The sequence below is a fragment of the Chitinophaga sp. Cy-1792 genome (assembly GCF_011752935.1).
Taxonomy (GTDB): Bacteria; Bacteroidota; Bacteroidia; order Chitinophagales; family Chitinophagaceae; genus Chitinophaga.
Genome location: NZ_VWWO01000002.1, coordinates 749,730 through 807,400, shown reverse-complemented (window position 1 = coordinate 807,400; position 57,671 = coordinate 749,730). Strand labels below are relative to the sequence as shown.

Genomic DNA, 57,671 nt, shown 5'->3' with positions numbered 1-57,671 from the left:
AGTCCGACATGATGAACGTGCAGGGAATGGCCAAAGAAGCAAAAGATTATTATGAACGTACCGGCGACATTCCGCTGTGGTCTAACAGCATGTTCGGCGGGATGCCAACTTATGTGGTGTATACCGGCCCTAACGCCAACAAGCTCGCCATCGTAAACCGCGCTGTATGCCTGTTCCTGCCAGACCCTATCAACATGCTCTTCCTCGCAATGGCATGTATGTACCTGCTCGCCTGTGTACTGAATATCAGGTACTGGATCAGGATATTAGGCGCCATAGCATTTGCCTTCTGCACCTATAACGTTATTATTATTGATGTCGGCCACGTTACAAAAATGTACGACATCGCACTGATGCCGGCCGTATTCGCAGGTATATTACTGACCTACAACCGGAAACTGATCAGCGGATTCGCACTCACAACACTCGCTACCGGTCTTTTTATCTATAACAATCACCTCCAGGTGATCTATTATACCCTGATCTGCATCGCCGTACTGGCCATCGCTGCTTTTGTACGCGCCCTCAGGGAAAAACAATTACCTGATTTCTTCAAAGCATCTGTTGTGCTCGCAGTAGCCGCTATTCTGGCTACCCTGCCCAACATGAACGCATTGATGATCACCAAGGAATATACGGACTACACCATGCGTGGCAGCAAGTCTGAACTGACTATCGCCTCTCCTGATGAATCCGGCAACAGTAAAAAAGATACCAAATCTACCGGTCTGGATATCAACTATGCCTACGACTGGAGCTATGGTTTGTCTGAATCATTTACCTTCCTGATTCCTGGCTATGCAGGTAATGCTTCCAGTGCAAAACCAGGCCCTAACTCGAATGTAGCTAAAGCCCTGACTAACATTGGTGTACCTGAAGCACAGCTTGAACAGGCCATGAACCAGCTGCCTTTCCCGATGTACCATGGCGACCAGCCTAAAGGAACTTCCGGCCCTGTATACGTAGGTGCTATCATTTGCCTACTCTTTGTATTGGGATTAATAATAGTACGCAGCTGGCACCTCTGGTGGCTGGTACCGATCACTATTATCGGCTTCATCCTCGCATGGGGCAACCACTTCATGGTAGTCAACGAATTCCTTTTCTATCATCTGCCGCTTTATAATAAATTCCGTGCACCGGCAATGGCCCTCGTTATTCCATCCTTCTCATTTGTAGTGATGGCAATTCTCGCACTGGATGAATTACTGAAGCCGGAGAATAAACAGGCTGCCATGCTGAAAGGCCTTTCACTGTCGACCCAGATCACCGCTGGTGTAATAGTGATAGTAGGCATTTTCGGTAGCATGTACATGAACTTCACCAGCCACAGCGATGCCACCATTATGGGCTACTACGGCCAGGCTTTCGGCAACGCTGAAAACGCAAAAACTGTCATCAGGGCCCTCGAAAAAGACCGCGCAGACCTCATGCTCTGGGATAGCATCCGCTCCCTCGTATTCGTAGGTATCGCCTTCGCACTGCTCTGGGCTTACCTGAAAGGTAAACTCAACATGACCATCCTGGCAGTAGCCTTAACACTGGCGGTGACCATCGACCTCTGGCAGCAGGATAAAAAATACCTGAACAGCGACAGCTTTGTGGACGATACCACCTTCATGTCTGAACTGCAGCCTACTGCTGCCGACCTTCAGATCCAGAAGGACCCGGACCCTTACTTCCGTGTATGGAACCTCTCCGCACCACTGGATAACGCCGCTCCTAGCTACTTCCACAAAAATATCGGTGGCTACAGTCCTGCTAAACTCTGGATCTACCAGGATATGCTCGACCATCAGCTGGTACCTGTTTACCAACACATCGCCAGCGGCAAACCTTCCGAACAGGATTGGCGCATACTGGCCATGATGAATACCAAATACCTGATCTACCCTGGTCAGAATGGTCAGATGGTGGCACAGCGCACACCTGAAAACTATGGTAATGCATGGTTCGTGAAAGGTATCCTCTATGCACCAGATGCCAACAGCGAAATGCTGGCACTCAATACACTGGACGTAAAAGACAGCGCCGTAGTGGATAAACGCTTTATCCCTCAACTCGGCGGCCAGCAATTCCAGCCGGTAGCCGACACCAACGCCACCATCAAACTGACCCAGTACGGCCTCAACAACCTGGACTATGAATCCAACAACAGCCAGGAAGGCTTTGCCGTATTCTCCGACATCTACTACCCTGCCGGATGGGAAGCGTTTATCGATGGTAAACAAACAGATATCATCCGTACCAACTATGCACTGCGCGGTATGAAAATTCCTGCAGGCAAGCATAAAATCGAGATGAAGTTTGCACCGAAAACATTCTTCACCGGTGCTAAAATATCTGCGATAAGCTCTATCCTGATGCTGATACTGGTAATCGCCGGATTCTTCCTGCAGCCGGTATTTGATAAAAGGAATCAAAAGAAAGAAGCCTGATCACACAGGTAACCAATAAAAAGCAGAAGGGTCTCTACAAAATAGAGACCCTTCTGCTTTTTATACGATCAGGCAAACCTGATTAATTAACCTTAACTGCCAGCGGCCCCTCAGGGCTACTGTGGCTCGCAAGAGCACTTCTGGATACAGTATTATCCTTATACCAGAAATAGAACCTGCCTGCATCATCCACCGCTACTGCTTTTATATCTGTAAACGATTTACCAGCCGGAACCGTATAGGCATTACCGTAAGAATACTGAGACCAGTAATTTGATCTGCCTACAGAATAGGTACCATCATTGTAGAAATAGTAAATGTCATCATTATCTTTTTTAATGGTAACGCCTACCAGTGTGGATATGGACTGACCCGGCGCCGGACTACCCTGAAAATAGTAATTCAGCGGATTACCTGCCAGCTTATACATCTCTCCATCTACCAGCCACCCATTATTAAAATAAGTATAATACCTGTTTGCCCCGGAAATGGCAACATCCACAACTGTATTGGCTGGCAGGTCCGAACGAATATCGAAAGTCGTAACAGGCCCCACTGCGTTAGTCCAGCTACCTCTTACTACTTTGCCATCTTTGCGGTAATACATCGCAGCATCGCCGCTGGTTATTTCAATACCGGCAAGCTCCTTCACATCACCGGCACCCTGAACCGCCCAGTCAGGCGCAGGGAACAGGCGTTTTACCATCACCGTATCTCCTTTGGAGAAATATTTAGCATGACTGGTTTTAGGAAAATCAGCATTCATCACAGATTCCAGATCGCCAATATTACCGGCATCATAATAGGATGCTTTCTTCCGGTTGCTATGCTGTAAACCCAATACGTGACCTAACGCATGCACCATCGCAGCAACCAGTTGATCGTTGCTGACATTATGCTTTTGCATATACGTCATATTCAGGGTAATGGAAGATCCCGGAAGGCCTGCCCCATTTGGCAGACTCACCAGGAAAGGTACATCCTGATTAAAATTTCCTGTAGAGAACATAATGTCGCTCGGAGCAGGATCACTATACACCATGAAGTTAAACTCCGCGCCGTTAGGAATCAGGATACCATTCCAGTAACCGATGGCTTTATATAAAGCACTTTCTACTCCCGCTGCCAGCTGCCCCGGATTATCCCCAATTTTGAAAACTTTGTATTTGTTAACTACATATGGACTCTTCACCGATTTGGTAGAATCTTTCGCTGCTACTATCGGTAAATTATTGAGCAGCTGTGTCAATGTGGCCTGCTCCATGGTCATATCCCCATCAATCAGCATGGAACCGCTGCCCAATGAGGTGATAGCCGTGCTGTCCAGCCCCATAGTTCTTGAATAAAGGAAGGCAACTGTGTCGGAATGTGTTTTAGGAATTTCATAAACCGGTGCCGGCTTCGGTGGCTCAGGTGCAGTGTTGTCTTTTTCTCCTGATGTGGAACAGGCGGTAAAGAACACGGGCAACAGCACTGCTGCCAGGTATTTCCCAGGGATAGATGCTCTCTTCATATTTAAATTATAAAAAATTACATATAAATGTAAGATGAATGAAATGGAAAAAATAAAAAAACCACATCAAGACAAAATTAATCCCCTTATTACGTCTAATTCATGACAGGGTACTTATCTTTGCCGGTATCGACAAACTATCAGGCTTTAATGGGTATTGTAAGAAAACAGAGTTTATATTCATCCATCTTCATCTATATTGGTTTTGCCTTCGGCGCATTTAACAAATTGGTATTATTCCCCCGTTTTCTGAATGCCGAACAATATGGTCTGACCACCGTAATCATAGATGCCGCTACATTGATGGCCATGCTGGCCTCATTGGGCGCAGTACCTGCCATCAATAAATTCTTTCCTTTCTATAAAGATTACCTGAATAAAAAAAATAATGACCTCCCGTTTTTGTCCATCGTTTTTGCGGCCATAGGATTCCTGGGGTTTGTTATTCTTTCGATTGTATTTAAAGGGCTGATAATTAAGAAGTATAGTACCAATTCTGCACTATTTGTCGATTATTTCTACATCCTGTATCCGCTTACGTTTTTTATCCTGATATATAACCTGCTGGAATCTTTTGCCTGGGGGTTACATAAAACCATTGCTTCCAACTTCCTGAAGGAGAACCTGCTGCGTATAGCTACTACCGTTGTTGTCATTCTCTACGGTGTATGCCATTTCAGCTTCAGTACCTTTATGGCGCTTTTCTGTATTCCCTATGCACTCATTGCAGTGGTGCTCTGGTGGGTCATCTACCGGACAAACGAACTGAAAACGGTCGCTAAGGTCAGTCGTGTTACCCAGCGGATGAAAGGACGTATCCTCCTCTTCAGCGGGTACGTATACGCTGCCATGGTATTTCAGCTGCTGGCAAAAACCTTCGACATTCTCATCATGTCCAGCCTCCTTGGACTAAGAGATGCCGGCGCCTACAGCATAGGTACCTACGTTGCCAGCCTGATAGAAGTTCCGCAACGCAGCATGTACGCCATCGCCACCCCTATCCTGTCACAGGCATGGAAGGATCGCAATATTGACAAAATAAGCTCCCTCTATACCAAAAGCTCTATTACACTTACCATCCTTGGATTGGGAATCTTTGGCGTTATCTGGAGCAGTAACCATAACCTCGTCCTTTTCCTGGGACATTTCCTGGACGCGGAACAACAAAAGGTTTTACCAACGGTTATACTTATCCTTTGCCTCGCAAAACTGGTGGACCTGGTCACAGGGATCAACAATATAATTATCCAAACATCCAATTTCTGGCGCTTCGACTTCATCAGTTCCAGCACCTTCGTCATTATCTCCATTGGTCTCTCCTACATCTTCCAGAAAAATTTCGGAATGATAGGCGCCGCTTACGCCATCATTATTGGCGTTACACTGAACAACCTGATACGCTTTCTCTTTATCTATATTAAATTCGGTATACAACCACTGAGTTATAAAACATTGATTGCACTGGGACTCGGCGCGGCAGCCATCTTTATTACCAGGCTACTGCCGTTCATGTGGAACCTCTATGCGGATACCATTATCAGAACAACCGTATTCGTGGCCCTATATGTGCCGGCGGTTGTTGGTTTGAAGTTATCAGAAGATATCAATGGTATGTGGAAGATGGTCGCTGAGAAGATATTTAAGAAAGGCTAATACTTCTTTTTAAATACATACCTGGCGGCAATGTACAGGTGGTGCAGGAAATTAGGTACTTTCCCATAATAATGGTCCAGGATCTTATAACGCTCTTTCCAGGCCAGGCGCTGATGCTGCTTACTCGTACCGCCTACCCTGAATCCGGCGATAACCTGGTGCGTATTACAGTTAACAGTTGCCCGTTGTAAAACCTTGATCATCCAGTCAATGTCCGCACATACTTTATAGTTCAGGTCATATTCCGGGCTGATAGAACGCTTTACAATAAAAGCCTGGTGCGATACCACCATGCCATGCTGCAAGCTTTTCCAGGTAAGGATTTCAGGTACTTTATGCGGTGTCTGCTCAGAACGTAACCCCAGCGCAGCCCCTTCTTCAGAAAGAAACATCGCTTCGCCATAATAGGTATCGGCATCCGGGCAGGTAGCAAAAGTATTTTTCAATACGTCTTTATCATGCAGCAGATCGTCTGCATTTAAAAAATAGACATAGTCTCCTGTAGCAGCCCGCAAACCCTTGTTCATCGCATCATACAGCCCTTTGTCCTTCTCAGAGATCACCGTAGCAATCTGCGAACGGTACCGGTTCACAATATTCATAGTCCCATCCTTTGAAGCGCCATCCACAATGATGTGTTCAATATGCGGATAAGACTGCGCCAGCACACTTTCTATCGTCTTTTCGATAAACTTTTCCGCATTGTAGCAGACAGTGATGATACTGATTACAGGATTTGATTTACTTACAGACACTGCATTTAATATTTTATGGATGTCGCCGTACGTCGGAAAATACTTTGTAATACTGTTCCGCTACGGTTTTCATCCCGAAATGTTGAATGATATAATTTCTTGCATTTTCACCAAACTGCCGGTTGCTGTTATTGTCTTGCAATAACCCCAGCACCCGCTGCGCAAATTGCTGATAGTCGCCCGGTGCTACCACATAGCCGGTATGCCCGTCTTTCACGATCTCCGCGCATCCGCCCACATCAAAGGTAACACAGGTAGTGGCACAGCTGCCGGCTTCGATCAGTACATTGGGTAATGTATCTGCCTTGGTTGGATAAATGAAAATATCGCTGGCACCATAGCACTGCATCATTCGTTCCATACCTTGCACATAGCCGGTATACACGGGTTTCAGATGTTTATAGGTTACAGGTAATGTATCACGGCCAATCATCAGCAGGTAAACGTCGCTGGTAAGCTGTTCATCGAGCAATGATAACACCTGCAATAATTCCTTGCCTCCCTTAAACTCGCTGTTGAAGAGCCTTTCAGACACAAAGCTGATAGCCGGAATATTTTCTGTCAGGCCCAAAGCAGCCCTGGAAGCCTGTTTATCTTTAGGTGTATATATATCCGTATCCAACGGATTCGGTATATGATATTGCGGTTTATCCTTTAGCAAAGGACTCACTTTCGTCATATTGTACAACCATTGCGCCGGTGATACAATGTAAAGATCGCTGGCCGCATACAGCCGTTTTTTTCTATTGATAAGATAAACCCCGGTATCAATGCCTGTAGATGGAGAACGCTTGTACTCATCTTCGGCTGGCAATCCTTCCTGCCAGGAAGTATCACCAAAGGTATGCGCCGCATTGGCGGTAATGGCCCACATATCATGCAGCGTCCATACAATAGGCGCGTATGCGGATAACTTTGGCAGCAATGCTGCATCAAAGTATCCACCATGGATGTTATGCAAACTGATAATATCCGGCTTGAACTGCTTTACCGTATCCATTATTACCGCTGATGAAAATGGAAACCAGAGGTATTGCATCCCCATCAGGTTACTGGCAACATTCCATCCTCTCTCTATAAAATTAATGACAGGCCCTTTCCGCGTAACCGTTACATTGGCTGCATTGGTTTGATGGGTGCCTGCAATAAAATGGTTGTCGGTATGATAGTAACGTTCCAGTGCAGTGGCAATCCTTTGCCCTGCTATGGCTGCACCGCCACTATTTTCATACCTGTTTATATAGAGTACTTTCACCGGTTACATTTTAAAAAAGCGTTCCATGTTGGTTTTGAAAACATCCAGCGACCAATCCCTTACCAATATCCTTGGCAGCGCATATGGATTGCTCCAGGAATGCACCTGACCATAGTAATTGGCACATACCATTTCCAGTCCAAGCTCCTTGCAGGCCCTGATACTGTCGGCATTGTAATACCTTTTAGTACCGAGAAACTTCCTGCTGCCGAATGGATAGGAAAAATGCTTCATTGGCTGCTGTAATAATGTCTCCAGGATTTCCTTGCTCTGGCCGATCTCTTCCAGCTGCTGCTGAAAAGGAAGCATGCCAACTGCCGGGTGCCGGTGCGTATGACAACCAATATGTACATACGGATTTTTCGCCATGGCTTTCAGCTCATCGAATGTCATCATGCGGTGAGTGGGCCTGCCTTCCGGACCGCATTGCGCCCAGGTGTACAGGTCCTGCATGGCATGATCTATTACATCCGGTGCACAGAATCGCAGGATACCTTGTAAAGCGTAGTAAGTATCGGTTATATGTTGGGAAGATGCCGTATTGAACTGATGGGCACCACCATTGATGGTAATATTTAAGTTCGCCGGCAGTGATCTTCCGGTCAGCAAAACCCTTTCCAGGTCATCCCACCATTGTTCCAGTGTGGTATTGAGTTTGGAAGTGGTAATGTAAAACAAGGCGGGTGCTGCATGTTTTTCCAGTAATGGCGTTGCTTCCAGGTAGTTATCTGCGTAGCCATCATCAAACGTAATAAATACGGACCTTTCCGGGAATTTCTTTTTCTCTTTAACATGATAGAGAAACTGATCTGCATCCAGAACATTGTACGCTGCCTTGAGGTGTTGCAGCTGTGCATCAAAATTTGCCGGACTCACTGCCAGGTCCTGCGGATCGGCGGCAAGGTCTGTAACCCTGTGGTACAGCAGGATGACAGCCGGTTGCTGTATTTTATTTGCAACGAAATTCGTTGCAGAGAATATCACATCACTAAGCTTTCCCATTCGTATTCTTCGTTGCAATGACGCTGATAATAACAGGATATACCGGATCATTAAAATCCAGTTCCTCTTTTGTTACTTCTTCCGCGGAGATTCCATGAAAAAGTGCGGTGGCAGCCAATACGTTGCCATAGGCTTTTACGGTAACATTTCCTTCTCCAAATACCTCATCAAATACCTGCTGTGCAGATTTTGTCGTAAAACGCCAGTAGTCGCCCCAGCGCTGCATATCATAGGCCGATATCTGAGAAACGCCTGCCAGTGTTGCCAGCAGTGTGCCTCCAGGCTTCAGCAGGTAGTATGCGCCCTGGATGGCCGCTTTATAATCGTATATGAAATTGAAAGTTTGTGTGCAGATGAAGCTATCGATCTGGTTTTCCGGTAAGGAAGCAATGTCTGTCAGGTCGCCTACGATTGTTACATGGCTATCCTGTTTGGTATGCAGTACTTCAAATTTGGTAACATGCTGACCAAATTGTTTGGAGTAGGAACTTTCCGCGATCTCCAGTACATGGCCGTGAATAGCTGCAATGTTTTGTTGCAGGAAGCTTTCAATATAGTAACGGTCGACGGGGGTACCACGGTCAAATCCGAATTTGGTGGAGAGCGGTTTTACACTGCGCAGGTTTTCCCAGTTCGCAGGAGCTACAACTTCCCGTCTGAATTTTTTGAGTAATTTTTTAAGCATTGCCTGCAATTTTGCGCCAGATTTTTATGAGCTTATCTCTAACTTTTTCCCTGATGGTCATTCCGGCATTTTTACGCAGAAAAACCCCGAAGCGCTTTTCAATATCCAGGTTGTTCACAACCGGAATATCCTTTACGGGAATGGTTCCTGGCCAGAGTTCTGTATAGGTATAGTCGTGTACGGTATAGTGGTGCGTGGCACTGGGCACGTTACCGTCATGCCGTACGAGTGATTTAACGGGGTACAGGGTGAGCATGTCGTGCAGGTAAGCGGCGGCTCTCCATCGGATGGCCCAGGAGCTTACCTTGCCCTGCTGTTGCTGGTGCAACATTCTGAAGAAAGGATATCCGCCCCAGAAATCAAATGGTTTGCGCAACCCTCTTTCCTGGATTTGCTGGATGAGTTTGGCAGAGTCTGGCTCAAACTTGCGCCAGGCACGGGCCCAGGTACCCCAACCCCAGCATCCCGGATCATGAATGGCAAAGGTATCGTCCTTCAGTTCTTCCGGAATGGCAATCGGATATATATACCCGTGAACTGCAAGCATTTTTTCGTCATGCTCGTATTTCACCAGGGCTTCGTTTACATATTCAAGGAAATGTGGCGCTACTACCAGGTCATCTTCCAGCACGATGATTTTACCGTACTCGTTCACAATTTTGGTAACGCCGTAAATGATGGAATTGGCCAGGCCTTTGTTCTGGGCCGATTCTTCTATGATCACTTCTTTACACCACTGCTGACTACGCACGATCCGACGGGTTTCAGCCACCAGGGCCTGCTGCTCCGGTGATACGCCCGCTTTCGGGCCATCACAAAAGACATACAGCGTGCTGTCTGCAGCTGCTGCGTTGCGACTCAGATGCTCTAAAGTACTGAGAGTCAGTTCGGGACGATTATAAACAAATAATACTATTGGCGCCAGTTCCATGCAGAAAATCTAAAATATCAAAGCAGTGAAAGTAGCACAAAACGGACAATTAAACAAATATCAAGGCCGTTTGTGGCGCTGGGTGCGGGTTATAAGGGAAGTACAGCCTGCGGCATGTTCATTGTCCGGATGCCACAGGCTGATCGTAAGTTATAGTCTGCCTCCGCCGGCATAATATTTTTTCCAGTAGGCCTCTTTCAGATCACTGATCATGACACCATTGGAAGTAGAGGCATGTACGAATTTATCATTTTCCAGGTAGATGCCTACATGGGAGATACGCTTGTGATGTATTTTAAAAAACACGAGGTCTCCTTCGTGGAGTTGTGTTTTGGAAAGACGGGTAACCTGACTGTATAATGCAACAGAGTTACCGATCAGGTTCAGCTGAAACACGGTATTCATGAGGAGATTCACAAATCCTGAACAGTCGATACCATCTTTTGTTTTGCCTCCCATACGATAGGGAGTTCCCATCCATTCTTCCAGGAAGCTGAACAGGCGCTGGTTTAGCACCGATTCTACCGGAACGTCCAGCAACTGTGCATACTTGAATTGCCAGGTAGCGGCATTTTCAAGATTGGCGCTGGCCATGGTAACATTCCTGCTGATAGCAGGCATTTTGGAAGATTGACTGGAGGTAACTTTTGGAGTGGGCCTTGTACTGATTCCTTCAATAAAACGTACCCGCTGCCCCGGCTCATTGTTGCTCGCCGTAGTGGCAGCCGCTCTGGAAGACGTTTTGGTGGTACTCTTCTGAAGCGTCGAACAGGAACTTAGTGACAGTGCACATACCGATAATTTCACAATTAGATTCCGCTTTACGCTATTCATACTTCCTTCTTGGACTGGTTATAAATTTTTGCTAAAATATTTAAGATTTTCGAAAAACCATGCTTTAGTGTCTGAAATTAAAATAGTTATAATCTATCTCTGCCAAAAAATCAAAATCTATATTTGATATTGTTGTGAGAAATCCCATTTTTTTAGCCTGTATTTTTTTGCGACTTTTGTCGCTGACGAAAAAGGAATAGCAAGATGAATTTCTCCCACTTACACGTACACACGCAATTCTCCTTACTGGATGGCGCCGCGGATATTAAATCGCTCTACAAAAAGGCGATGGCCTCCAATCAGCCTGCGCTGGCCATTACGGACCACGGAAACATGTTTGGTGTGTTCCAGTTTGTGGCGGAAGCTTACAATAATAAATTAAACCCCGCCGATCCAAAGGATAAACGCCTGAAAGTAAAACCTATTGTGGGTTGTGAGTTTTATCTGGTGGAAAACAGGCATAAACGCGCGTTTACCCGCGAAGAAAAAGATATCCGCTACCACCAGGTACTGCTGGCAAAAGATGATGAAGGTTACCGCAACCTCATCAAACTCTGCTCCCTGGGCTATATGGAAGGCCTCTACGGGAAATATCCCCGTATCGACAAAGAACTGATCCTCCAATACCATAAAGGGCTGATCGCCACCACCTGCTGCCTCGGCGCCTCCGTTCCCAAAACCATCCTCCGCAAAGGCGAAGAAGAAGGTGAAAAGGAATTTAAATGGTGGCTCGATATCTTCGGCGAAGATTTTTACGTGGAAATGCAACGCCACGGCATCCCTGAACAGGAACAGGTAAACGCAGTACTGCTGAAGTTTGCCAATAAATACAATGTGAAGATCATCGCCTCCAACGACTCCCATTACGTGGACCAGGCCGATGCCAACGCACACGACATCCTCCTCTGTATCAACACCGGCGAGAAAAAAGCGACGCCCACCATGAAGGAGTTTGCCGATGACGACGTGTCCGTGAAAAACAGACGCTTCGCATTCTATAACGACCAGTTCTATTTCAAAACAACGGAAGAAATGTCGGCATTGTTCCATGACCTGCCGCAGGCCATCGACAATACCAATGAAATCGTTGACAAGGTTCAGCTGCTGGACCTCAAACGCGATATCCTGCTGCCTAACTTCCCGATCCCTAAAGAATTCTTTACACAGGACCAATACCTGCGTCACCTTACCTACGAAGGCGCACGCAGCCGATATAGCGAAATGACCGCCGAAATTGAAGAACGTATCAATTTCGAACTGCAGGTAATTGAAAACATGGGCTTTGCAGGTTACTTCCTCATCGTGGCCGACTTCATCAAGGCTGGCCGCGACCTTGGCGTATTCATCGGCCCCGGCCGTGGATCTGCAGCCGGTTCTGCCGTAGCCTACTGCGTAGGTATCACCAACATCGACCCGATTAAATATAACCTCCTGTTTGAGCGTTTCCTTAACCCGGAACGTAAGAGCATGCCCGATATTGATACGGACTTCGATGATGAAGGCCGCCAGAAAGTAATCGATTACGTAGTACAGAAATATGGCCGTAACCAGGTAGCACAAATCATCACCTATGGTACCATGGCAGCCAAAATGAGTATCAAAGACGTTGCCCGTGTAATGGACCTCCCACTGCCCGACTCCAACGCCCTCGCCAAACTGGTTCCGGAAAAACCCGGTATCCAGCTGGACCGTATCTTCAACGCTCCCCTCGAAGGAGATAAAAGCCTCGCCGATAAAGAAGGCCTCGCAGGAGAAGATATAGAAAATATTAAGAAATTACGTGAACTGATCAAGGGTGAAGACCTCCAGGGTGAAGTACTCCGCGAAGCCTGCGTACTGGAAGGTTCCGTACGTAATACCGGTATACATGCCGCCGGTATCATCATCGCGCCGCAAGACCTCTACGACCTGATCCCTGTATCTACTGCCAAAGACTCCGACCTCCTCGTCACCCAGTTTGAAGGTAGCATCATCGAATCCGCCGGCGTTATCAAAATGGACTTCCTGGGGCTCAAAACCCTGACCATTATCAAAGGCGCCCTGGAACTGATCAAACAGAACCACGGCGTGGAAATCGATATAGACTACATCCCGCTGGACGACGCCAAAACATACGAACTCTACCAGAAAGGCGAAACCAACGCCACCTTCCAGTTCGAGTCTGCCGGTATGCAAAAGTACCTGCGCGAACTCAAACCGGATAGGTTCGACGATCTGATCGCCATGAACGCCTTGTACCGCCCCGGCCCGCTGGAGTATATCCCTGCCTTTATCCGTCGTAAACATGGACTGGAACCTACCACCTATGACCTCGCGGAAATGGAGGATTACCTCAACGATACCTACGGTATTACGGTATACCAGGAGCAGGTAATGTTGCTCAGCCAGAAACTGGCCGGCTTCTCCAAAGGAGATGCCGACGTACTCCGTAAGGCGATGGGTAAAAAACAAAAAGCCGTTCTGGATAAAATGAAATCACAGTTTATGGATGGTTGCGCCAAAAATGGCCACGACCTGAAAATCTGTGATAAAGTATGGACAGACTGGGAAGCATTTGCATCCTATGCGTTCAACAAATCCCACGCTACCTGCTATGCTTTCGTAGCCTATCAGACAGCCTACCTGAAAGCCCACTACCCTGCCGAATATATGGCCGCCGTACTGAACTGCGCCAGCAATATTGAGAAAATTACCTTCTTCATGGAAGAGTGTAAACGCATGGGCATCGACGTATTACAGCCGGATGTGAACGAATCATTCAAAGGCTTTGCTGTAAACAAACAGGGCCAGATTCGTTTCGGCCTCGGTGGCCTGAAAGGTGTAGGTGAAGCAGCCGTGGAGAGCCTGCTGGAAGAAAGAAAAAAAGAAAGCAACTTCACCTCTATCTTCGATTTTATCAAACGTGTCAACCAACGTGCAGTGAACAAGAAATCACTCGAGGCCCTGGCTATGTCCGGCGCTTTCGACTGCTTCCCTGAACTGCACCGCGCACAATATTTCAATAAACCGGAAAACGACCCGTTAACGGGCATCGATCGTATCGTGAAATTCGGTCAGCAGGTGAGCGCCGGCTCCTCCAACATGGGCAGCCTCTTTGGCGCTGATGAAATGCCTGCCATCGAACCACCTAAAATCCCTGCCTGCGACCAGTGGCCGCTCATCATGAAACTGAACAATGAGCGCGAAGTCACCGGTATCTATATCTCCGGTCACCCGCTGGACGACTACCGCTTCGAAATGAAGTATTACCAGATGAATACCGTTCAGGACCTCGTAGAATACCAGGCCGAAATCAGTACACCTGGTTCTACCGGCGGACGCGCCCGGGAAAAGAACTTCCGCCTGCCGGTATTCGTTACCAGCGCACAGGAACGTATCTCCCGCAATAACCGCCAGTTCGGGGTCATGGCGATTGAAGACTATACCGGAAAATTTGAATTCGCACTGTGGAGCGAAGACTTCATCCGCTTTGCGCCTTACCTGAAACCCGGACTATGCCTCTTCCTCAACGGTGGCTTCAAGTCCAAACGTTTCAACGATAATGAATACGAATTCAAGGTAAACAGCATTCAGCTGCTGCAGGAAGTAAAGAAAACACATACCAAACAGGTTTTTCTCATGACCACACCAAAACAGCTGACACGCAACACGGTAGATTTCCTCGTGGATAACGTCAACAGGTACCCGGGCAGCAGCACCATGCACGTACACCTGACCGATGTCGACGACCAGCTGCAAGCCAAACTGCATACCTTCAACAAGAATATTGAAATGAATGATGAACTGGCGCTTTATCTTGCCAAACAGCCAGACATTGACGTTTTCATTGAAGTAAAACAATAATACGCTGAAATAAAAAGCGTGCAACAGTTACTAACGTAAATGATAATACGTAATTAACCGTTGCACGCTTTTCTTTTTACAACCTACGTCCATGGCCAATTTCAAGGGTCATGATAAATTCTCTCACAATAAAAAAACCGACAAAATCCACACCGGACAAGCATCTCCATAACCATCTAACTATATAATTAAAGAAAAATCATATTTTCATATTTCGATAAATGATGATTTGATATGAAAAAGATCCCTACACTGTTTGAAAGAACATTTGAAAAAGGCCGCGTTACCGGTATCACCAGCCAGGTAACCGCAGGCTGTGAATGGGTACTGGCCGGAGAAGGCATTGCAACAAAAAAATGGGACGGAACCTGTGTATTTGTAGAACAAGGAATAACCTACAAACGCTATGATGCCAAACATGGCAAAACACCTCCGGAAGGTTTTGTACCTGCACAACCCGACGCAGACCCTGTAACCGGCCACTGGCCAGGATGGATGCCCCTGAGCCTTTCCCCTGATAAATGGATAGCAGAAGCTGTTACCAACTACCAGGAAAATGGCGCCACGCTTATTGACGGCACATACGAAGCTATCGGCCCTAAAATCAATGGCAACCGGGACGCTGCTACTGCACATATCCTGAAAAAGCATGGCGATCAGCAGTACGAAACAATCAGCCATACACCGCTTACTTACGACGCTATTTTAGCATTCCTGCAGGAGCAACATACGGAAGGCATCGTTTTTCATCATCCTGATGGCCGGATGAGCAAAATAAAACGCAGTGACTTCGATCTAAGCTGGAAGTAAAATAATTTCCGGCAGCAATGCTTGACGTTCTGTCATCATTTTACTGCCGGATTGACTTTATCTTTCTCCCCTATTTTTCTGAAAAGCAACCATTTACCACCATATCTATATAAAAAATATATACCGCAAAACCCCAATCTCTACTTAAATACCTGTAATATTGATATAGAAAATTACCGGCGACAAGACTTTTGCGCCATTTGGCACTTTCCATAAAAAAACAATACGAGTTATACATGTAATTTATACTACATTTGCAGCCTCCGTCGCCTATTACAGCATAGAGATAATCAATAAGTATTATGTCAAAAATGCAGTAATTTGCATTCGGATCAGGATTTGCAGATAAGTGTTAGTCTTGATTAAAAAAAGAAAATCAAAACAATCATTATAATAATTAATTTAAATAAGTAGTATATGGCTTTAGAATTCACTGATGCAAACTTCCAGACTGACGTGCTGGACTCTGACAAACTTACTGTTGTTGACTTCTGGGCAGAATGGTGTGGTCCTTGCCGTGCAATCAGCCCTATCATTGAAGAGCTTTCTAAAGATTACGATGGTAAAGTAAACATCGGTAAAGTAAACGTGGACCACAATCCACAGGTTTCTATCGACTACGGTATCACCAGCATCCCTGCCATCCTGTTCATTAAAGATGGTAAGGTAGTTGACAAACAGGTAGGCGCTGTTCCAAAAGCAGTACTGGACAAAAAAATCCAGGCAAACCTCTAATCAGCAGATAACTGAAAAGAAATATTTAAAAAGGCAGTCTCTACTTAAGTAGAGACTGCCTTTTTTTATGGTGATCTCTATAAAGAAATGCCCCAGCTTACTCCTGCAAAATAAAATTTGGTTCCTGTAAACAATAGGTGATTCTTTATTGTTACTCCGCTTTAATAACCCCAAGCAATCACTTACAAACACATTAAATAAATAACATATGATTTCAGAGATATCTGATTTTGATTTCCAATCTAAAGTGCTGCACGCTAAGTCCGATAAACTCACTATTGTTATTTTCTGGTTAGAATATTGTGGTCCATGCAAATCACTTAAAAATATCATGGAATATGTGGCAGATGATTACGCCGAAAAAGTAGATATATATAAATTAAATGTGGACACGGAGATCCTGGCGGCTGCACGTTACAAAAAATATTATCCGTCGCTCCTGTACTTCAAGGCTGGCAAGAATATTCACACAGATGTTGGCTTACTTTCAAGAGCAGAAGTGGAAAAGAAAATCAAGGAATTCATCTGATCACCAGGTGACATAGCCCCATCACATTATCCCCTCAACCTCACCCCAATACAATAAAATGTAATTCCGCTTATCAACAGCTCATCGCGCTTTGATGATACCTCGCTTACGGTACAAACGATGATAAAATACAATTAAACCAATCCTTTTAACAATTCAACTTAAATCTGTAAAACCATGATCGTAGAATTAACTGACAGGAACTTTGATACCGAAATCTATAATTTCGACGGACTAACAATTGTTAATTTCATGGCCGAATGGTGTGGCCCCTGCCATATGCTTAGTCCAATGTTTGAAGAACTTGCTGAAACTTACAAAAATCAGATAAAGGTCGGTAAATTAGATATAGATAAACATTCAGGGGTAGCTGCCAGATTCCAGATTTCCGGTATCCCGACAACCGTTATCCTCAAAAATGGCAAGGTTATTTATACGAAGGTTGGTATTGCTAAAAAAGCCGATCTGGAAAAAAAAATCGAGACACACATCTGATTGGCAGTAAGTGAAAAGCAATTGCAATAAAAACGTATACCCAACTTAGTCGGGTATACGTTTTTTATGATCATCTTCCAACAATAGCATTCATCCGGTAATTTTTTCAACGATACATCTCCCTTATTTATCGATTTAACCATCTCCCCCATTAAACTCCCGCTAAATTTTAACGACTAAATAATACCAGACGCCGGAAAATTTGAACCTTCATCGTATCTTACACATTATAGTTGTTAAATATTCAAAAATTCAGCCTTGCGCAAAATTTTACTGATTCTTCTATCCTTTGCCGCCATCAACCAATTGCACGCCCAGCGTAAATGTGGTACCAACGACGCCCTCCAGCAGATGGTGAAGGACCGCCCTTACCTCGCTACCATTTTACAGCAGAATGACACCCGGCTCATGCAGGGACAGGAACTGCAGAAAATGAAAGTCAGGACGGAAGCAACCCCTCAGAATGTAACCATTCCTGTTGTCGTTCATATCGTTACGGATAATCCCGGATCCATCACCGATGCACAGGTGCAATCACAGATTGATGTACTTAACCGCGACTATACCGCAGCCAACCCGGATGTCAGCCAGGTACCTGCTGTATGGCAGCCGATCATTGGGAACGATCATATCAATTTCTGCCTGGCACAGCGCAATCCGGATGGTGAACCCACCAACGGCATTGTCAGGGTGACGACTCCTGTTGGCCAGAGCTTTACCATTTATAACGGTACCCCCGATGTAAAATATAACAGCACCGGCGGGTCTGATGCCTGGGATCCATCTAAATACCTCAATATCTGGGTTACCAACCTCGCCGGCAGCTACCTGGGTGTTGCCGCACCTCCCGGTATGGGGTACCCCCGTGAACAGGAAGGCGTAGTAATCCTTTATACCGCTTTTGGGACCATCGGAAACGTTCGTGCACCCTATAACCTCGGACGCACTGCAACACACGAAATCGGGCATTATTTCGGCCTTAAACATATCTGGGGCGACGACAATGGCGACTGTTCCATCGACGACGGCATTGCCGACACTCCTTTGCAGGGAAATTACAGCTTTGGCTGCTTTACTTTCCCCAAACTCGATCTCTGCAGTCCCACCTATCCGGGTATCATGTTCATGAATTACATGGACTACTCCGATGACGGCTGTATGCACCTTTTTACCGCCGGACAGGTACTACGTATGCGTTATGTGCTGGAAAACGTGGTAACCAGTCTGATGGCTTCTGACGGCTGTACACCGCCGGTGGTATACCCCAACGACACGTATATCAAGGCGGTGAATAATCCGGTGGGCAAGATCTGTAACAATAATATCACCCCTACGGTGGTGCTGCGCAATAAAGGCACACAGCCACTCACATCTGCCAATATCGTCTACCAGGTAACCGGTGGCAGCCTGGTTATTTACAAATGGACCGGCAACCTCGCCAGCTTCACGGAAACGACGGTGACGCTGCCTGCCAGTAAGGTACCTGTGGGCCTGTATAACATAAAGGCATATACGCAGCTTCCAAACGGACAGCCGGACGGTAATGTCAGCAATGATACCGCCTTCAATAAATTCAATTACGATGCGGAAGTGCAGCTGCCACTGAGCGAAGGCTTTGAAAACGATAGCTTCCCTCCTCCGGGATGGGCTATACGTAACCCCGATAAGAGCTTTACCTGGGAAAGGGCCCGCGACGTCGGCCATAACAGCAATGCCTCTGCGCTGATGCGTAACCTGGGCTATAACGTCAACGGACAGGTGGACGACCTGGTTTCGCCGGTGCTCGACGCCATGGGGCATGATTCCGTATTCCTCTTCTTTGACGTGGCAGCAGCAGTATATACCAATCCTGCTGCTACCGGCAACGTCTGGGATACACTGCAGGTATTGTCCAGTACAGATTGTATGGAGAACACACAATTACTCTATACCAAATGGGGACCTAACCTGATTACGCACCCTACGGCTATCCAGACGGAATACGTTCCTACCAATACGGAATGGCGCCGGGATTCGGTGGATTTAACGGCTGCCGTACGTAAAGGAAAATTTCAGGTAGCCTTCAGAAATATTTCAAACTCAGAGAATAACATTTATTTAGATAATATAAATATTGTTTACAGAGATGTGAATGAAGACCTGAAGAAATACGGAATCCTGGTGAGTCCGAACCCTACCAACGGCATGGTTTGGGTTACTTTTTACCAGGTACCGGACGATCTTCTCCAGGTTTCCATCTACAATGCTTTGGGGCAGTTTATCATGAGTCAGCCTAAGGCAAGTATCAACAGTGCCAACCGCATGACCTTTAATTTGGTAAATGAGCCAAATGGTGTTTATTTTGTGAAATTAATTTACAGGAACAGGGCCAACACCATTAAATTAATGAAAGTAAGATGACGATGAGACAAGATTATCCTGCTGTAGAAGCACTGCTGCAGCATCCCGCACTGGATCCGTCGCTAAAGACAATCGGCGAGAAAGTATTAAGACAGGAAAGGCTCACACCGCAAGACGGTCTGACCTTATTCGAGAAAGGAGATATTGGATTTGTAGGCGCTTTAGCCAACAAGGTACGAGAGCGAATGCATGGCGACAAGACCTACTTCAACCGCAATTTCCATATTGAACCTACCAACGTCTGCGTATTTACCTGCCATTTCTGCTCCTATTCACGCCTCTACAAGAACCGTGAAGAAGGCTGGGAACTGAGCATAGACCAGATGCTGGACATCGTTAAAGGTTATGATAACCAACCTGTAACCGAAGTTCACATTGTAGGTGGCGTGCACCCTAAAATGCAGCTGGATTTCTTTGTGGAACTGATACAGAAAATCAGGGCACACCGTCCGGACCTGCATATCAAAGGCTTTACCGCGGTGGAACTGGATTACATGTTCCGCAAAGCGAAAGTAACCGTTGAAGAAGGGATGCGTATCCTCAACGAAGCAGGTTTACAGTCCATGCCTGGTGGCGGTGCTGAAATCTTCCATCCGGACGTTCGCGCCAAAATCTGCCATGATAAAGTAGACGCTGACGGATGGCTGGCCATTCACCGCGCTGCTCACAGGCAAGGCATGCATACCAACGCTACCATGCTGTATGGTCATGTAGAAACCTTCGAACACCGTGTAGATCATATGGAACGCCTGCGTCAGCTGCAGGACGAGACCGGTGGCTTCAATACTTTCATCCCGCTGAAATTCCGTAATAAGGGCAACGACATGTCTGATATTCCGGAAACATCTGTAGTGGAGGATTTACGCCTGTATGCCATCGCAAGACTCTACATGGATAACTTCCCTCACCTGAAGGCTTACTGGCCTATGCTGGGAAGAAATACCGCACAGCTCACCCTCTCCTTCGGTGTAAATGACCTGGATGGTACCATCGATGATACCACCAAAATTTACTCCATGGCAGGCGCGGAAGAACAAAACCCTTCCATGAATACTGCACAACTGGCCATGCTGATCAGACAGGCAGGCAGAAGACCAGTGGAAAGAGATACTGTTTACAACGAAATCAAAGACTATACTGATGTAGCTTTCTCTGATGAGGAACTGCTCACGAAATAATGTCCTGATATGCAACTACACCTGAAACTCCTATTGCTTGCGGCTTTATATACCGCAAGTTGTAATTCGTCTCCCAGCCAGCAACAGGCAGCAGACACCACGACTGCGCCGGCAGCAGCTGAATCAATAGCAACCAGCAATGGCAGTGCCTTTAAAAAACAGGGAACACTAGCCTTTGTCAGTAAATCCGGAGCGGATACCATCCGTAAAATTGATATCCAGCTGGCACAGACAGATCAGCAAAGAGAAGATGGTCTGATGTACAGGAGATCAATGACAGATGAACAGGGTATGTTGTTTATCTTCCCGGATATGGAAGAAAGATCTTTCTGGATGAAGAATACTTATATCTCCCTTGATATCATTTATATAGATGATAAAATGGAAATTGTATCTGTTCAGAAATATGCGACTCCTTTATCCGAACAAAGCCTTCCTTCTTTCAAAAAAGCACAGTATGTGCTGGAAGTAAATGGTGGGTTTGTAGATAAATACCATATTGCCTACGGTGATAAGATTGCATATACGAAAGATTAAAATACTTTAAATAGATTTGGGCTGACTGAGATGCAAATGTATATTCAGTCAGCCCAAATTATTTAACGCAGTGCCAGTTAAACCCTACAGTAAAACTTTATTATATAGCATATGTTTTACTGTCATTATATTATCACTACCACAGCCGTTCAGCCTGATCATATATTGCTTATACTTTAGCAAATAAAACACCATCTCCTCTCCTTTTAATACAGTGGCTCCTTTTGATTTATAGTATTCCAACAGCAGTTCTAAATCATTACCTTTTATGTTGAAAGTTGTTTCAGCCAATTTTTCATTGGTAAAATCGAAAAGCCATTCAGACGAAATCAAGCTCCTGTATAATACTTTGGGATCACCCTCCCCTTTGTAATATTTGTAACTGATCTTATTTTTATCGAGGGAGTCCTTGATGGCTTTGTAAGTAAGGCTGAGCAGGTTTTCCCGACTGTCCAGTATTTTACCCAGCGCATTCATCTCCTCTTTTAATTCTTCGTCAGTATATAATGGAGCATTTGCCACTTCGGCATTAGGGTCAACACCCTTCGTTATTCTCTCTGTTTCAAAATTTGCAATCTTTCCTGTTGATACAACGCTTACTTTCATTGATTGGAGCAGCTTTGTGAAGGTCACATTGGAGCCTCCGGAGGCTTTATACAATTCGTCTATATAGCGATAACAATTGTTTGGGTGTTTTCTCATAAACCGAAGTGCATCATATGTCTTTCTAACTTCATAACCCATTTTCTCAAGCGCATCAAGCATCGGCCCACTAACCTTTACATTATTTGTTTCCCAGATATACAAAGATCGGTCGATAAGTTCATGCATGGTGGTTTTGTCGAGCGTTTGGGAAAATACAGACATCGCACTTGTCACCAGAAAGGTGAGCAACAGTAAGGATCTTTTCATAGTGATATAGGGTATATATTATTGTTTAGTAATGGTAAAAGTACATATTAATGATCATACCTTAAAGTCTTTTGGGCAAACGCTTACCTTATGAAAAGGATATAAAAAAACTCCGCTGGAAAGCGGAGTTTTCTTTGCTCTTTTTGATACATATTTGACTGCTAACACTATAGCTAATTAATTAGTTATGCGCAATATGCTCAGGATATAACGGCGCACCTGTTTTGCTCAGGCGTGGGCCATAGATCTCAGCATAGGAACGGATATCCGTTCTGGTTACACGACGGAACATTGCTTCAGGCGCCACCTTCTCCGCATTCGTGAAGCCGCAGGCACCCATCAGTTCAGCCAGTGCATAGATGGTATTTCTATGGAAGTTGGCAACACGCTCACGTTTGTCTGTTACGTTTACACCACGGTACAGGGTTGGGTCCTGTGTAGCCACACCCACCGGACAGCTACCGCTGTCGCACTGCAACGCCTGGATACAACCCAGTGCCAGCATCATACCACGTGCACTGTAAGCCGCATCAGCACCCAGCGCCAATACTTTCATAATATCGAAACCTGTAATGATCTTACCACTCGCCAGGATACGGATATGCTTCTTCAGACCGTAGTGTTTCAACATATTCACTACCATCGCCAGTGCATCGTATAAAGGCATACCGATGGAGTCGGTGAACTCCAGCGGAGCCGCACCCGTACCACCTTCTGCACCATCTACGGTGATGAAGTCAGGGAAAATGTTCGTATTGATCATAGCGGTACAAATACGCTCAAATTCATCTGCACGGCCTACACACAATTTAAAACCTACTGGTTTACCACCGGAAAGCGTTCTTAATTGCTGCAGGAATGCCAGCATTTCATACTCATTGCTAAACGCGGTATGCGCAGCAGGAGATAATACGCTTACACCTGGCTTCACCTTACGGATAGCCGCAATTTCAGGCGTATTTTTAGCCGCAGGAAGTACCCCACCTTTACCAGGCTTAGCACCCTGACTCAGCTTCAGCTCAATCATTTTCACAGAAGGAGCCGCAGACGAAGCCGCAAACTCAGCCGGAGAAAAGTTTCCGTGCTCATCACGGCAACCGAAATAACCGGTACCTACCTGCCAGATCAGCGCACCACCATTTTCCAGGTGATACGGACTGATACCACCCTCGCCGGTGTTATGCGCAAACTCGCCGAGTTGTGCACCACCATTGAGCGACAGGATCGCCGTTTTACTCAGCGCACCATAAGACATCGCGCTGATGTTGAGTAAACTTGCATTATATGGTTGGGAACACTGCTCATTACCAATGTTTACACGCAGTGCTTCCGGTTTTACCTTTACTGGAAAAGCAGTGTGAGAAGCCCACTCATAGCCAGGCTCGTACATATCAGCCAATGCACCGAAAGCAACAGTCTGCTTTACGTCTTTTGCACGCTGGTACACTACTGAACGCTGACGACGGCTGAAAGGACGCCCGTCGGTATCTGACTCAAAGAAATACTGACGCATTTCAGGACGGATATTTTCCAACAGGTAACGTAGTCTTCCCAATGCCGGATAGTTACGTAACAAGGCATGCTTACCCTGGAAACGATCATATAACGTCAGCACCGTTAATCCTACTGCAACCGGTAATAAGACCCATCCTGTGATGTAACCTCTGTAAATTCCTACCGCTACACTAATGTCTAAAATGAGGCATAAAGCATAAACCGCCCATCGTGCTATCCGATGATTCATAAAATTGATTTTATAAAAAAATTGTTTTGGTAATTGCTCCTGGATTTTACTACGCTGATTTTAGGTAGCGATCCTTCCCGAACAACCTGTCGCTTTCATCTGATTGTCCGGGTTTATGTGTTGAAGTCTTTGGGGCAGGATAAAAATGGCAACATAATACCACCTGTACTGATCGTTGTGTTCGTACATAGGTCTTTCGGCAGTAATATGTTTGTAACCTTCATCATATAATGACGCAAAGATAGGGGATATTTCCGTCACGAAAATCGCGTGTCAATATGATTTCAATACATTAAATATTGTGGCTTTTTCTTTTGTATTTATTCAACACTGCTCGCGCAGTATTGAATAAATACAAGAGATTTCAGGGGTTTACTTTTTCTGATTACACTGTTTTCAGCCTTACTGCGTTAGCTCGGCGGCAGTAAATGGCTTTTGTCTGCCGCTATTCTTCTCTCTCACTTTTATAATATCATTAACAGTTACTTTCTCTGCGTTATTTTTCCATGCATTTCTGATATAGGATATCAGCTGTGCAATATCTTCATTACTATATTCTCCTGTACCACCTATTCCTGGCATATCTCCGCTGATCTCAGGTGCCTGGTATATTTTGTTCTGCACTTTCACCGGGCCTGTGAGTCCATAAAGCACGATGCTGATCAGGTGTTCCTTTTCACCGTTTACCCAGTTGCTTTCATTCAGTGGCGGCGCCATAGAAGCAATACCATTGCCTTTTTTGCCGTGGCAGGTCTGGCAGAGTGTAGTGAAGATATCATGGCCTTTAGGATAGGTCAGTTCGAGCGCCTCCATTTTCTTTGCCACTGCAGCGCTCTGCATATCTTCAAGGGTAGCCTTCAGGCCTTTATACAGGAATGATGCGGTATCTGCCTTTGCGGCATCCAGCGATTTGAGTATAGCCGCTTCCCTGTTAGTGGCGTTGTTAACAATAGCAGCAGCTACATAACGGTTACCTGCATACGTTTTTACCAGGTAATCCTCCATGGTAGCTGCGGCAGACTTATTATACCTGGCTACATCAGGTAACAACCAGGCCGCATAGGCCACTGTATTTTCCTGGTGCAGCAGACTATCAATAATGGCATTTGCCTGCTTGCTGTTTGCGGGAGTCATCACTGCCGGCAGCGCTGCCATTGCCTGCATATGGCAAATTGGTTCGTTGGTGGCCAGCAGAAAGGTGATATCCTCCAGTTTCAGCTGATGCAGGCCTTCGAGCGTCCACAGTGCATGACGTAGCCCCAGCAATTGTAAGGTGTCTTTCAGCATTTCCCGGAGCGCAGGTACTGCTTCCTGCATGTTCCTGTCTACCAGCTGCTGCTGGGCCAGGTCGCGGATCACGCCGTTATTGTCGTGCAGGGAAGCTACCAGTTTATTGGGCGTTGGGCGCATCAGCATTTTCTGCGGTTGTTCACCTTTTTTTATTACCCGGTAGATACGGCCGCAATTGAGGGGTAGTGTCAGTTTGCGGGTAGCAATCTGTTGTTTGAGATAGCTGGTGAGATAAGATTTATGCTGGATGATCCCCCGGTACATATCTAATATGTAAAGGGCGCCGTCGGTGCCGGTATAGAGGTTTACCGGGCGGAAGCGTTCATCTGTGCTGGCCAGGAACTCACTATTATGGGATGATTGTTCACCAGTAACGATCAAGCCGCTGTCTTTCAATATATTACGTTTGATCAGGTTAGCGGCGGGTTCTGCCACGAAGGCATTGCCATAGTATTCAAGTCCCAGGTGTCCGGCACGGTAAATCAGCGGGCCGCAGGCAGCGGTAAATTCTACCAGTCTGCCAGTACTGTCAAGCACGCCTTTCACATATCCCCTATTGACACCTCTGTTGGGGCGTATCGGGTATACACGGTTATCTTTTACGATCTTTTCATCAAAACCTGCCGCTTTCTGCTGGTGGGGGTTGTTGGCACCGAGTCCCGGTGCGAAGTAGTCGCCCAGCAGGTTCTGCGAGTTATTATTATAGAAGAGCCTTCCGTCGTCGTCCTGGGAGATCCCCCATTGTCCGCGGAAATGGGTCATTTCTTTCACCCATTTGCCGTTGATCCTGCGGTAGCGGCGGTCCGACTTCGCACTGTAAATCCAGTTATCGAGGGCTCTGTAAAGGCCATTGGGCTGGTGTTCCACATTTCCGCCGGCGGCGTATTGGTCGTCTACGAGGGTACGTTTACCAGGCTTGTCATCATGTATTTCATAATACCAGAGCATGGGCGGTGTGGCTACGAGGATGCCGCTGTCTACAAGACAGAGCGCTCTTGGCAGCACCAGTGAATCGAGGAAAACGGTACGTTCATCCATGACACCATCGCCGTTCTTATCCGTAAGTATTACGATTTTGCCATCTGGCTTATCTTCTCCGGTACCAAGTGTATCCGGCATATAGCCCATCATTTCGGCCACCCACATGCGGCCGCTGATATCGAAGGTCATGGCCACCGGGGCTACCACCATTGGTTCGGCGGCTACCAGCTGCACTTCCAGGTCCTTATCGGTTTTCATTTTCCCTATCGCCGCCTTTGCATCCAGCACAGGCGCTTCGGTGGTATCTTCCGTACTGGTAGCGGAAGTAGAATGATTTTGGTGACAGCTGGCAATGAAGGCTATCATTAACGTGGAAAAAATCAGATAGTACTTGCGATTCATCTTAAAATCTTTGCAAGTGTTAAAAATACAGCTTTCTTCAAATTGCTTTACTTTTAATTGATTAGCGGAATATTTTAGCACAATTAAAGAAACAACTGTATCTGTGGATGATTTGTAGGATAAAAAATACTTATCTTCGTCGCTTCATTGCATACATTTTACGATTTATTTGCATTTATGGAACGCTTTCAGGGCTTGGTAGGCATTGTACTTATTCTGGGTATTGCCTTTTTATTTTCAAACAACAGGAGCAAGATCAATTACAGATTAGTTTTTAGTGGTATTGGGTTGCAGATTCTTATTGGTATTCTCGTGTTCAAAGTTCCACCAGTTACCTTTTTCTTTCAGAAAGTTGGCGCTGCTATGGGTAAACTGGAACAATTTGCGCGTCAGGGTGCAGCCTTCGTTTATGGAGGCATAGGCGTTACCCAGCCTCCTGCCAATTCTATTGCCGACTATGCACAGGGAGGATTTGTTTTTGCTTTCAACGTAACCGCCACTATCATCCTGGTATGTGTGCTGGTAGCAGTATTATATCACTTTGGGATTATGCAGCGTGTTGTTGCGGTTATTGCCCGCGCCATGAACTACATCATGCGTGTGAGTGGTGCCGAAGCGCTGAGTAATGTGGCGAGCGCCTTCGTTGGCCAGGTAGAAGCACAGGTAATGATTCGTCCTTACCTTTCTTCCATGACCAAAAGCGAATTGCTGGCTTCCATGAGTGGTTCCCTGGCATGTATTGCCGGTGGTATCCTGGTAGTATACGTAAACATGGGCTTACAGGCAGGTATGGATATCGCTCCTTTCCTGATCACGGCTAGTCTGATGGCTGCTCCGGGAGCATTGGTGATCGCCAAGATCGTTTATCCTGAAACGGAAGAAAGCCAGACCATGGGCCGCGTTAAAATGGAAGTTAAATCTAACTATACCAATGTAATCGATGCAATCTCCCACGGTGCCGGTGATGGTTTCAAAATTGCGATGAACGTAATTGCGATGCTGATCGGTTTCATTGCTTTCATTGCGCTGATCAATTGGGGCCTGATCCACATTGGCCACTGGTTCGATCCAAAATTTGATCTTAGCCTCGACTGGATTTTCGGTAAACTGTTCACGCCGATGGCATGGGCTATGGGTGTACCTTCCGGCGATGTAAATAGTGTAGCTACACTGCTCGGTCAGAAACTGACCATCAATGAGTTTGTGGCATTTAAGAGTCTGACCACGCATAGCATTCCTGTTATGTCGGCTAAGGGCCTGGCTATTGTGACGATCGCCATTGCTGGTTTTGCGAATTTCAGCAGTGTTGGTATGCAGATCGGTGGTATCGGTGAGCTGGCACCGGAAAGAAGAAGTGATCTGGCCAAGCTGGGGCTGAAAGCGCTGTTGTGTGGTACGCTGGCGTCTTATATGTCTGCGACGATTGCTGGTATGTTGCTTTAAAATATTCTTACAGGGTTCTATTTTCCTGCATACAAAAAAACCTCGGGCGCCTTCGGCACCCGAGGTTTTTTTGTATTGTTAATTCTCCGCCTTCGGTGGAGAATTAACAATACAAAAAAAGGGAACAGCATAGAAAAGGGAAAGTGCTATCCCCCGAAAGGACAGCGCTTTCCCTTTTAACAAATAATATATCCTGAAAAGAGGTTTAGATTTCTAATCTTTTCACCAGGCCAGCCTGAACATTTTGCCAGGAGCCAAGTTCACCTTGTTCATCCCAGTATTTCTTCATTTCAGAGTCGTTCAGGATTTTGTTGACAGCTGAAATAGCCTGATTTCTTAAGGCTTTTGTACCGATAAGGTTCAGAATATCCAGTTTTTCCATTGGATCTTCCGGGTAATCTTCGCTCGGACGGCCAACCAGTGCAGCTACTGTTTCTGCTGCTGCCAATCCTTCTTCGCAATCACTAACTTCTAATTTTTCGTGGTTGTTAATAATGCGTGCCAGCGTGTCTGTAACAAGACCACCATCTTTGTTTTCTATCAAGTCAAAAACCCAATCCTGAGAACCATCGTTTTCAAAATTCCTGGTACCCCATGCGCCCATAGTGTGTAGAATTTAATTTATTTTTTGAATTAAAATTAACAGTCAATGCATCAACAACAAATAAAACCTAAGATCAGTTCAAACTTCGGAAATCTACCGGCACCAGCTTACTGACACCAGGCTCCTGCATCGTTACACCATAAATCACGTCCACAGAGGCCATTGTCTGTTTATTGTGGGTTACGATGATGAACTGTGAATTATCTGAGAATTTACGGATCATATTGGTAAACTTACCTACGTTGGCATCATCCAGCGGTGCATCCACCTCATCGAGGATACAGAATGGAGCTGGTTTGATGAGGTAGATGGCAAACAGCAGCGCGGTGGCCGTCAGCGTTTTCTCTCCACCAGAGAGCTGCGTGATGGCAGCCGGGCGTTTACCCTTAGGTTTGGCTATGATCTCGATACCGGTATCGGCCAGGTTTTCAGGATCGCTCAGAATCATATCACACTGATCTTCTTCTGTAAACAGGGCTTTAAATACGCGGATAAAGTTCTCTTTTACGGTATTAAATGTATCAAGGAATTTCTGGTTGGCAGTAGACTCCACCTCCTGAATAGTGGCCAGCAGCGAATCTTTCGCGTTGACGAGGTCGGTCTTCTGTTCCAGAATGAACTCATATCTTTTTTTCATTTCCTGGAAGGCTTCAATGGCCGTAGGGTTGATTTCCCCCATATTTTCCAGGCGTTTTTTCAGTCGCTCGGCGCTGCCTTGCAGTTCTTCTACCGGCAGTTCGGAGCCGCGCTGTTCATCGATGATTTCATCAAGGTTTACTTTAAACTCCACGCTGAGGCGTTCTTTCATGGATGCCAGCTGCAGTTTGAGTTCATTTACCTTGTCTTTGATGGTATTCAGCTGCTGGTCGAGCTGTTCCCTGGCCTTTTGTTTATTGCGCAGGGTCGTTTCCAGTTCCTGGAGGTGATTACGGAAGTTGTAGTATTCCTGATCTTTTTCGTTCAGGGCTTTTTCTTCTTCTTCACGCTGGCGGAAGAGTTCGACCAGGCCATCATCGGCGGTGCTCAGCTTTTCAACGGCGGCAGCGATATTGGCTACGGCATCTTCCAGCTGGGTTTTATTCTGTGCGATCTGTGTATGCAGGTCGCTGAGTTGTTTGCGTTTGAATTCCAGTTCCTGTTTAAGTGCAGCAATCTTACTTTGCTGACGCGTCTGTTGGAGGTTCTGGTTGTTGAACTGTACATTGGCCATATTGAACTGCTGTTCGGTGTCCTGTGCGCTCCTGTCGGCATCCGCAATGGCATCCTGCAATTCATTTACCCGGTCGTTGAGGTTGTCCAGTTCTTCCCTTACGCCGGAAATACTCAGCTGATTTGTTTCCAGCGATTGCTGCATTTCCGCCAGGCGCTTATCACCGGCTTCGATGAGGGAATGGAAGTTCTCAATTCTGTTCTGCAGGCCAAACAGCTGGTTATTGAGCTGATTGAGCTTTTCGCGGGCAGCATTGATATTATTTTCATTCAGCTGGCTGTTATAGCCTAACACCTGGTTATGCTTGTCCTGGATGGCAGTGCGGAGCACGGCCACTTTACCTTCCAGCTCTTTAATTTCGGCTTCCAGTTTTTCCAGGTTTTTGGCGCGGCCCAGCTTTTTACCTTCGAAGAGTCCGACAGAACCACCGGAGATATTGTATTTCCCGCGGTGCATGCGTCCTGATTTCTCTATGAGCAGGATCTGGTCGCTGGCCAGCTGGCTGAATTCGAGGCGGCTGATATCTTCCCCGATAAATACTTTACCTAAGAGGAAGTTACCGAGGCCTTTATATTTTTCTTCGATCTCCACTACCTGAAGGGCAGGAATGGTACCCGGCGGTGCCAGGATAGGTTCATGTTCCTGACGGAACTGGTCCAGGATAAAGAAGTTAGCCTTTCCTTTCTTGTTGCTGTCGAGGAGCTGAATGGCCTGGATGGCTTCAGCAGCGTTGTTGACAACGTAATAGTTGAGGTAAGGTTCCAGGAGGTTCTCCACGCAGGTGCGGTAATCTTCCTTACAGAAGAAAATATCACTAAGGATTGGTGCTGCGTTGTTCCAGTCCGGATTCTTTTTCAGGAATTTGATACTATCAGGATACCCTTCGAGGCTGTCTACCAGGGATTTGAGGAGGTCGTATTCGTTCTTTTTGGAGTCCAGTTTACGATTTTCGTCCACGAGTTGGTCTCTGAGGCCTTCGATATCTGACTGGGTAGAGAGGATTTTTTCTTTTGTTTCATCGTGGAAGCGCACCATTTCGTCGAGTGCGGTCTTTTCCGTTTCGATGGTTTGCTGGAGATTTGATTTCTCCGTTTCCAGCTGTGTGATTTGTTGGTGCCTTCCCTGGTTTTCTTCCTGCAGCTGTTGCATGCTTCGCTGGAGGTTGAGTACGGAGGTATCGGCTACGGCTACTTTCTTTTCGGCTTCGAACTGTTGGCGTTGCCAGCGTTGCTGGTCGTTGCGTAAGGTTTCGAGGGCCTGTTTCTTTTGCTGGAATTTCTCTTTCTTGTCTTCCACCATTTCCCGGAGTGTTTCCAGTTCATCGGTCATGGTATCGAAGATTTCGCTTTCTTCCACTACCTGTTTTTCGGAAAACTCAATGGAGGTGGTCAGACCTGCCAGCTGGCCTTCCGCATTATGGAGGAAGTCCGTAATATTTTTTTCACGTTCCCGCAGGTAAGTCAGCTGCTGGGAGGCGAGGTTTTTATCATTTTCTTTGGTACGAATGGTGGCTACCAGTTCGTTAAAGGATTTCTGCAGTACCTGGAGTTCGCGCTCTTTGGCAACAAAATGCAGTTTATCTTCTTCCACGGCTGCTTCAGCAGTGGTTATTTCGGTTTCCAGTGCCAGTTTACGGTCACTTTCTTCCTGTTGTTTATCGGAGAGATCCTTAAATGTGATATTGAAACCTTCGAGTGCCGCTTTGGCCAGTTCTATACTGATTTCGCGGTATTCCTTTTTCACCTCGTAGAAGCGTTCGGCTTTACGGGCCTGGCTTTCAAGAGTTTTAAGGTTGTTATTGATTTCGAAGAGGAGGTCTTCAATGCGGTTGAGGTCACCTTCTGTGGCGTCCAGTTTGGCTTTGGCTTCTTTTTTACGGGTTTTGTAAATAGAGATACCTGCCGCCTGTTCCAGCATTCTGCGGCGACTGTTTTCTTTGTCTTTGATAATATCATCCACCATTCCCAACTCGATAATCGCGTAGGAATCAGTACTAACCCCGGTGTCCATGAAGAGGTTATGGATGTCTTTCAGGCGACAAGCTACATCGTTGAGGCGGTATTCGCTATCGCCGTTTTTGTAGAATTTACGGGTAATCGTAACCGTAGTGAATTCGGTAGGCAGTACATTTTTAGTATTCTCGAACGTCAGGCTTACTTCTGCCATACCGCTGGCGGAGCGGGTTTTCGAGCCGTTAAATACCAGACCCGCCTGATTTTCAGAACGCAGGTTACTGATCTTATGCTCGCCGATCACCCAGCGGATAGAGTCGATAATATTACTTTTGCCACAACCATTTGGTCCTATCACTCCTGTAATACCCTCATCAAACTGCAAAACGGTCTTATCTGCAAAACTTTTAAAGCCTTTAATTTCTAGTGTTTTTAAGCGCACGACTGTTACCTCGAGATTTTAAGGCGTCAAAGATATAATTTTACCCGATTGAAAAAGTAAATTAAGTGAGAACCTGTTAAATCCAGCAATTTTTTATGCACAGTTGTGAATAATTTAATATTCCCGAACAAATAACTGGTTTTATAAATCACTGATTATAAATATAGTGAAAACATCAATTAAAATTTAAATTCCTACCGTAAATATCCGGGTTTCTTCTTTTAACAAAGGGTAATAACTACCTTTGTGGCACCAAAAAACCCGAAAGCGTTTGCGTACAGAAAATTGGATTAACAATATCAAGACCTTCCTTTACAGTTATCATTTTAGTAACGGTTTACGTACTACCATCAGCGTTGTTGTGCCTAGTTTAGTGTTTGCCGCCATGGGCCAGCTCGGACTCGGTATCGCCATGTCGATGGGCGCCCTGTGTACGGCCCTCAGCGATGTTCCCGGCACCATCGTACACAAACGCAACGGACTTATCATCAGTACCATCCTGATTTTCCTCACAGCACTGGGAACAGGCCTGCTCATCCCCTACCATATCCCTATGGTCATCTGGATCGCCGGCTGCTGCTTCTTCTTTGCCATGCTCCTCGTATACGGCAACCGCGGCGGTAATATCGGTACCGGATGCCTCCTGATATTGGTTTCTATCCTGGGTGAATCTTTACAATCTCCTTCAACGGTATTACTGCATGCCGGAATGGTACTCCTGGGAAGTATCTGGTATTCTTTCCTGGCCCTGCTCCTCTGGCAGATACGCCCCTACCTCAACGTACAGCAGGCACTGGGCGATTGTATCCTGCAGACAGCCCGATACCTGGAATTACGGGCTAATTTCTATACCTACGGCGTTGATGTGGAAGAAAACTACCGCACCGTACTGGCACAGCAGGTACTGGTAAACGAAAAACAGGAAAATGTACGCGAACTGCTGCTGAAACGCCGCTCCGACCAGCAAGGTACCACCAGCATCAACAAAAGCATGGTACTCATTTTCCTGGACATGGTAGACCTGCAGGAACAAATCATGGCCTCTCAGACCGACTATAAAGCCTTACAGCGTGATTTTAAAGATAGTGGCATACTCCCGCAATTCCACACGCTGATTCTCGACTATGTGGAAGAACTGAAAACCATCGGCCTGGCAGTAGCCGCCGGACAAAGGAGTCTGCCTAAATCCAACCTCAAACTGGGGATGGAAAAAGTGAGGCGTACCATTGCCGACATCACCCTGAAACTGCCTACGCTGAAAGAAAGAACACGTACCATGCCGCTGACGAACATCCTGCAAAACCTGCAGGACATGGCACAGCGTATCTATAACCTGCACCGCCTGACCAGGCTGGAACGGCTGAAAGATGAATCCATTGACCCTAACCTGGAACTCTCGAAGTTTACCACTAAAAACAAGTACGACTTCGAAACCTTCAAAGACAACCTGACCTTCCGGTCTCATATATTCAGACATGCCATCAGGGTGAGTCTGGCCACTGTAGCGGGTTACATATTGGGCATGTCGTTACATCTCGACAGGGTATACTGGATATTACTGACCATCGTTGTCATCCTGAAGCCTGGCTTCGGACTGACCAGGTCAAGGAGTATACAGCGCCTGATAGGCACCATCACCGGGGCATTGTTCGCAGCCGGATTGCTGTACCTGACGCATAATCCTACGGTGATCTTTATTTCCATGCTGCTCTGTATCCTGGGCGCCTATAGCTTTATGAGCTTCCGGTATACGCTCAGCGTGTTCTTTGTAACACCGTTTATCATCTTCCTGTTACACTTCCTGCATCCTTCAGATTTGTACAACGCCGCACAGCGCGTACTCGATACCTTCATAGGCGGCACCCTGGCATTTGTGGCCAATATGGTACTTTGGCCGAGCTGGGAACGCAACTTCCTGCCAGACTATATGACGAAAATGCTTCAGGCCAACAAACATTATTTTGAAGTGGTGATGAGCGTATATGCCAAAGAAACCGTAACTGTTACGGATTTCAAACTGGCCAGAAAAGATACTTATGTAGCCAGCGCCAATATGATGTCGGCATTCCAGCGAATGCTCTCCGAACCTAAAAGCAAACAGCAAAATGCATCCAGGGTATATCATTTTGTGGTACTGAACCATACCATGACCTCGCATACCGCCGCACTTGGCGCATATTACCTGCATCATGGTGTACAGTTCCCTCGTCCTGAATACCAGGAAGTAACCAACTACCTGCTCAACTACATGGACCAGCTGATGTTGTTACTGAACGACAAAACCGCCACTGACGTAAATCTCCCGCCTGCCTTAAATACCTTCGAACACCTGGACCAACACCTGGAAGAACTGGTTAAATTAAGACAGCAGGAAATCAACGACGGACAAGGCCCTACCGCTACCAGGGATGAAATGCTGGAAACCAAACAGGTACACGACCAGCTGATGGCGATCTTAGCGCTGGTAAAAGATATGGGCAAGGCACTGAGCGGCGCAGAAAGATAAAGCAAACGGAGACCTGTGTAGGTTTTATGCGGGTCTCCAGACTTTCCTAAAAGACTTAATGACCATATATCCCTGCTTCATGCCATGCTGTTCGAGTAAGGCAGCAACAGCATCTATCTCTTCCACAGTAATCTTTCCGCTCCCTGCAGACAGCACCAGCACGCTTGACTTCTCTTCATTATAAATCTCCACACTTTTATGCTGCGTTATAGCATATCTGCCATCCTGAACAGGAAATGAATATTCATATTTTCTCCCGAAAATATTCTTTGTCTTAATGGTAAGGATATCTCCTGTCACATGAAGATGGGCTTTGAAAACTCTCTCATAGGCATTCTGAAGCCTGATTAACAGTAACGCAAACATACAAGCGTCCGCATTGGGTTTTACATACAATACCACGGCTGCTATCAGCAAAAAAATTACCAATTCCCGGATAAAAGCTGACGCTTTATAAACTTGAAAATTCATGGTGAGATTTATTGATTCCATTTGATATTTAAAAAACAACGATGTGGCAATTGATGGACCTATTCACCAGCCAACTATTGTCAATGTCCAGGACCATCCTGTGAAGCAGGATAATCTTTAGTTTTACGCGCCTGTCTGTTCCTCCGGCCCCAAAACCAGTTAATTATCTGTACAACTATCCCTGCCAGGAAAAACACTCCACCAGTAAAAACAATTCTTTCGATGCTTAGGGTCAAATAAGTTTCTGTGCTTCGCACATAAACCACAAATACCTGAACCCCTATTTGTGAGGCCTTCCAGGCACAAATAAACATTACTAAGCCTAAAAGGTAACAACACCTTGCTACCCAAATATTTATTTTTCTCTTTGGGGGATTAATCATTGACATAGGAGAAGCGCAGTATACGCGTTTTATTTGATGGCCTTCAGCATCTCACAGTAACTATGTGGCAGATGCAGCATTTTAGCTGTTGCCACAAACTCGTTATATGATTCTTCAGAAAGCTGTATTTCATATTCATCGATCAGCATCAATAGCCGGGAAAAGGCTGCCCCATAATCTTTATCTTCCATCAGGTGATAAACCTGCCCGGCCTTTTTCCGTGGTACACCACACTCCTGACTCTTTTCAATTAATACCGACATTCGTTGATAATTATCCGGCACATCAAACGATGCTGCCTCAACGGGTTTTGCTGCTTCCGTTTTTGAATAATCGTTCACAAAAAGTCCATATATAAGCGCACCTAATCCCAGGATCACAAAAACGCCTCCCATAAAGGCAATACCATCGGGATTAAGCGTGAGCGAACGATTGGCTTTAGGATTATCTACCACATAAGATCCTACGCCCATATCCGATAATCTGGTACTGCTGATGATCATCAATATGCCCAAAATGATACCAGTAAAGGGTATCCAACGTGCTGTTCTTCTTTTTTCCAGATATTTCATTGACAGATAATTACAAGTCAGTCACCAGTTCTATAAAATAACAATTTATGAAGATTCCCGCCGATTTTCCGGCAGTGAAGGCAATACTAAAAAAATTTACTGAAGCACAGTATTGATTGATATAAACTTTCCTCCATTTACTTATCTAGCCACAGGAATTAACCCTGTCAGCTTACCAGGAGCAGGGCCTAAATAGTACCTTTGCTGCATCTAACCTATGCAATGAAGCATCTTAACCTCTATACGCTATTAGCCCTTCTGATTATTTGCATCAGTCCATGGTATGCAAGTGCACAGTGCTACAACAACTTTGAAGAAACGATTTATATTCCAGGATATGCTGCCAGCGGCAGCAGTATCATCTATACCAATGACGGACAATACCTGATTGCAGGGAAAATTGCATCAAAGAATCTTAGTGATACGACCGGCATGCTCCTGCAAGCAGACAATACAGGCAATGTACTGTGGTGCCGGGCGATCTCCACTACCACTACCAGTGGCCTGAATATGCTTATTCCAACGCCGGATAATGGTTATTGTGCCCTGGGCACCATTACTATCAATGGTATTCCCTCCTGCTGGATATTGAAGTTTAACGCGATGTTAGATATACAATGGCAGCAATCAATTACAGTAGATAATCGTCCGATAACACCCAAAAGCATCATTACGATGGAGAATGGCGGCTATGCTTTGGTGGGCATTGCCAATGACAGCACCGCAAAGTCGGATGGTGTTTTACTGGTATTAAGTAGCACCGGAGATGTTTTGGCATCGCAAATTTATGATGGCGGAGCAGCAGATGGCTTCACCAGCATACTTGAATATAACGGGCAGTTACTGATAACAGGATATACCGGCAATACACAGCGAGATGCCATCCTGATGAAAGTGGACATTAACAACGGCTGGAATAACCATACCACCAAATATGCTCCGGTAGCCGGTTCAGATGCAGAAGGAATTAGCTTATACGCCATCCCGGGAGGATATAGCTGGAGTATTAAATCAGAACCCACACCACCCACTTCTGCTGATGTTTTATTGTACAATATTAAATCCACCGTTGGAAATAATGATGCAGTAACACTGACACAAGCCTTTAATATCAGCGGCTCAGGGGTTTACCACTGTAAAGTATTACCACGGCAAAGTGAAGCCGGAATTGCATTCCTGACGAATGGCCCCTCCTATGCTACCTGGATGTCTTTATCCGCGGCCGACTTCACCGGCCGCCACCAATGGAGCCGGCACTATACCTATGCCCGGGGCGAGTTTTCAGATTTTGTAACCACCGGCCAGCATGGATACGCGGTTACCGGCTATGCTACCGCCTTTGAAAATGGCGTGGCCCTCATGAGAACAGATAACATGGGCCGAACCGGCTCCTGCGCAGGCCCCACCAACGGCAGCGGCGGCGGCGGATCTTCACAGCTGGCGGGTAATTCCTGGACATGGAATAAAACAGTGGTACCGGTATGCAACATAAACAGTGTAATTGCGGCTTATACAGACAAACCCACACATATAGAACTGGCATGTAAATACCAGGATTGCATGCCTGCGCCCCCCACTGATAACGGAAATGCATGTGCTACATCTTTTACAACCATTTTGAAAGATGAAAATTATACAACAGAAATCTATGACGCCAACAGAACTGCGGATGGTGATATCGTTACCATTGGCACCAGATATTCCGGCTTCAGCGGCGGACCAACTATCACCAAACTAAAGCCCGGCGGCAATCTGCGATGGGCTAAACAGTTAAAAAATACCCGGTTCGGTGAAGATTTCTCAGGCCGCTATCAACAGGTGATTAATACCAGCGATCAACATTTCCTGGTAGGTGGCGTAGAATACGTTGGATATAACCATGGCGTGTCAGACTCGGCTGTACTCATGAAAATGGACTACGACGGTAACCTCATCTGGTCCAAAAGAATGGCTACCTGGTATGCAGATGACCTGAAATACCTGTTTGAAGCCGAGAATGGCGATTATATCACCTGTCACAATCAGGATTATGGACATGGTGGCTGCGACAATGCAGTCATGAGGCTGGATAAAAATGGTAACATGATCTGGCAACAGAAAATTACCGGTTGGTCTGCCTCCAACAGGCATATCAGGGCTATGCTGTATGAACAGGGAAGCATCTACCTGCTATTTGACAACTATATCCAAAATCTTATTCAAAGTCTGGCTGTAATGAAACTGGATGCTGCCACAGGAAAACTCTTGTGGACAAAGACCATAACCGACGCGAATAATGGCTTCACTCCAATGGGCATGGTATTGATCAATGATGTACTGTATATAGGTATCGGATTATCTATCGGCAACGACTATTTTGACCGAAGTATGGTTCCTGTGGTCGCTAAATTAAAGGGCGCTACCGGTGAGCAATTGCCAGGATTCAAACTGAATAATACCAGAATGTGGAAAAATCGCAATGTTGAACCATTCATCGATTACACCAATGTAACCTTTACCAAAAGCGCCGACAATCAGCTGGTTTTTGCCAGGGAAAGTGTGGCGAAATCCGGTGTTGGCTATAACCTGATGATACATAAGATCGGAACAGATGGAACGGTAACCTGGTCAAGAGATTACACACAGCTAAACAATCACCAGATCAACTCCCTTCGTGCGGATAATGCAGGATTTATTATTTCCGGTTTTAGTTACGGAACGGATATCATCAAAGAGGCAGCCAATGAAGGATTTGTGTTGCGTGTCAACAGCGCCGGAGAAATCGAAAACAGTAGTGGCAACTGCCTTAGCCAGGCTAATGTAGCTGGTCCAGGCGGGATTACCACCAGTCCCAATACTTTTACAGAAGATCCCACGGAAAAATTCGAATCAGAACCTGCTACCATCGGGCATCGGTTTACCAACCCATGGATACTGGACGATACACAGATGTCCTACCCTGCCTGTGCCAGTTTCTCTGCGTGCACGCCGGCAATGCTCAGTGGCCCGGATGTTATCTGTGACCGGGAACAGATCTGGTCTTACACCGCTGTGAAAGATCCCAATTGTCATACTTCGCTGGTCTGGCAGATCGACCCGGCCTATGTAGATATAATGGCGACAGCCGCGGATAACATCTCCCTGAAATTTAAAAAAGCAGGAAAGACAAATGTTAAAGTACAGGTAGATGCCGGCTGCGGTATGCTCCCTGCCAGCGTCATTGTAGACATTCCCATAGCTGCGTCTACGCTTGAACTTGGCCCGGACCTGGAGCTTTGCAAAGATGCTGTTTTACAACTGGATGCAGGTACTACCTTCAATACCTATCGCTGGAGTAATGGCAGCATAACGCACAATACTACTGTTAATAAACCTGGCACCTACTCACTAACGGTAACGGATAAATGTAATCATAGTGCTACAGATGCCGTAGTGGTGAAAGATGGAAATGATTATCCTTTCAGTCTGGGTGCCGACATAGCCAAATGTGCAGAAAACCGCATTACCAGGGCCATCCCGGCAGGCTTCACCAATTATACCTGGAATAATGATTACAAGCTGGACATTGATGGCAATAATGCCGGTTTTTACACCGACAGGGACGCCACCTACATCCTGCAGGCAGAAAGATCCAACGGCTGCGTGTTTAAGGATACACTGGCGATAACCATAAAGCCTCCGATGGATATGGGATTGGCAAGCGAGCTATCGATTTGTGACAAGGATGAGCAGCAGGTAAGCATTGCTGGCACCTTCAGTAATATCACCTGGAATAATGGCAGCAGCGGCAATGATATTACCCTGACAGCTGCAGGGACCTATATTGCCGGCGGAACTGGCCCTAATGGATGTCTCACCGCTGATACCCTGCTGCTGCATGTCAACCCGCTGCCGGAGGTAACGTTGCCGCAGGAGCAATACATCTGCGAAGGAACCCTTCATGTACTGGATGCAGGCACCGATGGGACTTCCTATACCTGGAGTACGGGAGAAACTACCAGGAAGATCATTGTTAAGACTACTGGTGAATGGACGGTAAACGTCACGAATCAATACGGCTGCAACACCAGTGCTACCGCATGGTTCAGGGAATATAGCAAGCCTCCTTCCGGGTTCCTCGTGGCTGATACAACCCTATGCACATGGGGAGAAATCACTATTCCGGTGAGGAAACCGTATGTTGCCTACAGGTGGAGTGATGGCAGCACCGCCAATCATTACACCACCGGCCTTCCTGGCTTATATGCGCTGGAAGTCACCGATGCACTCGGATGTACAGGAAAAGAGTATGTTCGGGTAACGGCAAAAAGCTGTGGCTGGGGTATTTACGTACCAAATGCATTTACGCCGAATAATGACGGGCAGAACGATGTATTGCGGCCAAGGGTATTCGGCAACGTGAGCCGTTATCAGTTTTCTGTTTTTGACAGATGGGGAAACCTTGTATATCAGTCGAACAGCATCAACCAGGGCTGGAACGGAAAGAATAAAAACCTCGATGCGCCGGCAGGGACGTATGTCTGGATGTGTATATACCAGATGCAGAACGAACCGGAGCAGGTTTCAAAAGGAACTGCTGTCTTATTAAGATAAAAAGAGGATTTCCCGAAAGTTGTTTGTCTGATGGTATCCAGCCGTGTACAGCGCGGAACTGATCTTATTGTTTTATATGACCTCCCGGTTGTATACCATTGGCGGTCAGTAATGCAATCATCCTTTTTATATCATCCGGAGAGATCGTATTTCCATTGGAGATAATCATCAACATCTTTTTATTTGCTGCATCACAGACCTCCAGGTAAGGAGCCTGTTTGCTTCCAAATAAGTATTTGATGATGCCGGTTTGATAGGTAGCACCGGCAACAGGACAGACTTTTGTAGTATTTCTTCCTAAAATATTGGTCACAATGACTTTCATTTCATTATCTGCAAATTCAATACTACCATGTGTGCCTCTGTATAATATCTTCACCATACACAGCAGCAGCAGGCCCAGTGAAAGGTATAATGCCGCAGGAAAGAAATAAGTAACTGCGCTGAACAGTAACACTATTATTATAGCGTCTCTTATGATCCTGGTATTTTTGACGAGTTGAAATCTCATGAGCTGAAATAGTGAATAATCTTAACTTTTCACAATAAAATGCAAATTTAAGCATATTCTACTATATCTATTTTGCCGGCATAGGCGCTACGCCGACGGCAATGCAGGCCTCTTCCATTTCTACTAACTGATCAAATTCCCAGAAATTCGCTTCCACCATTTTTGCCACTTTCTTACGTTTACGGATGTCTGTTAATTTAACAATTGCCGTTCTGTCTGGCCATGTTTTGTAAAATTTCAGATAAAGATCAGCAGTTGCAAAAGATACCTGCACCTTCTTCCCCAGCCTGTTTCGGCGGGTTACCGCTATAGTTTCTGCTGAGATTTCCACCTCACAGACAGACATCTCCATGAAATTTCTGTAGTATGAACCCAATAAAGTGAATAGTCCCAGGAACGCCACATCATATGTTCCTTTTAAAAACCAGCGTACAAAGACAGCTCCAAGTATCATCGACATAGCGTACCATGTCCAGGTGATCCTGGGCAGGGCTGTTTCAAATCTTTTTGCGGTAGTGGCAGTATTCATGGTATAGATTTAAGCGTAAAGCTAATATCTTGCAGGCGTATGCTTAATTCCAGCTGCTTCACAAGTCACTCTCATCGCTTGCAGGTCGTCAAATTTCCATCCAAAATTCAGCACCATACGCATAAAGCGCGGGCGTCGGAAAAATCTGTTCTTCTCTTTTTTTACCAGGTCAAATGTAAGTAGTGCACCTTTAACGCCGGTATGTCCATGTTTGTAAAGAAGATCAGTAGCAGGACATGCTTCGTATTTTGTTTTCCCTTTCCTGTTTTTCCAGATCACAGTGATAACATCAGCAGCAACATCTACATTACAAACGTGCATTGCATTAAAATAATACCAACAGGAGCCGGCAAACAACATCCCATAAGCCCCTGCAGAGATATGCGTAATCAAAGTACCTTTTGTGACTGCAAAAAAAATACATAACGCGGCAAAAATGAACCCAAGAAAGGCTTCATCGAAAGTGATGCGGGGAAGTCGGGTCTCGAATTTCCGGATAATTGCGTTGTCCATGTTCCTGGTTTATGTGTCTTAAAAAACTGCATATGCTGACTTTATCCCAACGCGCTCACAGGCTTTTTCCAATCTTTTCATATGCCCCAGCCGCCAGCCATACCCGTTCTTCATCTTCATAAAACTGGGACGGATAAGCCAGAAATTACGCTGATTCATTACCAGGTCTACACCGAAATAACGGTCGCTGAAACTCATCAGGCTATACTCCAGCCTCAAGTCAGTTACGGCACAGGAAATCGCCTCCTTTTTACCCGACCTGTTAATTTTAATGACATTAACGGTGGTTTCATTGATAGTTATGGCTATAGGGTACATTTTATAAAAATAATTCCACCATACGCCTGTTATCAGGATAACCCCCAAGGTGATAAATACAATCTTATGCTCCAGTGGAAAAGGATAGGAACATATCCCCATGCTTATACCCACAACTGTTAAATTTTCTGTTCGCTTTATGCGCTTAGGTAAGGTTGTTCTAAAATGCCACATGTTAACGGGTTCAGGTATAGCTGGCTGTTGCAATTCCTATCTCGCTATTTCAATGCCTGTAAGCATTTCTTTCCCTTTGGCCGGCTGTTTAAAATGAAATATCATAGAAGTAGCCAGAAACGTTTGGTCGTTACGGTTATAACTCGTAACCAGGTAAGATACAGCTGCCTGGGTGGTAGTGGCTTTTCCATTTTTAAAGAAATCATCAAAAAAGCCCCGGTTTACCAGTATTTCAAGCGCTGTTTTCAGTGAGACTTTGTCCTTTATTGCCGGATTATCCTCTTTACTGCCAACACTTAACCGGAACGGCACCTCGCAATACTGCGTAAGCGGCACTACCTTCTTCTGCCGGAGCATTTGGAGGATAGCAGTTTTATTTTGTGCCTGCGCGTACACATTCACCATCAGGAAAGTTAAAAGAAGCACTATGTATTTCATCTCACGGTAATTTCTCCCTACAAAATAACAGAACTTCTTAAAACATAAAAATACCAATGGTAATATACTGGCTGTATCAGTAAACAGCCCGGACGTCAATGTCCGGGCTGCGATTTAATACATTATATTTTTCAGGTAAGATTAAAAGTTAAATGAACAGTTTAATCCACCTGCATCAAATTGTTCATTGATAGTGGTATGCATATAGAATGCCCTTAATTCGATATTATGATTACGGCGTCCTACATGGAAACGTACGCCTATGTTGGCCGCAGGGCCGGCACCAGATTCACTGGTCGATAACCCGTAGTTATCGTAATATGAGTAATCATAATTGTGGTACATATAATGCCAGCCAAAACCAGCACCAATAAAGAAGCCGGATTTTTTGTGTAAACCATTCAGTGCACCGGCGCCAATGTTGTAATCAAACATCAGCGGAATATTAACGCCAAGCGCAACAGAAGATGAATTACCATTATCACTCCAGTTGAAGCCACCGGCAAAACCAAATGTCATGGGAACACCCAACGATACAGAAGATGTTGGGCCTACTGCAAAATGATAGCGGGGATTGTACAGCAATGTTACAAGGCCATCAGCATCGGCAGCTGCCGGCTTACTGATTAAAAACCCTGTTCCGATGCCATGTTTAAAACCCTGGGAGAAGGCATGATTACCCATGAATGCGAGCAGTACGAAAAAAATTACCTTTTTCATGTAATAGTATAGGTCTAAGTTGGTGATAGAACAAGCTGGTCAAATAATATACCAAGTGCCGCTTCCGGCGAATCATTTCACAACAAGATAAGTTTACATTATCGGAATGTTGCCATCAAAACCACTTTGCCTGCTCTTTCTTCTCTATACCGGCGTTATCAAATGCAACTTCCAGCTCAGTAAAATCGGCTAATGTCCATCCATCGGTTCTATCTATAATCTGCATAAACGGACTTTTAAAAAGCCCTGTATTATTTTTTTCATAGAGATTCAGTGTAGCACTTGGCGCCTTACCACCAGTAGTACCACGCTTATAATATAATTCTGCCGGCTGCCGGGATGCCTCTTTCGTTTTTCCTGTATGGTTCTTCCAAAAGATACTCACAAATCCCCTGGCAATTTCTATTTCACAAACACGCATCCTATAAAAGAAACCCCACCAGGCAACTATCAACGTAACAGTCAGCACGCACGTTATGGTAGCTTTGAATTCACGATTAGTAGTGGGAAAAACGAATAGCACCCAGGCTATCCCCGCCAAAGTAAAAACCGAATAAATGATTACTCTCCATGGCGATATTGACAACTCTTTTTCAAATTTGGGCATAGGATTTAATATTTATTTCAAGGATATTTATTGTAACAATACGGTCTGATTATTCAGGAGGTTTTTTCTTCTGCTCCTATTGTTTGCCAATGGTCAATGGCTTTTATCCTGGCTGCCTTACACAATGCTTCCAGTGCAGGAAAGTCTTCCTTTACCCAACTATCCCTGTTATTAATAACACGCATAAAACGCCCACCTAACAGCGGCCAGCTTTTTTTCAGCAGTTCAAAAGTATCTTTCGGATACTTGTCGAATGTTCTACCAAATTTATAGACCAGATTCTGGCTGGTACAGGTCGAAATGCTTTCCATGCCAGCCATGTTCTTACGTGTTACTGTCACGATGCCATCTTCTATCTCAATTACACACACCTGCATATGCAAAAAGTCGTATACCCACGACAATGCTACCACCACCATGAGTATACCTACCCCGTAAAGAAAAAATCCTGCATCCCTTTCATGCACAGCACTCACACCTGCAAAAAACAAGCAAAAAGAGCCGACAAGGGCGGTCGCCCACGCCCCAACCTTTGACTTTGATATTTCCTTTTCAACCTTAGGCATAGTGGGATAAATTTAAAATGAAACTTCATGTATATCCGGGATTATTTCTCTGCGATTCCTGCTTCCTGAAACATCGTATACAGGTCTGCAAGCTGTTCTTTGTTGCCACCATCCTTTCCATCAACAACCTGCATAAAGATGGTACCGGCAAACGACTTGTATCCTTTCCGTTGCATAAGAGACATAGTTTCGCGACGGTCTTTACTTTCAGTATGTCCCCATTGCCAATACAGATTGGCTACCGCATCAGATTCCTGCTTTTCCTTACCTATTCTGTTCTTCCATGTAACAGTTACCACACCGTTATCGATTTCTACTTTACAGACGCACCAACGCAATAAATAATTTGCCCAAAGGAAGCCCATTACTATAATAACCAGTATCAACAGTAAATTTTTAAATTGCAGATCTTCGATACTATCTCGTTTTGCAGGAGGAGAAAAATGAAACAAGGCTGTAAACAAGGTAATTATTAGTTCTATCAGCGGAGTTTGATATGTTTTCTTTATAAAAGTTGCCATAGCTATTGTTTGAATGTTCCTTATTCGCCAAACATCCTCTTCTCCAGCCGTACCAGCCATTTCCATCGGGGCGCCTCTTCAATACCTGCTGCAACATAAGCGCGTTCCAGTTCTTCCAGGCCTGTTATATCCCAGTATTTTGAATAAAATATCTTCACAAAATATGGTTTAAACAACAGCCGGTATTTCTCCTTTCTGATCAGATCCAGTGTACAACGGGAAGGTCGTATGCTTGTTGTACCATATGCATAATAAAGGTCATTAATACCACAGGATACAGCCCTATACCTGCCCGACCGGCTTTTCCATTTCGCAATTACAACGTTATCAGTGATTTCAATTTCACGTAACTCAAGACCAAAATAGAAGCCTGCGAGGGTAAGCACAGGTATCAGCAGCAACGCGCGTTGTACTAAAAAAATAATCCAGAGATACGTAATCCCGTTGGGAACTAAACCCAGGCCAATCGGAATGAACCAAAACACGCATTCAAGAAATACAAACAAATATAGTCTTAAGAGAATGTATCTTGATCTCCAGAATGGTGTGAAACATTTCTTTCTAAATACTGGCATAAGACATCTTTAAATGGAATGAGGTGGTTAGACTACCAGCAGGTAAACGCGCTATCTATGTCCACTTTGAACTTCCCGGTTCTTTCTGTACGCCGGCCGCCTCACAGGAAACCATCAATTCGTAAAGGCCACCCAGGTTCCATTCGGTTGCGTTATCTATCCTGACGAACGGTGACTGAAATACCACTCCACTATACTTCTTTTCTATCAGGTACAATACCGGCTCCGGAAATTTCCCTCCGTCTGTCCCGCATTTGTAATACAAATCCTTTGCCGGGCGGGACTCCTCCAACACCTTTCCTGAGCGCGTTTCCCACCTTACTGTTACGATGCTGTCTTCGATATCAATTGCTGAAAGCTCCATTCCAAAATAATAAAACAGCCTGCGAAAAACGAGTACCATTGCCAATACCACTGCAATAAAGTCCATGGCCGTATTAGACCCCTGCCCCTGTAATTCCATGGCAACAATTGCAGTAGCATCGCAGACCAGTATCAGCAGACAAATAATATCTATTCCACGGGTATCCTCGCTATAAGTTTCAAATCTTGGCATTAGTAAATCTGATAAATACAATTCATTAAAAATGTTTCTTCTACTAATAGGGATATACTGCTGCAACAAATTTATCCCGCCCGATCTCCTGTATCCCTACTGCCTTAAAAGCAGCTTCCAGCTCAGCAAATTCATACTTTACCCAACCATCCCTACCGTCAACTACTCCCATAAAAACAACACTTACAAAAGATTTATAGCCTTTCTTCTTAACAAGAAAAATGGTTTCGAGCGTTGATCTCGGACTGGCAAATCCCAGCTGATAATAAAGCTCATTCACCTCACAAGTCTCTTCTCTTTTATTGCCAGCCCTGTTTTTCCACCAAACTGTGACCACTTCATTTTTCACCTCAATTCTATACACTCCCATCCGGAAAAATGAAGCAATCCAGGATATTATGAAACCAATACAGCCTGATCCTATCAAAAGGAACATCGATAAATTAGCCCTCCATGGCTTTACCATCCAGGCAATACAATACAGTAGAATGCCCGCAATAAACAGCATATCCTTCCATGTAATCCCTGGCCGCCGCGGTTCAAATAATTGCGGTATGACTACCGCTGAGGAAGATTGCTCAGCCGCAGGTTCCCCGACAACATTGTTATCCGGTACCTCTGTCCATCGCCAGCCATCCCCTTCCTGTATTCCTACGGCTTCAAATGCAGCTTTCATTGCCTGTAAATCTGTGTCTGTCCAACCATCTTCTGCCACAACAGTCACAATAGAACCACCTTTTTTTGCTCTTAAACTCAACGTCAGATACACTACTCCTCCTAATCCATTTTTTGAACCGCTGACATAGAACAGGTCTGATACCGGCCGTGATACCTGCTTCTCCTTCCCTTTCCTGTTACGCCAGGTAATAGTTATATTTTCTGCAGAGATCTCTACAGCGCATACAAAAAAGCGAGGATAGTATATCAACCAGGTGTATATTATTATCAGGATGACCGGCGCCACAATAACAAATATATCAGGGTTCTTCATGAATATGCCAAGCATACTGAAAACAAAAACGAATATGCCAGCAATGATAGTAGCTACTGTTTCAGTAAAGGTATCTGGTACCTTCTTTTCAAATCTTTCCATAGTCCAGACAATTTATTTATTCCCGCTTTTTTGTGAATAGCCTTCAATTATCCCAGCTATATACCCTGCTCCATTTTTTTACACTCCCGGCCTTATCTGTTCATGGCTATTCCAATCTTGCGCATATATGTAGCGGTAAATAAAAACGACAAGCGACTTTCTTACCTTTAATTTCTCCAGGTATCCAATCCGGCATTTCCCTGATCACTTTCACCATAGCCGCTTCAGCAGCCGTCCATGTTTCGGAAGCCTTGTCCTGTATGCCAACTGCTGTCAGCTTCCCATCTTTGCAAATAATAAAAGATATCGGAAAATATCCCTGGCAATCTTCCTCGTCAGGGAGTTTTGCATGCTTGCTTATATATCTGCTAAGCGTTGCTTCCCCTCCGGGAAACTGAGGCATCTTAGGTAGGAAAGTGTATATGCTGTCTTTAGGTTCAGCAGCCTTTCCTGTATGTCCAAATGATAATATACCTATTGTTAGCAGCAGTGTCTTAAAAATCGCGGTTCGCACGTTCATCTTTTTTCGTATTTAACATCAAATATATCCTCTGAAATATCAAAGTTGCGAGGTACATCCGGCTTCGTTTTCAGCAGGTCAAAGTACCAGTCGGACATCCCCACAACTATATTAAAACTGTCATTCGCCACCTGTTGCAAGGTTATCTGTTTACCATTTTTCACTAGAGAATCCCCTTTAATCATAAAAGCAGTAACATTCAGCCCTACATCTACATTCTGTAAATTGATTTCCAGCTTGCCATCGTTATCCAGATCCGTAAATACATTTTCCCCGGATAACCAGCTATCTCCTGGTACGTGGGATATCTGGTTCAGACAAACGATTTTATCTGCATTTGTGATATCGAAAACCACAATCTGATACCAGTGAATTTGTCCGGAACCATTGTTTAACAGCTGCAAAATCATATAATCCCTTCCCTCCTGCTGATAAATCCATCCACGCTTTACCACGACCTCCAGGTTCTCAAAAAGAATACTATCCAGCGGGAAAAATTGATGGTTAATTACAAGTGTATCACCGGATTCCTTTATCATGCGGTAAGCCATTGTAGCAACCCTGTGCTCCAGTTTATACTGCCTATTCAGCCGATAATAATTTACTACCTGTCTGGTGTCTTGTTCCTCAATACACGGAAAACACACCCGGTTGATCAATACAGGGGTAATGGAAATTTCCCTCATCAGCTTATCCGGCATCATATCCAGTAATACCGGCTTATCCAAACTTAACTGTTTAAAACTGTTAAAAGGAATGAGGTCTTCCTGTGATGTGTTTGTTACTAAATTATTTATCGCTGGCATGGGCTGTCGGGTTTTCTTTGATTGACAACCAATACAATGAACAATTATCGCAATCAGAAGGGATAAATATTTCATAGATTTCAGGCCACTCGTATATCAGGAAAAAAATAAACTAATACATAAATAAGCAAATTGCAATAGGATCAAATACATGATCGTACGTTGATTGATACGCTTTATCTGCCTACGCTCTTCCGGTGAAAAAAGGGAACGCTTCGCTACAAATGCCCCGCCATATTTCCTGGCAATACGGCTCTTCTGCAGTGTTTGCCGGATGATAATTATTACACCGGCAATGAAGAATAAAAGCGTAATAAGAAATGCTGTGAGTTTTGCAGGCATAGTCCAATAACAATAAAATACACAACGGGCTAAATCTACGTATATCCGTAAGATTTAGCCCGTATAATGTAAGAAATTTTCTGCTATTCTGCTGCTATCACAATAATAAACTGGTCGGTTACCGGCGTCAACGCATCTAGTACCCGATCCAGGAAGGCCGGACCTTCCATGGCATACCACGGAATGAAGTTTTCCTTCCTTTCCTGCAGTGAGCCCGCAGGAAACAGTCTGGCTTTCAGGGTACGGATCTGGTCCGTCTGCCAGGCAAATTTTTTCTTTTCTGCACGCAGGAATTTATGTTCCAGCTTACTGATAGATTTCAGGGCGCGTTTACGTTCTGTATCGGTAGTAGCTACCAGCGTGACATCAATGCTACGCGCCTTTTCCTGTAATTCATCGAAAAGCTTTTCTATGCCTGCATATTCATCTTTCAGTACCAGCGCCGCATTGGTATGTTCCAGTACAAATCCGTTTACCAGGTCATCTGTGCTCCGGAACAATTCCACTGCCTTCAGCTCCAGCTTCTGCAAGCGCTTCTCCGACTGGTCATCTACCAGCAACAGCGAATTACGCAGCAACAGGATAGGGTATGGTACTTTATAATGTTCAAACAGCTGCTGTAACTCCAGCCAGTAGGCAATTTCACCACCACCGCCAATAAAGGCGATATTAGGCAGGATCGTTTCCTGGAACATGCCACGCAAAATTACGTTCGGACTAAAACGTTCCGGAAAAGCCTCCAGCTCCGCCAGCAGACTATCTTCATCGAACAGCAAACCGGTATTCAGTACTTTCCAGTGGTCACCTTCCTGAACGATACGCTCGCGCAGGCCTTTTTCCAGGTAGAAAAGGTTGATTTCACGGGGATTTGCCTGAATTTTATAATGTGAAGCGATTTTTTCCAGTGTATCCCCCACCAGTACATGCGAACGGTGGTGTAATAATTCATCCTGCATGACAGGAATATATAAACGCTTCAGTGCAGGGCTATCCGGCACCACCGTTATGAGGCCAAAGCGGCCAAACAACTGATGTACCAGGTAAAGCGTGGCTTGCTGGATGTTTTCATGTTCCAGGTAAGCAGCACGCAGCATGTCCAGCAGTTCCTGTCCATGCGGCAGAAAACCGATGCTGTCCTGTATCTGGTTGATCATCTTACCCAAACCTTCCGGGTCCATACGACCTACCGGGCCTTGCTGTGCGGTATCCCACTTCAGCGTTTTACCATCCAGGTAAATACTGCCTAACTCATCCAGGTCTGCATCTTCGCTGCCCATGTAATACACGGGTACGAAATTATACTGCGGGTATTGCTGTTTCAGCTCCCCTGCCAGCTTGATAGTTTGCAGGATTTTGTAGACAAAGTAGAGATATCCGGTGAAAATGTTGGGTTGATGGGCAGTACAGACAGTAAACGTATCGGGGCTCAACAGGCTGACAATATTCTCCTGGACGGCTGTCATGGCTTCCAGGGGCTGATATTGCTGTTGCAATGCCGCCACCAGTTCCTTGCGGGGAGTAGCAAAAGCCTTTCGGGCATCTATCGCTGCTGTAAAATCCGGTCTAACGGGTGAATACTTGTAAAAAGGCCTAATCTGTGGATCTTCTGCCAAAAAATCTGATACCAGCTGGCTAAAATAGCCAGTTTTCCCATAAGGAATATAGTCGAGCATATCTTATCAAATAATTACGAATAATGAATTACAGATGTGGTGGAGCTCAAACGAAACCAATACATCGAAACTTTTGAATGTACGAAGTTAATCAGTTTTTCATTATCCAAACGATGTAATTAAGGAACGGTAATTAGTGCCCGGGAACGGCAGGTAAATTTATACGCCGTCAGACTTAATGGTGGCCAGCAATTTCTCCAGGTTAACGGTGGCAAAGCCGGAGGCATAGTCAGACAGACCATACGGGATAACCAGTTCCCCGTTATGGATCAGGGAACCACAGGAATAGAGGACGTTAGGTACGTAGCCTTCACGCTCGTCTTTGGTGGGCATGAGCAGTGGCTCTCTGAGCCGCCCGATTTCAATACGGGGATCGTTGATATCCAGCAGACTGGCGCCGATACAATAGGTACGCATGGGGCCTACCCCATGGGTAATGACCAGCCAGCCCTCCGGGGTTTCTATCGGTGAGCCGCAGTTACCTACCTGCACAAACTCCCAGGGGTATTTGGGCGTCTGCAGGATCTGCGGACTCTCCCAGATATTAATTTTATCAGAATACATGATATACCCGTTGATACCGTCGATACGGGAGATCATCACATATTTTCCGTTGATCTTACGCGGAAACAGGGCCAGGTTCTTGTTCTGCGCGCCTTCTCCGTAGAGCGGCATGATCTTGAAATAATAGAAATCCTTTGTTTGCAGTAGTTTCGGCTGGATGGTAACGCCATCATAGGCGGTATAGGTGGCGTAGTAGGTAACACTGCCATCGTCGCTGGTATACTTTACGAAGCGGGCATCTTCAATCCCCCGGCTTTCTGCATCGGAATAGGGGAAGATGATCCGGTCGGAGAGGTCGGTATCCAGGGAGAAATTCAGCTCGTAGTAGCTATCTGCCAGCCAGAGTACTCTTTCCAGTTCTTTTTTAAGGAGATGATCTACCTGGTACCTTTGCTGCATGTCGCGGATGGCGCGCTTCAGCTGCTGGTATTCGAATCTGTCCGGCAGGCAGTTTTGTACTTCCTGCATGATAGAATCGGGTAGTTTGATAGAAACAGCGTTCTGGAAAAAAGTCTGTTTCTGGTAGATGGAATTACGGATCACCTCCGCCTCATCGATATAATTACCGGGAGATTCCAGTTCTATCTCATTATTTTTATTGATCAATCCATTGCGGAAGGCAATGGAAGAAACGTGTCCTTCACCTACGGCCCTGAAGCTGATGATAACACGTTTCTCCCCTTCCTCCAATCCGCTCTGGTCAATATCTTCAATTAAGGATGGGTTGAAGAATGCAGCTGATTCTATTGAATATTCGTTGGTAAAGTAGGAACCTATCAGGAGTTTCTTACGATAGGCCATATCCTCGTAGCTGATCTGCAGCGGCACAAAGAGGTGACTTACCTTTTCGGCATGCTTTTCAAAGATCCGGGTGATGTTCCGGTGCCGCCTGGAGAACTCCCTGAGTAAGGGCATGATCGTCAGGTTCACTTCTGCATCAGTCATATCATTCACTTTCTGAATGATCGATTTAGCCCTTGCTTCTCCGTTAAAGAAGAAGCGCGCCACTACCCTTTTCAGGTCAGGATAAATTTTGGTGCTTTTCCGTTCAATAGATAGTTGCATTTTCTGCTGATTAGGTCATCAAATCTCGAAGCCATCACTCAAAACCATACCTTTCTTCACAACAACAATACCATCTTTTACGGTATATTTCTCGAAATCGCCATCGGCGAGATGCTTACCTCCATTGATACGTACGCCATTGCCGATGCTGCAGTTTTTATCGATAATGGCATTGTTGATGATGCAGTCTTCACCGATACCCATTGGCGGAATGCCATTGTCTTTTGCTTTGTTAAGATCGTCCAGGGTCTGGTAGTAGTCGCTGCCCATGATATAACTGTTGGTAATCACGCTGCCTTTGCCGATACGGGTACGAATCCCGATCACGCATCGTTCGAGACGGCTTGCCAGAATAATACAACCATCGGCGATCATTGTTTTTTGAATGTCCCCGGAAATTTTTGCCGGCGGCAACATTCTTGCCCTGGAATAGATCGTTTGTGACTCGTCATAGAGGTTAAACAGCGGAATATCGTCCGTCAGGCCGATGTTTGCCTCAAAGAAGGAAGGAATGTTACCGATATCGGTCCAGTAACCTTCATATTGGTAGCTAAACACCTTAAATCCGGAAGATATAGCGGTAGGGATCACCTGTTTGCCAAAATCGGCGGCATCAGGCTGATCATTGAGCATATCAAACAGCACTTTCCTGTTGAAGATATAAATGCCCATACTGGCGAGATAAATACGGCCTTCCTGCTTCATTTCTTCACTTACTTCTGAAGCCCATGGCGGCAATACCGCCTGCGATGGCTTTTCTGTGAAGGAAGAGATGGCGCCGTTATCATCAGTTTTAAGGATACCGAAATCGGACGCATCCTTCGCACTTACCGGAATGGTAGCGATGGATATCTCTGCGCCGGTTTCCTTATGATATTGCAGCATCTTGTCGAAGTCCATCTGGTACAGCTGGTCTCCGGAAAGAATGAGTACATATTCGAATTCGAAGTTTTCGATGTGGTGCAGGCATTGTCTGACTGCATCGGCGGTACCCTGGTACCAGGTGGGGTTGTCAGGGGTTTGTTCCGCGGCAAGGATATCTACGAAGCCTTTATCAAAATTGCTAAAGTGGTAGGTATTCTTGATATGTTTATTGAGAGAAGCGGAATTGAACTGCGTCAGTACGAAGATGCGATTCAGGCCGGCATTGAGGCAGTTGGAGATGGGGATATCTACCAGGCGGTATTTTCCGGCCAGTGGAACTGCAGGCTTGGAGCGACGGCGGGTAAGCGGGTATAATCGGGTCCCTGCTCCGCCTCCAAGTATAATGGAAATCACGGTATTAGTCATAATATAAAATGTGGGATTATAATCTTTACTTATCGCATGCTGCTGTATAACTGAACATATTGTGCTGCTGAAGCTGTCCATGAATGGTCCAGGTGCATTCCCGTCAGCTGAACATCACGCAGGTGGCGCTTGTCCTGGTACAATTCCAGTGCACGTTTTACGGAATAGCAGACATCCCAGACGGAAGGCTGTATAAACCGTATCCCTACTCCTCCCGGATCTCCAAAATCGGTGACTGTATCTTTCAGTCCTCCTGTACTTCTTACTACAGGTATTGTGCCATAACGCAGGGCATACAGCTGGTTAAGGCCACATGGCTCTACCCTGGACGGCATCAGCAGAAAATCGCTGCCGGCATAGATCTGGTGCGACAACGACTCATCATAGCCTATATGCAGGTTAAAGCCATAGCTGTTATAATTTCTTGTTTCCTTCAGCATCCATTCGATGTGAGGATCGCCGCTGCCGAGTACCAGGAAGTTTACTTCTCCGGGCAGCTCATGCAGGCTGCGGGCAATGATTTCCGGTAATAAATCTGCCCCTTTATCTCCTACCAGCCTGCCGATAAAGGAAATCAGCGGTACGGAAGCATCCAGGCCGAAACGCTCACAGAGCTGCGCCTTATTGGCAGTCTTTCCTTCAGACACCATTTCCGGGGTATAGTTTATTCCCAGCCGCGGATCAGTGGCAGGATCCCAGACCATCGTATCGATACCGTTGATGATACCGCTGGTTTTAGTCCGTTCGCTGCTGATCAGGCTTTCGAGGCCGTTCGCTTCAACATACAGCTCTTCCATATATCCCGGGGAAACAGTGGTTACCCTCCAGGCACACTTAATACCTGCTGCCAGCGGATTGATGCAGCCGCCCCAGTCGAGCAGGCCGGCTTTCCAGAGGTCGAAGCCCGGGATGAGATAGAGCTTATCCCAGCCAAACTGGCCCTGGTATTGGGCATTATGAATAGTGAGTACGGAAGGAATGTCTTTGAGGCGGTTATATTTATATCCCCAGCTGAGCAGAAAAGGGATCAGGGCGGTATGATGGTCGTGGCAATGGATAACATCTACCTGATGGTTCCATTCGTTGATCCAGTCCAGCACTGCCACCTGGAAGGCCAGAAAACGTTCTGTATCGTTGGGGTAACCATATACGCCTGGCGTGTCCAATAATCCGGGGATATCTACGAGGTACAGGTCAAAATCGAGACTGTTCTGTCTTTCTTTCAATACATTGAAGTGATACCACTGATGGCCCAGCCACATGCCGGCCTGGTGTACCACGTCAAATTCATGCGTATCGTAAAATTTGTTCCTGTAAGCGGGCATCACCACTTTGGCGATATGCCCCAGCTGCTGCTGGTACCTGGGAAGGGCGCCTACCACATCGCCCAGTCCGCCTACTTTGGCTACCGGATAACATTCCGCGCTAACGTGTAAAATTTCCATGCTGGTTATTATATCTTATTAAGTTAATATCAAAAAACTGAAATTCAAAATTTCGTTAACTTGCTTATAGTCATTGCCGCATGATTGTCATATTTAAAACCATCGCGTATGAAAATAGGTGCAGTTCCGAGCAGCATGTTGGACGATATCGACTTCAAACTACCGGCAGAACCGCTGTACAACAAGCGAATCCTGAAAGGCAAACGCCTGAAATCCCCGAAGGTATTCACCGGTTGCGCCAAATGGGGCCGCAGAGAATGGATAGGGATCCTCTATCCCCAGGGGACCAAAGAAAATCAATATCTCCAGGAATATATCAAAAACTTCAACAGCATTGAGCTGAACGCCACCCATTATAAAATTTATGATGAAACCACGATCCGGCGATGGGGCGAAAAAGCCCGTGGGCAGGATTTCGTATTCTGTCCGAAAGTGCCGCAGGCCATCAGTCACTACAGCAGCCTGGTAAATGCCGGCGTTCGTACCACCGATTTCCTGGATGGCATGCTGAACTTCGGTAAACACCTCGGGCCTATCTTCCTTCAGCTCAGCGATAAATTCAGCCCCAACAGGCGCCAGCAGCTCTATGAATATATTGCCGACCTTCCCCGGGACCTGCAGTTTTTCGTGGAAGTAAGACACCCCCAATGGTTTGAAGATGAAACCATCCGCATGGAATTATTCAATACCCTGGCCAAACATCGCGTAGGTGCCGTCATTACGGATACTCCCGGCCGCCGTGAATTGCTGCACATGCACCTGACCGTACCCATTGCATTTATACGTTTCAACGCCAATAACCTCCATCCTACCGACTTCACAAGAATAGATGACTGGATGCACCGGCTAAAATACTGGATAGATCATGGTCTTAAACAGGCCTACTTCTTCCTGCATATGCCGGATGAAAAATATACACCCGAACTGGGCAGGTACCTGGCAGAACAGGTACAACATGTGATCGGCATCGAAATAAAAAAACCTCAGTTTATAAAATCGTAAGACTTTTTTTGACGATTCTATTACAGGAGATTAAAAAAAGACAAGCTGATATATTAATTTCGCCCTTTCATAAACAGGTACTTAAATCATGCGCGACAAGCTAGAGCTATTGGCCGAGGAACTGGAAGGCACGCTATATTTAGATGACACCATGCGGACCCTATATGCCACAGATGCTTCGGCATACCGCGAAATGCCCCTTGCAGTGGCGATTCCGGCCGATGTGGCAGATCTGAAAACACTGATCCGTTTTGCCCGTAACAACAAAACATCCCTGATACCCCGTACTGCCGGCACCTCACTCGCCGGACAGGTGGTAGGTAACGGAATCGTGACAGATGTTTCCCGCACATTCACTAAAATTCTGGAACTCAATAAAGAAGAAGGATGGGTAAGGGTACAACCAGGGGTGATCAGAGATGAACTCAATATGTTCCTCAAACCGCATGGTCTCTACTTCGGTCCGGAAACTTCTACCGCCAACCGCGCCATGATCGGCGGAATGGTAGGCAATAACTCCTGTGGCTCCAATTCCGTGGTTTACGGCAGTACCCGCGAACATCTGCTGGAAGTAAAAGCACTCCTCAGTGACGGTACCGAAACTACCTTCGGCACCATAGATATCGATACCTTCCACCAGAAATGTGAAGCCCCTGATTCACTGGAAACACGCATCTACCAACAGATACGTACACTCCTTAGTAACCATGGCAACCAGGAAGAAATCCGTAAGGAATTTCCTAAAAAAAGCATCCAGCGCCGTAAC

Annotated in this window: 47 protein-coding genes (2 of these 47 cut by a window edge); 15 read left to right on the top strand and 32 right to left on the bottom strand. The window is 45.6% G+C overall.

Annotation, left to right across the window (positions count from 1 at the left end; translation table 11 throughout):
* Positions 1 to 2,438: the 3' portion of a YfhO family protein gene (locus tag F3J22_RS17555; protein WP_167019250.1), read on the top strand. It extends 112 nt beyond the left edge of the window; only the last 2,438 of its 2,550 coding nucleotides appear in the window; its start codon lies beyond the left edge, outside the window; the stop codon is at positions 2,436 to 2,438.
* Between the two features lie 82 nt (positions 2,439 to 2,520).
* Here F3J22_RS17555 and F3J22_RS17550 read toward each other — a convergent pair whose 3' ends face one another.
* A complete protein-coding gene (locus tag F3J22_RS17550) occupies positions 2,521 to 3,951 on the bottom strand; it encodes a hypothetical protein (protein WP_167019249.1) in 1,431 nt (476 codons plus the stop codon).
* Positions 3,952 to 4,101: 150 nt separating this feature from the next.
* On the opposite strand from F3J22_RS17550, the gene F3J22_RS17545 reads away from it, so the two are divergent.
* The gene (locus tag F3J22_RS17545) at positions 4,102 to 5,604 is read left to right on the top strand and encodes a lipopolysaccharide biosynthesis protein (RefSeq protein WP_167019248.1); all 1,503 of its coding nucleotides are present in this window, start codon (positions 4,102 to 4,104) and stop codon (positions 5,602 to 5,604) included.
* Here F3J22_RS17545 and F3J22_RS17540 read toward each other — a convergent pair.
* From F3J22_RS17540 to F3J22_RS30870, 6 genes are all read right to left on the bottom strand, one after another.
* Positions 5,601 to 6,359, bottom strand: a complete 759-nt coding sequence (locus tag F3J22_RS17540; RefSeq protein ID WP_205195396.1) for a glycosyltransferase family 2 protein — start codon at positions 6,357 to 6,359, stop codon at positions 5,601 to 5,603. The two genes, F3J22_RS17545 and F3J22_RS17540, sit on opposite strands and share 4 nt — an antisense overlap.
* Positions 6,360 to 6,372: 13 nt before the next feature.
* The gene (locus F3J22_RS30875) at positions 6,373 to 7,614 is read right to left on the bottom strand and encodes a glycosyltransferase (RefSeq protein WP_167019247.1); all 1,242 of its coding nucleotides are present in this window, start codon (positions 7,612 to 7,614) and stop codon (positions 6,373 to 6,375) included.
* 3 nt (positions 7,615 to 7,617) lie between these two features.
* Positions 7,618 to 8,616: a polysaccharide deacetylase family protein gene (locus F3J22_RS17530; RefSeq protein ID WP_167019246.1), complete on the bottom strand. Its 999-nt coding sequence runs from the start codon at positions 8,614 to 8,616 to the stop codon at positions 7,618 to 7,620.
* Positions 8,603 to 9,301 carry a methyltransferase domain-containing protein gene (locus F3J22_RS17525; protein WP_167019245.1) on the bottom strand — a complete coding sequence of 233 codons (699 nt, stop codon included), beginning with the start codon at positions 9,299 to 9,301 and terminating at the stop codon, positions 8,603 to 8,605. The genes F3J22_RS17530 and F3J22_RS17525 overlap by 14 nt, the downstream gene beginning before the upstream one ends.
* A complete protein-coding gene (locus F3J22_RS17520) occupies positions 9,294 to 10,232 on the bottom strand; it encodes a glycosyltransferase (protein WP_167019244.1) in 939 nt (312 codons plus the stop codon). The genes F3J22_RS17525 and F3J22_RS17520 overlap by 8 nt, the downstream gene beginning before the upstream one ends.
* A gap of 150 nt (positions 10,233 to 10,382) precedes the next feature.
* Entirely contained in the window at positions 10,383 to 11,039 is a 657-nt protein-coding gene (locus F3J22_RS30870; RefSeq protein ID WP_167019243.1) for a C40 family peptidase, read from the bottom strand.
* Positions 11,040 to 11,270: 231 nt separating this feature from the next.
* On the opposite strand from F3J22_RS30870, the gene dnaE reads away from it, so the two are divergent.
* The 8 genes from dnaE (at position 11,271) to F3J22_RS17475 (ending at position 21,593) form a co-directional block, all read left to right on the top strand.
* Positions 11,271 to 14,909: a DNA polymerase III subunit alpha gene (gene dnaE, locus F3J22_RS17510; RefSeq protein WP_167019242.1), complete on the top strand. Its 3,639-nt coding sequence runs from the start codon at positions 11,271 to 11,273 to the stop codon at positions 14,907 to 14,909.
* A gap of 234 nt (positions 14,910 to 15,143) precedes the next feature.
* Positions 15,144 to 15,719, top strand: a complete 576-nt coding sequence (locus tag F3J22_RS17505; RefSeq protein WP_167019241.1) for a hypothetical protein — start codon at positions 15,144 to 15,146, stop codon at positions 15,717 to 15,719.
* Between the two features lie 417 nt (positions 15,720 to 16,136).
* Positions 16,137 to 16,454: a thioredoxin gene (gene trxA, locus F3J22_RS17500; RefSeq protein ID WP_167019240.1), complete on the top strand. Its 318-nt coding sequence runs from the start codon at positions 16,137 to 16,139 to the stop codon at positions 16,452 to 16,454.
* Between the two features lie 208 nt (positions 16,455 to 16,662).
* A complete protein-coding gene (locus F3J22_RS17495; protein WP_167019239.1) occupies positions 16,663 to 16,983 on the top strand; it encodes a co-chaperone YbbN in 321 nt (106 codons plus the stop codon).
* Positions 16,984 to 17,160: 177 nt separating this feature from the next.
* A complete protein-coding gene (gene trxA / locus F3J22_RS17490; RefSeq protein ID WP_167019238.1) occupies positions 17,161 to 17,478 on the top strand; it encodes a thioredoxin in 318 nt (105 codons plus the stop codon).
* A 258-nt stretch (positions 17,479 to 17,736) separates the two neighbouring features.
* Complete coding sequence (locus tag F3J22_RS17485) at positions 17,737 to 19,878, top strand: M43 family zinc metalloprotease (protein WP_167019237.1); 2,142 nt, start codon at positions 17,737 to 17,739, stop codon at positions 19,876 to 19,878.
* Positions 19,875 to 21,056 carry an aminofutalosine synthase MqnE gene (gene mqnE, locus F3J22_RS17480; protein ID WP_167019236.1) on the top strand — a complete coding sequence of 394 codons (1,182 nt, stop codon included), beginning with the start codon at positions 19,875 to 19,877 and terminating at the stop codon, positions 21,054 to 21,056. Before F3J22_RS17485 ends, mqnE begins: the two co-directional genes overlap by 4 nt.
* Before the next feature lie 9 nt (positions 21,057 to 21,065).
* Positions 21,066 to 21,593: a DUF192 domain-containing protein gene (locus F3J22_RS17475; protein WP_167019235.1), complete on the top strand. Its 528-nt coding sequence runs from the start codon at positions 21,066 to 21,068 to the stop codon at positions 21,591 to 21,593.
* An 84-nt stretch (positions 21,594 to 21,677) separates the two neighbouring features.
* Here F3J22_RS17475 and F3J22_RS17470 read toward each other — a convergent pair whose 3' ends face one another.
* The 3 genes from F3J22_RS17470 to F3J22_RS17460 all read right to left on the bottom strand — a co-directional run bounded on the left by F3J22_RS17470 (position 21,678) and on the right by F3J22_RS17460 (position 26,922).
* Complete coding sequence (locus tag F3J22_RS17470; RefSeq protein ID WP_167019234.1) at positions 21,678 to 22,505, bottom strand: hypothetical protein; 828 nt, start codon at positions 22,503 to 22,505, stop codon at positions 21,678 to 21,680.
* Positions 22,506 to 22,686: 181 nt separating this feature from the next.
* Complete coding sequence (locus F3J22_RS17465; RefSeq protein WP_167019233.1) at positions 22,687 to 24,249, bottom strand: FMN-binding glutamate synthase family protein; 1,563 nt, start codon at positions 24,247 to 24,249, stop codon at positions 22,687 to 22,689.
* 402 nt (positions 24,250 to 24,651) lie between these two features.
* Positions 24,652 to 26,922, bottom strand: a complete 2,271-nt coding sequence (locus F3J22_RS17460; protein ID WP_167019232.1) for a c-type cytochrome — start codon at positions 26,920 to 26,922, stop codon at positions 24,652 to 24,654.
* A 177-nt stretch (positions 26,923 to 27,099) separates the two neighbouring features.
* On the opposite strand from F3J22_RS17460, the gene F3J22_RS17455 reads away from it, so the two are divergent.
* Positions 27,100 to 28,365 (top strand): NupC/NupG family nucleoside CNT transporter, encoded by a 1,266-nt coding sequence (locus tag F3J22_RS17455; protein WP_167019231.1) that lies wholly within the window; start codon positions 27,100 to 27,102, stop codon positions 28,363 to 28,365.
* 205 nt (positions 28,366 to 28,570) lie between these two features.
* Here F3J22_RS17455 and F3J22_RS17450 read toward each other — a convergent pair whose 3' ends face one another.
* Positions 28,571 to 28,969 (bottom strand): DUF4259 domain-containing protein, encoded by a 399-nt coding sequence (locus F3J22_RS17450; RefSeq protein WP_167019230.1) that lies wholly within the window; start codon positions 28,967 to 28,969, stop codon positions 28,571 to 28,573.
* Between the two features lie 73 nt (positions 28,970 to 29,042).
* A complete protein-coding gene (smc, locus tag F3J22_RS17445; protein WP_167019229.1) occupies positions 29,043 to 32,573 on the bottom strand; it encodes a chromosome segregation protein SMC in 3,531 nt (1,176 codons plus the stop codon).
* A gap of 271 nt (positions 32,574 to 32,844) precedes the next feature.
* Here smc and F3J22_RS17440 point away from each other — a divergent pair, with 271 nt between their 5' ends.
* The gene (locus tag F3J22_RS17440) at positions 32,845 to 35,079 is read left to right on the top strand and encodes an FUSC family membrane protein (protein ID WP_167019228.1); all 2,235 of its coding nucleotides are present in this window, start codon (positions 32,845 to 32,847) and stop codon (positions 35,077 to 35,079) included.
* Positions 35,080 to 35,103: 24 nt separating this feature from the next.
* Here F3J22_RS17440 and F3J22_RS17435 read toward each other — a convergent pair whose 3' ends face one another.
* Entirely contained in the window at positions 35,104 to 35,550 is a 447-nt protein-coding gene (locus tag F3J22_RS17435) for a hypothetical protein (RefSeq protein WP_167019227.1), read from the bottom strand.
* Between the two features lie 412 nt (positions 35,551 to 35,962).
* Positions 35,963 to 36,505 carry a hypothetical protein gene (locus F3J22_RS17430; RefSeq protein WP_167019226.1) on the bottom strand — a complete coding sequence of 181 codons (543 nt, stop codon included), beginning with the start codon at positions 36,503 to 36,505 and terminating at the stop codon, positions 35,963 to 35,965.
* Positions 36,506 to 36,727: 222 nt separating this feature from the next.
* Here F3J22_RS17430 and F3J22_RS17425 point away from each other — a divergent pair, with 222 nt between their 5' ends.
* Positions 36,728 to 41,077: a gliding motility-associated C-terminal domain-containing protein gene (locus tag F3J22_RS17425; protein ID WP_167019225.1), complete on the top strand. Its 4,350-nt coding sequence runs from the start codon at positions 36,728 to 36,730 to the stop codon at positions 41,075 to 41,077.
* 64 nt (positions 41,078 to 41,141) lie between these two features.
* On the opposite strand, the gene F3J22_RS17420 is transcribed toward F3J22_RS17425, so the two are convergent.
* The 18 genes from F3J22_RS17420 to F3J22_RS17335 all read right to left on the bottom strand — a co-directional run bounded on the left by F3J22_RS17420 (position 41,142) and on the right by F3J22_RS17335 (position 55,903).
* Entirely contained in the window at positions 41,142 to 41,588 is a 447-nt protein-coding gene (locus F3J22_RS17420; RefSeq protein ID WP_167019224.1) for a hypothetical protein, read from the bottom strand.
* Positions 41,589 to 41,655: 67 nt separating this feature from the next.
* Positions 41,656 to 42,117 carry a hypothetical protein gene (locus F3J22_RS17415; RefSeq protein ID WP_167019223.1) on the bottom strand — a complete coding sequence of 154 codons (462 nt, stop codon included), beginning with the start codon at positions 42,115 to 42,117 and terminating at the stop codon, positions 41,656 to 41,658.
* A gap of 21 nt (positions 42,118 to 42,138) precedes the next feature.
* Positions 42,139 to 42,630, bottom strand: a complete 492-nt coding sequence (locus F3J22_RS17410; RefSeq protein WP_167019222.1) for a hypothetical protein — start codon at positions 42,628 to 42,630, stop codon at positions 42,139 to 42,141.
* An 18-nt stretch (positions 42,631 to 42,648) separates the two neighbouring features.
* Entirely contained in the window at positions 42,649 to 43,062 is a 414-nt protein-coding gene (locus F3J22_RS17405; RefSeq protein ID WP_167019221.1) for a hypothetical protein, read from the bottom strand.
* Between the two features lie 96 nt (positions 43,063 to 43,158).
* Positions 43,159 to 43,560, bottom strand: coding sequence for a hypothetical protein (locus F3J22_RS17400; RefSeq protein ID WP_167019220.1), 402 nt, complete (start codon positions 43,558 to 43,560; stop codon positions 43,159 to 43,161).
* A gap of 141 nt (positions 43,561 to 43,701) precedes the next feature.
* Positions 43,702 to 44,280, bottom strand: a complete 579-nt coding sequence (locus F3J22_RS17395) for a hypothetical protein (RefSeq protein WP_167019219.1) — start codon at positions 44,278 to 44,280, stop codon at positions 43,702 to 43,704.
* A 115-nt stretch (positions 44,281 to 44,395) separates the two neighbouring features.
* Positions 44,396 to 44,887: a hypothetical protein gene (locus F3J22_RS17390; RefSeq protein ID WP_167019218.1), complete on the bottom strand. Its 492-nt coding sequence runs from the start codon at positions 44,885 to 44,887 to the stop codon at positions 44,396 to 44,398.
* A 53-nt stretch (positions 44,888 to 44,940) separates the two neighbouring features.
* Positions 44,941 to 45,453 (bottom strand): hypothetical protein, encoded by a 513-nt coding sequence (locus F3J22_RS17385; protein WP_167019217.1) that lies wholly within the window; start codon positions 45,451 to 45,453, stop codon positions 44,941 to 44,943.
* A gap of 41 nt (positions 45,454 to 45,494) precedes the next feature.
* Positions 45,495 to 45,974 (bottom strand): hypothetical protein, encoded by a 480-nt coding sequence (locus tag F3J22_RS17380; protein WP_167019216.1) that lies wholly within the window; start codon positions 45,972 to 45,974, stop codon positions 45,495 to 45,497.
* A 20-nt stretch (positions 45,975 to 45,994) separates the two neighbouring features.
* On the bottom strand, positions 45,995 to 46,459 hold the full coding sequence (locus F3J22_RS17375; RefSeq protein ID WP_167019215.1) for a hypothetical protein: 465 nt from the start codon (positions 46,457 to 46,459) through the stop codon (positions 45,995 to 45,997).
* Positions 46,460 to 46,604: 145 nt separating this feature from the next.
* A complete protein-coding gene (locus tag F3J22_RS17370; protein WP_167019214.1) occupies positions 46,605 to 47,105 on the bottom strand; it encodes a hypothetical protein in 501 nt (166 codons plus the stop codon).
* A gap of 43 nt (positions 47,106 to 47,148) precedes the next feature.
* Positions 47,149 to 48,198, bottom strand: a complete 1,050-nt coding sequence (locus F3J22_RS17365; protein WP_167019213.1) for a hypothetical protein — start codon at positions 48,196 to 48,198, stop codon at positions 47,149 to 47,151.
* Positions 48,199 to 48,304: 106 nt separating this feature from the next.
* Positions 48,305 to 48,718 (bottom strand): hypothetical protein, encoded by a 414-nt coding sequence (locus F3J22_RS17360; protein ID WP_167019212.1) that lies wholly within the window; start codon positions 48,716 to 48,718, stop codon positions 48,305 to 48,307.
* Positions 48,715 to 49,524 carry a hypothetical protein gene (locus tag F3J22_RS17355; RefSeq protein ID WP_167019211.1) on the bottom strand — a complete coding sequence of 270 codons (810 nt, stop codon included), beginning with the start codon at positions 49,522 to 49,524 and terminating at the stop codon, positions 48,715 to 48,717. Before F3J22_RS17355 ends, F3J22_RS17360 begins: the two co-directional genes overlap by 4 nt.
* A gap of 425 nt (positions 49,525 to 49,949) precedes the next feature.
* Positions 49,950 to 51,539, bottom strand: a complete 1,590-nt coding sequence (bshC, locus tag F3J22_RS17350; protein ID WP_167019210.1) for a bacillithiol biosynthesis cysteine-adding enzyme BshC — start codon at positions 51,537 to 51,539, stop codon at positions 49,950 to 49,952.
* Between the two features lie 159 nt (positions 51,540 to 51,698).
* Positions 51,699 to 53,168, bottom strand: a complete 1,470-nt coding sequence (locus F3J22_RS17345) for a glycoside hydrolase family 130 protein (protein WP_167019209.1) — start codon at positions 53,166 to 53,168, stop codon at positions 51,699 to 51,701.
* Positions 53,169 to 53,186: 18 nt separating this feature from the next.
* Entirely contained in the window at positions 53,187 to 54,458 is a 1,272-nt protein-coding gene (locus F3J22_RS17340; RefSeq protein ID WP_167019208.1) for a glucose-1-phosphate adenylyltransferase, read from the bottom strand.
* 29 nt (positions 54,459 to 54,487) lie between these two features.
* On the bottom strand, positions 54,488 to 55,903 hold the full coding sequence (locus tag F3J22_RS17335) for a glycogen synthase (RefSeq protein WP_167019207.1): 1,416 nt from the start codon (positions 55,901 to 55,903) through the stop codon (positions 54,488 to 54,490).
* 108 nt (positions 55,904 to 56,011) lie between these two features.
* On the opposite strand from F3J22_RS17335, the gene F3J22_RS17330 reads away from it, so the two are divergent.
* Together F3J22_RS17330 and F3J22_RS17325 are read left to right on the top strand one after the other, a co-directional pair.
* Complete coding sequence (locus F3J22_RS17330) at positions 56,012 to 56,905, top strand: DUF72 domain-containing protein (protein ID WP_167019206.1); 894 nt, start codon at positions 56,012 to 56,014, stop codon at positions 56,903 to 56,905.
* A gap of 88 nt (positions 56,906 to 56,993) precedes the next feature.
* Positions 56,994 to 57,671 carry the start of an FAD-binding and (Fe-S)-binding domain-containing protein gene (locus tag F3J22_RS17325; protein ID WP_167019205.1) on the top strand. It continues 2,241 nt past the right edge of the window, so the window shows 678 of its 2,919 coding nt (coding positions 1-678); its start codon is at positions 56,994 to 56,996; its stop codon lies off the right edge, out of view.

What these genes read in the sequence shown, in the direction of transcription:
- F3J22_RS17460 (WP_167019232.1), bottom strand. Translation starts at nt 26,922, where the DNA reads ATGAATCGCAAGTACTATCTGATTTTTTCCACGTTAATGATAGCCTTC.
- F3J22_RS17455 (WP_167019231.1), top strand. Translation starts at nt 27,100, where the DNA reads ATGGAACGCTTTCAGGGCTTGGTAGGCATTGTACTTATTCTGGGTATT.
- mqnE (WP_167019236.1), top strand. Translation starts at nt 19,875, where the DNA reads ATGACGATGAGACAAGATTATCCTGCTGTAGAAGCACTGCTGCAGCAT.
- F3J22_RS17465 (WP_167019233.1), bottom strand. Translation starts at nt 24,249, where the DNA reads ATGAATCATCGGATAGCACGATGGGCGGTTTATGCTTTATGCCTCATT.
- F3J22_RS17355 (WP_167019211.1), bottom strand. Translation starts at nt 49,524, where the DNA reads ATGCCAGCGATAAATAATTTAGTAACAAACACATCACAGGAAGACCTC.
- F3J22_RS17450 (WP_167019230.1), bottom strand. Translation starts at nt 28,969, where the DNA reads ATGGGCGCATGGGGTACCAGGAATTTTGAAAACGATGGTTCTCAGGAT.
- F3J22_RS17360 (WP_167019212.1), bottom strand. Translation starts at nt 48,718, where the DNA reads ATGAACGTGCGAACCGCGATTTTTAAGACACTGCTGCTAACAATAGGT.
- F3J22_RS17395 (WP_167019219.1), bottom strand. Translation starts at nt 44,280, where the DNA reads ATGAAAAAGGTAATTTTTTTCGTACTGCTCGCATTCATGGGTAATCAT.
- trxA (WP_167019240.1), top strand. Translation starts at nt 16,137, where the DNA reads ATGGCTTTAGAATTCACTGATGCAAACTTCCAGACTGACGTGCTGGAC.
- bshC (WP_167019210.1), bottom strand. Translation starts at nt 51,539, where the DNA reads ATGCTCGACTATATTCCTTATGGGAAAACTGGCTATTTTAGCCAGCTG.
- F3J22_RS17345 (WP_167019209.1), bottom strand. Translation starts at nt 53,168, where the DNA reads ATGCAACTATCTATTGAACGGAAAAGCACCAAAATTTATCCTGACCTG.
- dnaE (WP_167019242.1), top strand. Translation starts at nt 11,271, where the DNA reads ATGAATTTCTCCCACTTACACGTACACACGCAATTCTCCTTACTGGAT.
- F3J22_RS17435 (WP_167019227.1), bottom strand. Translation starts at nt 35,550, where the DNA reads ATGAATTTTCAAGTTTATAAAGCGTCAGCTTTTATCCGGGAATTGGTA.
- F3J22_RS17420 (WP_167019224.1), bottom strand. Translation starts at nt 41,588, where the DNA reads ATGAGATTTCAACTCGTCAAAAATACCAGGATCATAAGAGACGCTATA.
- F3J22_RS17505 (WP_167019241.1), top strand. Translation starts at nt 15,144, where the DNA reads ATGAAAAAGATCCCTACACTGTTTGAAAGAACATTTGAAAAAGGCCGC.
- F3J22_RS17520 (WP_167019244.1), bottom strand. Translation starts at nt 10,232, where the DNA reads ATGGAACTGGCGCCAATAGTATTATTTGTTTATAATCGTCCCGAACTG.
- F3J22_RS17525 (WP_167019245.1), bottom strand. Translation starts at nt 9,301, where the DNA reads ATGCTTAAAAAATTACTCAAAAAATTCAGACGGGAAGTTGTAGCTCCT.
- F3J22_RS17475 (WP_167019235.1), top strand. Translation starts at nt 21,066, where the DNA reads ATGCAACTACACCTGAAACTCCTATTGCTTGCGGCTTTATATACCGCA.
- F3J22_RS17415 (WP_167019223.1), bottom strand. Translation starts at nt 42,117, where the DNA reads ATGAATACTGCCACTACCGCAAAAAGATTTGAAACAGCCCTGCCCAGG.
- F3J22_RS17550 (WP_167019249.1), bottom strand. Translation starts at nt 3,951, where the DNA reads ATGAAGAGAGCATCTATCCCTGGGAAATACCTGGCAGCAGTGCTGTTG.
- F3J22_RS17335 (WP_167019207.1), bottom strand. Translation starts at nt 55,903, where the DNA reads ATGGAAATTTTACACGTTAGCGCGGAATGTTATCCGGTAGCCAAAGTA.
- F3J22_RS17365 (WP_167019213.1), bottom strand. Translation starts at nt 48,198, where the DNA reads ATGGAAAGATTTGAAAAGAAGGTACCAGATACCTTTACTGAAACAGTA.
- F3J22_RS17545 (WP_167019248.1), top strand. Translation starts at nt 4,102, where the DNA reads ATGGGTATTGTAAGAAAACAGAGTTTATATTCATCCATCTTCATCTAT.
- F3J22_RS17330 (WP_167019206.1), top strand. Translation starts at nt 56,012, where the DNA reads ATGAAAATAGGTGCAGTTCCGAGCAGCATGTTGGACGATATCGACTTC.
- F3J22_RS17385 (WP_167019217.1), bottom strand. Translation starts at nt 45,453, where the DNA reads ATGCCTAAGGTTGAAAAGGAAATATCAAAGTCAAAGGTTGGGGCGTGG.
- F3J22_RS17470 (WP_167019234.1), bottom strand. Translation starts at nt 22,505, where the DNA reads ATGAAAAGATCCTTACTGTTGCTCACCTTTCTGGTGACAAGTGCGATG.
- F3J22_RS17425 (WP_167019225.1), top strand. Translation starts at nt 36,728, where the DNA reads ATGAAGCATCTTAACCTCTATACGCTATTAGCCCTTCTGATTATTTGC.
- F3J22_RS17530 (WP_167019246.1), bottom strand. Translation starts at nt 8,616, where the DNA reads ATGGGAAAGCTTAGTGATGTGATATTCTCTGCAACGAATTTCGTTGCA.
- F3J22_RS17430 (WP_167019226.1), bottom strand. Translation starts at nt 36,505, where the DNA reads ATGAAATATCTGGAAAAAAGAAGAACAGCACGTTGGATACCCTTTACT.
- F3J22_RS17390 (WP_167019218.1), bottom strand. Translation starts at nt 44,887, where the DNA reads ATGCCCAAATTTGAAAAAGAGTTGTCAATATCGCCATGGAGAGTAATC.
- F3J22_RS17495 (WP_167019239.1), top strand. Translation starts at nt 16,663, where the DNA reads ATGATTTCAGAGATATCTGATTTTGATTTCCAATCTAAAGTGCTGCAC.
- F3J22_RS17340 (WP_167019208.1), bottom strand. Translation starts at nt 54,458, where the DNA reads ATGACTAATACCGTGATTTCCATTATACTTGGAGGCGGAGCAGGGACC.
- trxA (WP_167019238.1), top strand. Translation starts at nt 17,161, where the DNA reads ATGATCGTAGAATTAACTGACAGGAACTTTGATACCGAAATCTATAAT.
- F3J22_RS17370 (WP_167019214.1), bottom strand. Translation starts at nt 47,105, where the DNA reads ATGCCAAGATTTGAAACTTATAGCGAGGATACCCGTGGAATAGATATT.
- F3J22_RS17410 (WP_167019222.1), bottom strand. Translation starts at nt 42,630, where the DNA reads ATGGACAACGCAATTATCCGGAAATTCGAGACCCGACTTCCCCGCATC.
- F3J22_RS17380 (WP_167019216.1), bottom strand. Translation starts at nt 45,974, where the DNA reads ATGGCAACTTTTATAAAGAAAACATATCAAACTCCGCTGATAGAACTA.
- F3J22_RS17400 (WP_167019220.1), bottom strand. Translation starts at nt 43,560, where the DNA reads ATGAAATACATAGTGCTTCTTTTAACTTTCCTGATGGTGAATGTGTAC.